Source organism: Phyllobacterium sp. 1468 (genome assembly GCF_031455525.1).
Classification (GTDB): domain Bacteria; phylum Pseudomonadota; class Alphaproteobacteria; order Rhizobiales; family Rhizobiaceae; genus Phyllobacterium.
This window is the reverse complement of record NZ_JAVDSX010000012.1, coordinates 56,719-114,221: the sequence shown is the minus strand read 5'-3', so window position 1 is coordinate 114,221 and position 57,503 is coordinate 56,719. Positions and strand designations below refer to the sequence as shown.

The window sequence follows — 57,503 nt, the reverse complement described above, 5'->3', positions numbered from 1 at the left end:
CCTTCATGGCGACGATGGGCTTGCCAAGCTCGCGGGCACGCTGGGCGAGGCGTTCGAATTTTGGCGCCGACTGGAACGCCTCGATGTGGAGGCCAAGCGCTGTAACGCGTTCATCTTCGAGCAGTGCAATCGCCATGTCCGGCAGGCCAGTCTGTGCCTGGTTGCCCGCCGTCATGACGTGGGCGATGGGGAGACCGCGAGTCTGCATGGTCATGTTGATGGCAATGTTCGAAGATTGCGTGATGATGGCGACGCCGCGCTCATCCTGACCAAGCCGCCGCCCGCCATGCTGGTCGGGCCAGAGCAGGGCGCCATCGCAATAATTGATCAGCCCGTAACAGTTGGGTCCGATGATCGGCATATCGCCAGCCGCTTCTACGAGCTCCTCCTGCAATCTTGCGCCATCCGCATCGTCGGCGCCTGCTTCAAGAAAGCCCGAGGCATAGCAAACGGCAACGCCCGCGCCGGCTTCACGCAGGTCACGCACGATATCCAGTGTGAGAAAGCGATTGACGCCGACAAAGGCAGCATCGGGGCTGCCCGGCAGATCCGCAACGGAACGGTAGACCTTGAGGCCGCATATTTCGTCATGTTTGGGATGCACCGGCCAGATCTCGCCGGAGAAGCCCATTTTCTGGGATTGCCTGATGACTTCGGCGGCTTGCAGACCGCCGAAGACAGCAATGGTTTTCGGTCGTAACAGACGATCGAGCTTGTGCGATGCCATCAAATGCTCCGTCACGCGCCATGCGGGCGGAGCAGGGCACGCGAGATGATGTGCCGCTGGATTTCAGATGTGCCTTCCCAGATGCGCTCGACACGTGCGTCGCGCCAGATGCGCTCGAGCGGCAGGTCGTCCATCAGGCCCATGCCGCCGTGAATCTGGATCGCCTCGTCGGCGACGAAGGCCAGCATTTCGGTGGCCTTGAGCTTAGCCATCGCCATGTCCTGATCCGTGACGGTTCCCTGGTCGAATTTCCAGCCAGCCTCGAAGGTGAGGAGGTCCGCGGCTTTCAGCTCCGTCGCCATATCGGCGAGTTTGAACGAGACACCTTGGAACTTGCCGATCTGCTGGCCGAATTGCTGGCGTTGTGCCGCATACTCGATGGCGTGGCCAAGCGCCCGTTCGGCGCGGCCGAGACAGGTTGCCGCCACCTGAAGACGAGTAGCCCCGAGCCAGGTGTTGGCGACTTCGAAGCCCTTGTGAACTTCGCCGAGTATCTGTTCCTGCGGCAGGCGGCAGTCGTCGAATTCGATGATCGCGTTGGTATAGCCGCGATGCGAAACGTTGCGATAGCCCTCGCGGATGGTCATACCGGGATGACCCTTGTCGACGAAGAAGGCGGTGATCTTCTTTTTCTTGCCCCGCGGCGTATCTTCCTCGCCGGATGCAACGAAGAGAATGACAAAATCTGCTTCGACCGCGTGGCTGATGAAATGTTTGGTGCCGTTGACTACCCAATCGCTCCCTTTTTCAACGGCGGACGCCTTCATGCCGCGCAGGTCGGAACCGGCACCCGGCTCCGTCATCGCGAGGCAATCCGACTTTTCACCGCGGATGCAGGGGAACAGGTACTTTTCCTTCTGCGCGTCAGTACCGGCAAGCAGAATGTTGGAAGGGCGTCCGACGCAGGTCCAGTGCAATGCATAGTTGGCGCGGCCAAGCTCCTTTTCGTAGAGCAGCCATGTCACGGTATCGAGACCGGCGCCGCCGACCTCTTCGGGCATGTTTGCGGCGTAGAGCCCGGCTTCGATTGCCTTTTGCTTCAGCTCATCAGCCAGTTCCTTGCGAAGGACGCCGGTGCGCTCGACTTCCGCCTCGTGTGGATAAAGTTCGTTCTCGACAAAGGCGCGCGTCGTGTCGACGATCAGCCTTTGCTCCTCCGAAAGACCGAAATCCATAGCGTTACCCTTTCTTTTTCTTGGGCTTGCTGGCAACCGCCTTGGTGGCTGCCTTGGAAAGGGCAGGCTTCTGCGCCAGCTTCGACAGGCGCTTGGTGTAATCGTTGTGAAGTGCGCCTGCGCCCCAGCCCTTGCCCTTGTTCTGCTTGGAAAGCGCTTCCATGATCGCCACGAGATTGTCGTCGCGGATGCGCTCGAGCTCGCGGATCGACAGGCCATGCGCCTGTTCGTCGGACTGATTGGCGATCTTGTCGACCAGCTCCTCGTCAAGTTCGGGCACGTCCATCAATTTGGTCCACGGCCATGACAGGCAGGGACCGAACTGCGCGATGAAGTGGCGCATGCCGGCTTCACCACCAGCAACGCGGTAGACCTGGAACATGCCCATCTGCGCCCAGCGAATGCCGAACGAATAGCGAATGATGTCGTCGAGCTCTTCTACGGTGGTAATGTCGTCCTTGATCAGCCACAGGGATTCGCGCCAGACGGCTTCAAGCAGGCGGTCGCCGACGAAGGCTTCGATTTCCTTGCGAATGACCACCGGCTTCATGCCGATCGAGGTATAGAGTTCTCGTGCCTTTTCGACAGCTTCAGGCGAGGTCTGCTTCCCGCCGACGATTTCAACCAGCGGGAGCAGGTAGACGGGATTGTAGGGATGACCGACGACCAGCCGTTCCGGGTGCTTCATCGCCGTCTGCATTTCGGAGGGCAGAATGCCCGAAGTCGAAGAGCCGACGATGGCATCGACAGCCGCGTGTTTGTCAATTTCCGCCAACACCTTGTGCTTCAGGTCGATCCGCTCCGGCACGCTTTCCTGAATGAAGTCGGCGCCAGCGACGGCCTGTTCGATCGTCTTGGCAAATGTCAGCGTGCCTTCCTTCGGCAAGCCACCCGGCACCATTGTCTTATAGGCGCGGCGTGAATTCTTCATCACCTCGCTGACCTTGCGTTCCGCTTCCGGATCCGGATCGAAGATCGACACGTCAATACCATTGAGAAGGAGACGGGCTACCCAGCCCGCACCGATAACACCGCCGCCGATTGCCGCCGCCTTGCGAATATCTGCCATGATCCTCTTACCAGCCCTTCGTCAATTTCATGCGATCGCGGACTTCGTTCGGTCCGAGGATACGAGCGCCCATGCCTTCAGCAACTTTTACCGCGCGTTCGACCAACGGGCCATTGGTGGCAAGAACGCCCTTGTCGAGCCAGATATTGTCTTCAAGTCCGACGCGGATATTGCCGCCAGCGAGCATAGCCATTGCCGCATAGGGCATCTGGTTGCGGCCGATGGAGAAGGCCGAGAAGGTCCAGTTCGACGGGAGGTTGTTCGTCAGCGCGAGCAGCGTGTTGATGTCATCCGGGGCACCCCATGGAATGCCCATGCAAAGCTGCACCATGACCGGATCTTCAAGCAATTTCTGATCGTAAAGCCACTTGGCAAGAAGCAGGTGACCAGTATCGAAGATTTCAACTTCCGGTCGCACGCCAAGCGCCTTGATCTGGGCGGCCATGGCCTTCAGCATGGCTGGCGTGTTGGTCATGACATAGTCGCCTTCGCCGAAATTCATCGTGCCGCAATCGAGCGTGCAGATTTCCGGGCGCAGCTTTGCCACGTGCTCGAGGCGTTCCGTAGCGCCGGCCATATCGGTGCCGTTGGCCGAAGGCGGCATTGGCTGCTCGACGCTGCCGAGCGTAAGATCACCGCCCATGCCTGCGGTCAGGTTCAGGACCATATCGACGCCTGACGCCTTGATGTGCTCGACGACTTCGGCATAGAGCGCGACTTCGCGCGAACCCTTGCCGGTTTTGGGGTCGCGCACGTGAATATGTGCGATGGCCGCGCCAGCATTGGCCGCTGCGATACACTCATCGGCGATCTGGCGCGGCGTGACCGGAACCTTGTCGGAACGGCCTGTGGTATCGCCCGCTCCGGTCACGGCGCAGGTGATGAATACTTCGCGATTGGGGGTAAGTCCCATAGCTGTGCTCCCATATTTTTGTTGCGGTGATCATGCCCCGATTGCCAAGCGATGCTTTGCAATATACGAATAGGAATTGATGAATAGCGAAGCATCGCCACTCTTTTTGCCAAGTTCCAAACCGCTGCAAGTGACCGTTGTGGTTTTTAGCGGCGCCTCACTCATGTGCGTGGCGTCAACCATCGATCCGATGCGTGCTGCGAATCGGGTGTCAGGTGTAAACCTGTTCAACTGGCGAATTGTATCACTGGACGGCGCACCGACAATGACTACATGTGGTCTGCCGATTGCCGTGTCTGGCTCATTCGATGCGTCAGAAAAAGGCGATATCCTATTGGTTGTTGGTGGTTTTGGCACATCTGACATTGCGCGCACGACTTTCACGGCCCATTTGCGCCGTGCCGTGCACAATTATCAGATGATCGGCGGCATCGAGGCCGGTTCCTGGCTGCTCGGACGGGCGGGCCTGCTTTCAGGTCGCAAGGCGACTACGCATTGGGAGGACATGGAGGAGTTTACGACAGAGTTTCCCGATGCGGATATCCGACCAGACCGCTACGTCATCGATGGACCGGTTTTCACCAGCGGCGGCGCGTCACCAACCTTCGATCTCATGCTGCATCTGATCCGGTCGCGCTACGGCATGTCTGTCGCGCTCGATGTGGCGAGTGTGTTCATCTATGACGGGGCGCATGCCTCGAACGATGCGCAGCCGCTCGTTTCGCTGGGACGGCTAGACGATGTGCATCCGAAGCTTGCGGACGCCATTCGCCTGATGGAGCGCCATATCGAACAGCCGTTGACCATTGGGGCCATTGCCAAACGCACTGGCCTAAGCGCCCGAAGTCTTGAGAAGATTTTTGCCAGGGCTGTGGGCGAGGGGCCAGGACGATACTATCTTCGTCTGAGGTTGAAAGTCGCGCGGCGCTTGATTACCGATACGAAATCGCCGCTGGCGGATATCGCCGCGCGCACGGGTTTTTCATCGGCGTCAGCATTCACCAGAACCTTTCGTAATTTCGAAGGCAAGCCGCCAAGCGCTTTCCGGCCTGTTCACTGAGCGTCGCTTTTGACAAAGCAGCACCATGGACTTCATGTTTCAACCCGCGATCGAATAGTTGCGCCATCCAGTCAGGAGCCCAGAATGTCAGCCGAAAATTTGCAAGGTCAACTATACCGGTCCGCGCCCATTGCCATGGAAAAGGAGTGGATCGACTATAATGGTCATCTGAACATGGCGTACTACAACGTGGTTTTCGACCGGGGCGGCGATGAGTTTCTTGCCGAATTGGGTTTCGGCCCGAAATATGCCGCCGAACGCAAGCTGACGATCTACACGGCCGAAGTGCATATCTGCTACGTGCAGGAAATTCATCTCGATCACATCGTGACTGTCACCAGCCAGTTGATCGATTTCGATGCCAAGCGTCTGCACACGTATAATGAAATCGTGCACCAGGATGGCTGGGTGGCGGCGACCGCAGAGGTAATGTCGCTGCATGTGGATATGAACGGTCCAAAGGTCGTGCCGTTTCCCGATGACATTTTGCCGACGCTCGACTTCTACAAGCAAGCCCACTCCAAGCTGCCAATACCTGCGCGGGTAGGCCGCTCGATCGGAATCAAGCGGAGGTAGCCCCACCAAACTGCTCGACCAACCAGCGCTCGAATTGGCGGATGCGGGTTTCACCGACGCGCTCCTTGCGGCAGATCATGTACCAGGCTCCGGGCTGCGGAACTTTCAGCGGGAACGGGGCGACAAGCCGCCCTGCCTTGATGTCGTCGGCCACCAGAAAGTCCGGCGCTACGGCAAGGCCTTGACCATCCAGAGCTGACTGCAGGGCAGCGAGATAGGTGTCGAACTTCAATGTCACAGCCTGCGCGGTGTCGGCAATGCCCGCCGCCTCGAGCCAGGTGCCCCAATCCTCAGGGGAGGTATAAAGTGCAAGGCGCGGTACCCTGCTCAGAGCGTGGGCCCCCGCGTCGCCCTCGATCCGCGCAGCCACTTGCGGGCTGCACACGGGTCGCATTTCCGCCTTGACCAGCAGGCGATAGTGCAGGTTCATCCGCTCCGGCCGGGTGGTATGGATGATGCCGATATCCGAACTGTCGATATTCAGCTCCCAATCGAGCTGGCTGGTGCCGATGCGGATGGCAAGGTTGGGATTGACCTTGCGGAAGTCCGTCAGCCGCGGGATCAGCCAGCGGATGGCGAAGGTCGCATAAGTCTCCAACGCGAGATCGTCGGTCGTGCCGATCCGGTTAATCAGAGCTGTACCGCGCGCAATCCTTTCGAAGGCGTCGCGCATATAGGGATAATAGAGCGTGCCGGCGTCAGTCAGCGAGACGCCACGGGGCAGGCGTTCGAACAACTTGACGCCGAGTATGGTTTCAAGCTCGGCGATGCGGTGGCTGACGGCGGATTGCGTCACGCCAAGTTCCTCTCCAGCAAGCCGGAAACTCAATAATCGGGCGGATGCTTCGAACGCCCGAAGTGTGCCGAGGGGCGGAATGCGGGGCTTCGACATCATGGCCTGGAAACCCTGTCATTGGATGCTTGAGAATAATTCATGTCTTTATGAGTAACGATCGCTTGAATGCGGCGCAATGCGGAATCATTCTAATCTGCGACGCGGTCAAAATAACAGGGCGTCCGGGAACAATCCTTTCGGAGAATGAGATGGGTGCAGAACAAGCCTTGGCGGAACTTGCGCCGTCTCTGGACAAAATCGACGGCCTGATCGCCGGGCACAAAGCCAGTCACGGGCTTGTTCGTGCGTTCTATATGGATCCGGACGTTTATGCGCGGGACATGGAGCGGGTATTCCGGCGCCATTGGCACTGCATCGGCCACGCCAGCATCATCCCCAATGCCGGAGATTTCGAGCTTTTCAAGATCGACAGCGAGGCGGTGATTGTTTCGCGCACCGAAGACGGGTCGATCCATGCTTTTTTGAACGTTTGCCGCCATCGTGGTGCCGAGGTCTGTATCAAGCAGAAGGGCAATGCGCGCTTTTTCGTCTGTCCCTATCATGCCTGGACATACACCAATGATGGCAGTCTGCGAGCAGCGCGGCTGATGCCGAAGGACTTCGATCGCAGTGCCCATGGCTTGAAGAAGCTGCATGTGCGGGTGGCCGAGGGACTGATCTTCATCTGCTTTGCCGACGAACCATTGGATTTCTCCATTGTCGAACAGTCGCTACGGACGACTTGCGGCCAGTATGGCTGGGCGGATGCCAAGGTCGCGCACCGGGAAACATACCCGGTTGATGCCAACTGGAAGCTCGCCGTCGAAAATTACGTCGAATGCTATCACTGCGGCCCGGCTCACCCTGAATACTCGCAAACGCATGCACTGGAGCAGCCAGCCGAGAAGATCGTTGAGCTGAACGCGCGCATGGAACAGCGCACATGTGCGCTTGGCATCGATATTGCGACCGGCGATCATTGGCAGAGTTCGGCGCATGGCCAGGAAACAATTCATACTTTCCGCTACGCGCTCTACGACGGCGTTTCCAGCGGCAGCGAAGACGGTTCGCCCGTCGGGCCGCTGATGGGGCGCTTCTCGGAGTTCGATGGCGGCGTGACGTCGATCCATCTTGGCGGCACGAGCTTCCTCGTGTGCTATCCGGACCATGGCATGATCTACCGGTTCATTCCGAAGAGCGTCGACACATGTGAGATGGAACTGATCTGGCTGGTGCGCGGCGACGCCGAAGAGGGCAAGGACTACGACCTCGAAAAGCTGACCTGGCTGTGGAAGGTCACGACGGCCGAAGACAAGACGATCATCGAACACACTGCCCGGGGCGTTCGTTCGCACTACTTCGTGCCGGGACCGATTGCGCCGATGGAGTATAATGAATTGAGGTACATCCAGTGGTACCTCGATGAAATTGCACGGCCATAATCAAATAGCATTGAGACCACGAGGGACTGCATATGTCTGATTTTCCAACGTCGGCGCGCGTCGTCATCATCGGTGGCGGGGCGGTTGGCGTTTCGTCGCTTTATCACCTCGCCAAAGCGGGCTGGACCGATTGCGTGCTCCTTGAAAAGAACGAGCTGACATCGGGATCGACATGGCATGCAGCCGGAAATGTGCCGACGTTTTCCGCCTCTTGGTCAGTGATGAACATGCAGCGCTATTCGGCAGAGCTCTACCGCAGGCTGGCTGCCGAAGTCGATTATCCCATGAACTACCATGTCACCGGATCCCTGCGGCTGGCGCACACCAAGGAGCGAATGCGCGAATTCCAGCGCGTGAAAAGCATGGGTCGCTATCAGGGCATGGATATCGATGTCCTGGGGGTCGACGAGATCAACGGTCGCTATCCGTTTATTGCGACGCATGAGCTGGAAGGCGCGCTCTACGATCCCAATGATGGCGACATCGATCCGGCACAATTGACACAGGCTCTGGCCAAGGGTGCGCGTGATCTGGGCGCCAAGATCATCCGCTTTTGCCCTGTAACGGGTGCCAGACGCGACAATGACGAGTGGGTCATCTCGACGCCGCAGGGCGACATACGCTGCGAATACGTGGTCAATGCCGCAGGTTATCGCGCACAGGAAATCGGCAGGATGTTCGGCCGGGACGTACCGATGATGGTGATGAGCCATCAATATTTGCTGTTCGACGAAATCCCGGAGATCGCAGCCTGGTCGCGCGAACACGGCAAAAAGCTGCCCCTGCTGCGCGACGTGGACTCGTCCTATTATCTCCGGCAGGAGAAAAATGGCATGAATCTCGGCCCCTATGAGCGCAATTGCCGGGCGCATTGGGCAACGTCCGACGATCCGATGCCTGAGGATTTCTCGTTCCAGCTTTTCCCCGACGATCTGGAGCGGCTCGAATGGTATCTGAACGATGCCATCGCACGCGTTCCGATTCTTGGCACTGCCGGGTTGTCGAAGATCATCAACGGTCCGATCCCTTACGCGCCGGATGGCAATCCGCTGATCGGCCCGATGCCAGGCGTTCCTAACGCGTTCGAAGCCTGTGTCTTCACATTCGGGATCGCGCAGGCCGGCGGGGCGGGCAAGGTCCTCGCCGAATGGGTGACGGAGGGCGCAACGGAGTGGGATATGTGGTCGTGCGATCCGCGCCGGTTCACGGCCTTCACCGACCCTGACTATTGTGTCGCCAAGGGTGTTGAAGTCTACGGGCACGAATACGCCATTCATTTCCCGCGCCACACTTGGCCGGCAGGGCGCAACAAGAAGCTGTCGCCAATCCATGACCGCATCGCCAGGCTCGGTGCGCAGTTTGGTGCCTATAATGGTTGGGAGCGGGCCAACTGGTACGCGCAACCGGGCGACGACACGTCCGAAGAATCCACGCAGACATTCCTGCGCGACGGACCCTGGCAACAGCGTATTCGCGAAGAATGCCATGCGGTGCGCGATGCAGTCGGCATTCTGGACTTGCCGGGTTTCTCACGCTTCAAGGTGAGCGGTGAGGGCGCGCGTGCATGGCTCTCGACGTTGATAACAGGCATCGTTCCCAAGCCCGGACGTATCGGACTTGGCTATTTCTCGGATGACAAGGGCCGCGTCGTCACTGAAATGTCGATCATGGCAATCGACGAGGACGTGTTCTTTCTGATCACTGCCGGTGTTGCCGAATGGCATGATCGTGACTGGCTGCTCAACCATTTGCCGAAAGGCAGTGCAATCAGCATCGGCAATGTCACCGAAGACTTCTCCTGCCAGATCGTGACCGGGCCGAAGGCGCGCGATCTTTTCCGCGATATCTGTGATGCCGATCTCGAAAAACCCTGGCTGTCGCATCAGACGGCACAGATTGCAGGCCGCTATTGCCAACTGGTGCGGGTATCGTTTGCCGGTGAGCTTGGCTGGGAAGTGCATACCAAGGTGGCCGACACAGCCGCGATTTTCGACACGGTGTGGGAGGCGGGGCAGAAATACGGGATCAAACCGTTCGGCATGTTCGCCCTCGATTCGCTGCGTCTGGAAAAGGGTTACCGCGCTTGGAAGGGCGACCTGTCCACGGACTACACACCGCTGCAAAGCGGGCTCGAACGCTTCGTCAAATGGGAAAAGCCGGATTTCCTTGGCAAGGCAGCGCTCGAAAGCGAAAAGCAGCAGGGCGTGAAGAAGCGCTTCGTGACGCTGACTGTCGATGCAGGCGATTGCGACGCGCCTTACATGTCGACGCTTTGGTACGATGGCAATATCGTCGGCGAGACGACGTCGGGTGGTTGGGGCCACCGCATCGACAAGTCGATTGCGCTCGGCATGCTGAAGACGGAACTCACCGAACCCGGCACCGAAGTCGAGGTGGAAATCTTTGGCGAGCGCTTCAAGGCGACGGTCCATCCCGATCAACCGCTTTGGGATCCCAAGAACGAAAGAATTCGCGCATGAGCTCTCTACCGGCCAAGGCCCGGGCCGTCATCATTGGTGGCGGCATCTCCGGCTGTTCCGTCGCCTATCATCTGGCCAAGCTGGGCTGGACAGATATTGTCTTGCTAGAGCGCAAACAGCTGACATCTGGCACGACATGGCACGCGGCAGGATTGATCGGCCAGTTGCGCGCCTCGCAGAACATGACTCGGCTCGCCAAATATTCCGCCGACCTTTACGTCAAGCTCGAGGCGGAAACCGAGGTCGCCACAGGCATGCGTCAGGTGGGCTCGATCACCGTCGCCCTGACGGAAGAACGCAAGCACGAGATCTACCGTCAAGCATCGCTGGCAAGGGCGTTCGATGTCGATGTGCGCGAGATTTCTCCGCGCGAGGTCAAGGAGATGTACCCGCATCTTAATATCGAAGATGTGGTTGGTGCGGTGCATTTGCCCCTCGACGGGCAGTGCGACCCGGCCAATATCGCCATGGCGCTTGCCAAGGGTGCGCGGCAGCGCGGCGCTAAGATCGTCGAGAACGTCAAGGTGACCGAAGTTCTCAAGAAGAATGGCCGTGTGACTGGAGTCACCTGGGCGCAGGGCGACGAGAAAGGCACGATCGAGACCGATGTCGTGATAAACTGCGCCGGGATGTGGGCGCGCGATCTGGCGGGTACGTCGGGCGTAACCGTGCCGCTGCATGCTTGCGAGCACTTCTATCTCGTCACCGAAGCCATCGAGGGGCTCGGGCGTCTGCCGGTGCTGCGCGTTCCGGACGAATGCGCCTACTACAAGGAAGATGCCGGCAAGATGATGCTCGGCGCTTTCGAACCGGTGGCGAAGCCCTGGGGTATGAACGGTATTTCGGAGGATTTCTGTTTCGACCAGTTGCAGGAAGACTTCGAGCACTTCGAGCCCATCCTGGAAATGGGCGTCAATCGTATGCCGATGCTCGGGACTGCGGGGATTCACACGTTCTTCAACGGCCCTGAAAGTTTTACCCCAGACGACCGCTACTATCTCGGCGAAGCGCCGGAACTTGGCGGCTACTGGGTTGCCGCGGGCTATAACTCCATCGGTATCGTCTCTTCCGGCGGGGCCGGCATGGCGCTTGCGCAGTGGATCAACGACGGCGAAGCGCCCTTCGATCTCTGGGAGGTCGATATTCGCCGGGCGCAGCCGTTCCAGAAGAACCGGCGCTATCTGAAAGAACGGGTCTCGGAGACGCTTGGCCTGCTCTACGCCGATCATTTTCCCTACCGGCAGATGGCAACGTCGCGCAATGTCCGCCGCTCGCCAATCCACGAGCATCTCAAGGCGCGGGGCGCGGTGTTCGGCGAGGTAGCGGGATGGGAACGTGCCAATTGGTTCGCCAAAGATGGTCAGGAACGCGAATACCGCTATTCTTGGAAGCGGCAGAACTGGTTTGAAAACCAGCGCGACGAACACCTCGCGGTTCGCAACAATGTCGGTCTGTTCGACATGACCTCATTCGGGAAAATCCGCATCGAAGGCCGTGATGCACTGGCTTTCCTGCAGCGGCTTTGCGCCAATCAGCTCGATGTCGAGCCGGGCCGCATCGTCTATACGCAGATGCTCAACAATCGCGGCGGAATCGAGAGCGACCTGACTATCACTCGGCTGTCGGAGACCGCGTTTTTTGCCGTGGTGCCCGGGGCGACGCTGCAGCGCGATCTTGCCTGGATGCGCAAGCATCTCAAGGACGAGTTCGTGGTTATCACAGATGTGACTGCTGCGGAGTCGGTGCTTTGCCTGATGGGGCCGAAATCCCGCGACCTAATCCAGAAGATCAGCCCGAATGATTTTTCAAACGAGGCAAATCCGTTTGGCACGGCGCGGGAGATCGAAATCGGCATGGGAGTGGCACGGGCGCATCGGGTGACCTATGTCGGCGAACTCGGCTGGGAACTTTATGTCTCGACGGACCAGACAGCACATGTTTTCGAGACAATCGAAGAAGCCGGCAAGGACCTCGGCCTGCAACTCTGCGGCCTGCACACGCTGGACTCCTGCCGTATCGAAAAAGCCTTCCGGCATTTCGGCCATGACATCACCGACGAAGATCATGTGCTGGAGGCAGGGCTCGGCTTTGCGGTGAAGGCAGACAAGGGCGATTTCATCGGCCGCGACGCTGTATTGAGGAAGAAGGACGCCGGGCTCGATCGCCGTCTCGTGCAATTCCGCCTGAGCAATGCCGAACCGCTGCTGTTTCACAACGAGGCGATTGTCCGCGATGGCCAGATCGTCGGGACGATCACATCCGGCAATTACGGGCATCATCTCGGGGGGGCGATCGGACTGGGTTATGTGCCCAGCAAGGATGAGAGTGCCGAACAGGTGCTGGCTTCGGACTATGAGATCGAGATAGCCGGCGTGCGCGTGAAGGCCGAGGCCTCACTGCGGCCGATGTACGATCCAAAGGCCGAGCGGGTGAGGATGTAGGACTGGCCGTGTCATCGGCCAGTTCTCAAACCTAATTCATGCTCGTGAGCACCGCATTGAACTGCTCCAGCGCCCAATCGACCTGATCGCGCTTGATAACGAGTGGCGGAGCAATGCGGATCGTATCGCTATGAGTATCTTTGGCGAGAATGCCGCGCGCCTTCAGCTCGTAGCAGAAACGGTTGGCGCCGCCGGCTTCCGGATGGAGTTCGACCGCCAGCATCAGCCCGCGTCCGCGTACTTCGCGCACGATATTGCTGCGAATGCCTTTGAGCTCCTGCAGGAAATAGTCGCCTTCGATGCGTGAATTCTCGATCATGTCTTCTTCGGTGAGCACCCGCAGAGCAGCCCGGGCAATGGCGCAGGCAAGCGGGTTTCCGCCAAAGGTGCTGCCATGCTGTCCGGGCTTGAGCACACCGAGAACATCGCTGTTGGAAAGCACCGCCGAGACAGGGTAAAAACCGCCGGAAAGTGCCTTGCCGATCAGCGTTACGTCCGCTTCGATGCCCTCGTGCGCTTCGGCAAGCAAGGCGCCGGTGCGGCCAAGGCCAGTCTGGATTTCATCCAGGATCAACGTGACATTATTGTCGGTGCAGAGTTCGCGCACTTTGGTGAAATAGCCTTTCGGCGGAATGATCACTCCGGCTTCGCCCTGGATCGGCTCTACAAGAAAACCGACGGTGTTAGGGGTCAGTGCCGCCGCAAACGCGTCGATATCGCCGAAGGGCACGACCTTGAAGCCCGGCGCGAACGGGCCGAAATTATCGCGGGCCGACGGATCGGTGCTAAAGCCGACGATACCCATGGTGCGGCCGTGGAAATTATCCGAACAGACGATGATTTCTGCGGCGTTTTCCGCAACGCCCTTGACCTCGTAACCCCATTTTCGCACGGCCTTGATGGCGGTTTCGACAGCTTCTGCACCACTGTTCATTGGCAGGATCTTGTGCGAGCCGGTGAGGGCAGCGAGTTCCTCGTAGAACAGGGCCAGCTGGTCATTGCGGAAGGCGCGGGAGGTGAGCGTGAGCTTGCCTGCCTGTTCCGTCATGGCTTTCAGGATTTTGGGATGGCAATGGCCCTGGTTGACGGCCGAATAGGCCGAGAGGCAGTCAAGATAGCGATTGCCGTCGATATCCCATACATGCACGCCTTCGCCGCGCTCCAGCACCACATCGAGCGGCTTGTAGTTATGCGCCCCGAGGCGGGATTCCGTCGAAATCAGGTCAGCGGCAGTGTGCAGCAAGATATCCTCCTATTTATGTTATACGTTCAGAGCGGCAGCGCTCTGTTCAGATAATGTCGGTTTGTCGAAGATCTGCCGGCCGAACAGGCTCGCAACGAGATCAACGAGGAGCAGGGCACTCTTGCCGCGCTCATCCAGGAATGGGTTGAGCTCAACCACGTCGAGCGAACCGACGACGCCAGAATCGTGCAGCATCTCCATGACGAGATGCGCTTCGCGGTAGGTCGCGCCGCCGGGAACCGTGGTTCCGACGCCCGGTGCGAAAGAGGGATCGACGAAATCCACATCAAAACTGACATGCAGGATGCCGTTCGCCTTCTGGACGCGCTCGATGATGCGGCGCAGCAGTTTGACTACGCCGAATTCATCGATCTGTCGCATGTCGATGACATCGATGCCGCGTTCACGCAGAAGCACGCGTTCCGTCTTGTCGATGGAGCGAATGCCGAAGAGATGCAGGTTTTCCGGTTTGACGAAACCATGCGGTTCATCGCCGAAGACGCCTTCAAGGCCGGGTTCGCGGCACAGAAGCGCCGCCGACATGCCATGCATGTTGCCCGATGGCGAGGTGGCGGGCGTATTGAAATCGGAATGTGCGTCAAGCCAGAGCACGAACAATTCGCGGTTATGCTCTTCGCAATAGCGCGCTATGCCTCCAATCGATCCCATGGACAGGCTGTGATCGCCGCCAAGAATGACCGGGAACGTGCCGTTTGCCATCGCGTCATAGGTCTCGACGGCCAGCATGCGAGACCAGGCAGCGATTTTCTCGATATAATGCGCAAGACCCTGGACAGGCGGAACAACAGGCAATGTCTTCGGCAGGCGCAAATCACCGCGATCTTCCACCGGGTGGCCAAGATCTTCGAGCATGTGTATCAGACCGGCAGTGCGCAGTGCAGCAGGGCCCATCAATGCGCCAAGCCTGCCGGCGCCTTCTTCGATCGGCGCGCCGATTACGGTCAGCTTCTGCTTGTGCGTGTCCTCGAAATTGTTCTGCATATCCATGAGAAGCTGTCACTCTCGCGTTTGAAGGGGTCCCGGAATCCAACCAAGATTAGCACGTTTCGGCGGTGATATTGGCAGTTCGACGCGGTGACAAAAAGACAACATCCTGATAGAAATGCACATATTAATGCGCATTTTGCTCAAACAAGTTGATCAGATTGGACGACGATGGATGATGTAGATCGCAAATTGCTGTCTTTGCTGCGGGATGATTGCCGCATGCCGGTTTCTTCCATGGCAACCATTCTGGGTATTTCGCGCGCAACGGTGCGCACGCGCATCGACAAGCTGACCACAAACGGTACGATCCAGAGCTTCACCGTCAACTTGAAGGCGGGTGCGGGCATTTATGGCGTCCGGGCCGTTGCCATGATCGAGGTGGCGGGGCAGGCTGCGGAAAAGGTGGTGCGGCGATTGCAGGGCTTTCCGGAAATCCGTGCGCTGCATACCACGAACGGTCGCTGGGATATTGTTGCCGAAATCGAAGTCGAGACCCTCGAGGCTTTCGACCGGACGTTGCGCGACATTCGCCATATTGACGGAATCACCTCGACGGAGACAAGTATTCTTCTGTCCACCCGTAAGAGCTAGGATACCGTGGGCGGAGTGGTCGAGGAGAAGTGGTTTGCATATCCGTGAGATTCCATGGCTGGAACCTGTCGAAGCCGCCGAGCGATTGTTGCCGCTCGGGGGACTGAGCTTTCTGGACAGTGCCATGCGTCACGACACGCTTGGGCGCTACTCCTATGTGGCGGCTGATCCATTCGGCAAACTCGTCGTGGAAAAGGGCGTGGCGAGCTGGAACGGCGCAGCCCTTGACCGGCATCCACTCGAGGTGATTTCGCAGTATCTCGACCTCTACCGGCTCGATGATCAGCCCGGTCTTCCGCCATTTCAGGGCGGCGCAATCGGCTATTTTTCCTATGAATTCGGGCGATTGCTGGAGCGCTTGCCGCAGCCGGATGCGCCGGCGCAAGGACTGATGCCGGATGCCGCTTGGTATTTTTACGATGTGGTGCTGGCGTTCGATCATCAGGCCGGAAAAACCTGGCTTTTCTCATCGGGATTGCCCGAAGCGGAGGAGGGTGCCCGGCAAAGGAAAAGTGTCGAGCGTTCGGAATCGTTCCTGCGGCTTTTGCGAGAGGAGCCGAGAAAAACAGCTTCAAATGTCGGGCAGCAGCGGATTGCGCGGGCGTCCTGGCGCTCGAACTTCGAGCGTGACGCCTATATGCGGTCCGTTGCCAGGGTCGTGGAATATATTCTCGATGGCGACATCTTCCAGGCCAACATCGCGCAGCGCTTTATCGCCGATCTGCCGGAAGGTTTTGCACAGTGGCAGTTCTACAAGGCATTGCGCCGCCGTAATGCAGCGACGTTTGCTGCCTATCTGGATCACGGCGATATCGTGATTGCGTCGAGCTCACCGGAGCGGTTTGTAGCGGTGCAAGGCGATCAGGTCGAGACGCGTCCAATCAAAGGGACGATGCCGCGGTCGTCAGATCCCGACGAAGACAAGAATCTCGCCGACATACTTCTCAAATCGGAGAAGGATCGCGCGGAAAACCTGATGATCGTCGACTTGATGCGCAACGATCTTTCCCGCGTTTGCCGACCCCATTCCGTACTGACACCCGTCCTTTGCGCGCTTGAGACCTATGCGAGCGTACATCACCTGGTTTCCGCCGTCACAGGGCGGCTGGCGGAAGGCAAATCCTTGATGGACCTGATCAGGGCGGCCTTCCCGGGCGGGTCAATCACAGGCGCGCCAAAGCTGCGGGCGATGGAGATAATCACCGAGATCGAACGCGAGGCGCGGGGAGTCTATTGCGGCTCAATTGGCTTCATCGGCTTCAATGGCAATTTCGACGGCAATATCGGCATTCGTACGGTGCTGTTTCAGGGCGGACGGGCCGTGTTTCAGGCGGGCGGCGGCATTACGGCGCTATCCGATCCTGCTGCGGAATATCAGGAAACGCTGGACAAGGCGGCGCGCATCTTTGCCGTCTTCGATCAGGGTGATGCACCATGATCCTGATCATCGACAATTACGACTCCTTCGTCTTCACCGTGGCGCGCTACTTTGCTGAGCTTGGCGTTGAAACGCAGGTGGTGCGCAATGACGCAATTACGGCGGCGGAAGTCCAGCAGCTCGCACCCGAAGCCATCGTCGTTTCACCGGGACCATGCGGGCCGCGCGAAGCCGGGCAATCGATGGAGATTATCGAGACATTGAGCGGTCAGGTGCCAATTCTCGGCATCTGTCTCGGCCATCAATGCATCGGCGAAGTCTTTGGCGGCAAGGTCGTGCGGGCGCAGGAACCGATGCATGGGCGTGCCTCGGCGATCAATCATGGCGGGACGGACATCTTCAAGGGGCTGCCAAGCCCATTCCGCGCCGGCCGCTATCACTCGCTGATCGTAGAGTCCGTCAAGGATGGCAGCGACCTGTCGGTGACCGCGCAATCCGATGCCGGCGAGATCATGGGGCTCACCCACGTCAGCCACCCGACCTATGGCGTGCAGTTCCATCCTGAATCGGTATTGACGGAATATGGCCACGCCATGCTGGGTAATTTTCTGCGGCTTTCGCGTCAGTTCAAGAGATTTGCGCCATGACGGCCTGCAAATGGCGTTTTTCCGTGCTCCGGTACTCCCATCATTTTCGGCCCGTCCAATAAACTCCGCTTGCCGTATTTTTTGCCTCTTTGTTCGATATTCCTGTTGGTCGTAACGTCAATCATCCGCTACACACTCAACTGAACCACGCCGTCACTTAACCGGCGCAGTGTCAAAATAATCCATAGAGCCACAGGCAGGAGACAGACCATGCTTCGCAAGACCGATTTCTATATCGATGGAAAGTGGATAGCGCCGGTAGTGGCGAAAGAGCTTGAGGTTATCAATCCGGCCGACGAACAGGCATTTGCCGTGATTTCGCTGGGTTCTGCAGCCGATGTCGACAAGGCGGTGTCCGCAGCCCGCAAGGCTTTCACCACATGGAGCGTGACCAGCCGCGAAGAACGCCTGGCTTGGCTTGAGCGACTGCTCGCCGTCTACAAGTCCCGCATCGCCGACATGGCCAAGGCGATCTCGTCCGAAATGGGCGCGCCGATCACGATGGCGCTCGATGAGCAGGCAGCGTCGGGGACCGGCCATATCAAGGCATTCATCCGGTCGCTCAAGGAGTTCGAGTTCGAGCGGCCGCTGAACGGTCACGACACGGTCCGGCTTGCCTATGAGCCGATCGGGGTTTGCGGCCTGATCACGCCGTGGAACTGGCCGATGAACCAGGTGGTTCTGAAAGTCGTTCCAGCGATTGCCGCAGGTTGCACGGTCATTCTCAAACCCTCCGAGATTGCCCCGATCTCGTCGGTGATCTTCGCTGAAATGGTCGATGCATCGGGTCTGCCCGCCGGTGTATTCAACCTCGTCAACGGAGATGGGCCGACGGTTGGTGCAGCGATGTCAGCGCATCCCGGCATCGATATGATGTCGTTCACCGGATCAACCCGCGCCGGCGTTGCCGTGACCAAGGCTGCGGCCGATACGGTCAAGCGTGTATCGCTGGAGCTTGGCGGCAAGTCGCCGAACATCGTGTTTGCAGATTCGGATGTAGAAGCTGCAGTCAAGCGCGGCGTCGAGCACGTGTTCAACAATACCGGCCAGTCCTGCAATGCGCCGACGCGCATGCTGGTGGAGCGCTCTGTCTATGGCAAGGCGACCGAAATCGCTGCCGAAACCGCCAAGGCCACCAAGGTCGGCGATCCATCGCAGGACGGCGATCACATGGGTCCGCTTGTATCCGAGATGCAGTTCAACAAGGTACAGGGCTTGATCGAGCAGGGCATCAAGGAAGGCGCGCGGCTGATTGCCGGCGGTACCGGACGCCCCGAAGGCTTCAATCGCGGCTACTACGTACGTCCGACGGTTTTCGCCGACGTCAACAATGACATGGTGATCGCTCGCGAAGAGATCTTCGGACCGGTGTTGGCGATGATCCCCTTCGACACCGAGGAAGAAGCGGTAGAGATCGCCAATGACACGCCATACGGTCTTGCCGCCTACATCCAGTCGGGCGATCGTGAGCGTATCAAGCGTGTATCCAAGCAGTTGCGTGCTGGCATGGTGCGCATCAATGGTGCTGACCATGCGGCAGACGCTCCGTTTGGCGGTTACAAGCAGTCGGGTATCGGGCGTGAAGGCGGTCACTTCGGGATCGAGGACTTTCTTGAAGTGAAGGCGATCAGCGGCTGGGAAGACAACGCTGCCTGAATGCCGGTTTGAAATTTTACTGCGACGGGTCAACTGACACGATTTTCTGCGCTTCCGGTGCTCACGTACTTAATGTACGCTGCGCTCCGGTTCCCGAAAACCACGCCTTCTCACTCGCCGCAGCGACTTTCACGACGGACACTCAGTTTTAACTGACGAGACGCCATATTTGTCAGGAAGGCAGGTGCGGATAGATGGAAACAGAAACTCTCCCGGAATCCGCACCTGAAGACGACGATGTCAACATCTATGGTGAGGACGGTGCTGTCCGCACGTCCTATTTGGCGCGCGTCGGCGCCGCTATCGCGGACCGCGATGTTCTATTTCTAAGGTCGCACGTCGGTAAGCTGCACCAGTCCGAGCTTGGCCATGTTCTCGAGGCTCTGCAGCCGGATCAGCGCAGGGCCCTCGTCGAACTTCTGGGCGACGAATTCGATTTTGCCGCACTGACCGAAGTCGATGAGGCGGTTCGCCTTGAAATCGTCGATGCGATGCCGAACCGGCAGATCGCGGAAGGCGTTCAAGAACTCGATTCCGACGATGCGGTCTACATTCTCGAAGATCTCGAGCAGGAAGACCGCGATGAGATCCTGGCGCAGCTGCCTTTCACCGAACGGGTTCGATTGCGCCGCTCCCTCGGCTACCCGGAGGAAACCGCCGGACGCCGCATGCAGACCGAGTTTGTCGCGGTGCCGCCGTTCTGGACTGTCGGCCAGACCATCGATTACATGCGCGACAATGACGACTTGCCAGAGTCGTTCTCGCAGATATTCGTCATAGACCCGATGTTTCGGCTGTTGGGCGCTGTCGACCTTGATCGCATCCTGCGCACCCGGCGGGACGTAAAAATCGACGAGATCACACACGAGACGCGGCATGCCATCCCGGCGACCATGGACCAGGAAGAAGCCGCGCAAATCTTCGAGCAATACGATCTGTTGTCGGCGGCGGTGGTGGACGAAAACGACCGGCTTGTCGGTGTTTTGACCATCGAGAATATCGTGGACGTCATTCAGGAAGAGGCCGAGGAAGATATCTTGCGTCTCGGCGGCGTCGGCGACGAAGAACTGTCCGACTCGGTACTGTCCACGTCGCGTTCACGTACGCCATGGCTGGTGATCAACCTGTTCACTGCTTTTCTCTCGGCATCAGTCATCGGATTGTTCGATGCCACCATCCAGCAGATGGTGGCTCTGGCGGTGCTCATGCCCATCGTGGCATCCATGGGCGGCAATGCAGGCACGCAGACCATGACCGTGACTGTCCGGGCGCTCGCAACGCGGGACATGGATATTTACAATGCCGGCCGCATCATCCGCCGCGAGGCTTCGGTGGGTCTCATCAATGGTGTTCTTTTTGCGATCATGATCGGTGTTATCGCCGGCCTCTGGTTCGCGAATGTCAATATTGGCGGTATCATTGCTGCGGCGATGATCATCAACATGCTTGCAGCCGCACTTGGTGGTATTCTGATTCCGTTATTGCTGCATCGTTTCGGTGCCGACCCGGCAATAGCCTCGGCGGTGTTTGTTACCACGGTAACCGATGTCGTTGGTTTTTCGTCGTTTCTTGGCTTGGCCACCTGGTGGTTCGGCTTCAAATAACATCCGTTTGGTAAAAAATATGGACTAAAGTTTACAACCGAATACAATCGTGCAATTGACTTTTACGTAATTGCGTGAGCAAAAGATTCAATCGATACAATTGGGGCTGTTCTGCAATGCGCGAATATTACACCATTACCGAACTGACACGGGAGTTTGGGGTATCGACGCGCACATTGCGGTTCTACGAGGATGAGGATCTGATTCATCCGGTCAGACGCGGACGGACCAGGCTCTTCCGGCCGTCCGACCGGCATTTGCTCAAGCAGATTCTTCGTGGCAAACGGCTCGGGTTCTCGATCGCGGAGATCCAAGAGATAATCCAGATGTACAAAGAGCCGCCGGGAGAAATGGGCCAGCTGCATCTGATGATGAAGCGCGTTGAGGAAAAGCGCGCAGAGCTGCGCCAGAAGCGCCGCGACATCGAGGAAACACTCGCTGAGCTCGATCAAGTCGAGGAAGGTTGTATCGAGCGGCTGGCTGAACTCGGCGTCAATACATAGAGCAAGTTTTGCTCTGGCTTTTATTGCGGGATGTTCTGCTGCGTGCAGATGCCCGCGATCTGCTGCATCTGCGGATCGTTTTGATCGCGCTTTCCCGCAAACATCTCATCGAAGATGCCCTGCGCTTCGGTCTGCTCTATGACGCAATCACAGAACTTTTCGCAAAAAGCCTTGTCGTTGTCGTTCTGGCAACTCTGCACGCAGGCCTTGCCGAAGACCTCGCGTGGCGCTGGAACCGCCGGTGGGAACAGTTGTGAAACAAGAAAAACACACGCGATGATCACTGGCTGGTGGATCAGGTAGAAGGCGAGGCTGTGCCTGCCGATGAAACGCAGGCCGCGATCGAGCCAGGACGGAGCAATGTTTCCGGCAAGCAATTTGAGCGCATTGAAATGTTGCATCGTTTTGGCGAGCGCCATCCCTGCAAGAACAGCGCCGAACCACGGAAAGATCGGGACGTAATCATTTGATCTTATGATGATTTCCGACAGACCGAGCGGCCAGAATATCGGCGCATCGAATGCCGGCGAGACGAAATAATGGGGAAGGGCGATGACCGCTGCTGCGGCGGCGGCAATAACCAGCGCAGGCAAGCGCAAAAACAACAACCCCAGAACACTTGCTGCCGCTATTTCGTGCAGGATCCCGAAAAACACGAAGCTTTCCGGCGTGACGTACATCGTGACGAGCGTGATTGCCAGTGCGGCAACGACGATCTGGGCGAGGCGAATGCCAAACGAGCGCCAGCGAATGCCGCGCCCATGCGCCAGCACAAGACTGAAGCCGACAAGCGCGAGGAAAGTCGAGGCGATGACGCGGGCGTATAGTTTCCACGCGCCATGGCCGGTTGTCCCAGGTTCGAGATAGCCGAAAAACTCGAAATCCCAGCCGGTATGGTAGGTCGCCATGGCGATAAGGGCGATACCGCGCAACACGTCCAGCTTGCCGAGACGCGTCTTGGAGGGTGTATTCACAATCTCGGCTCTATTCATGTGCAGGACAACTCGATCATCGCAGCAATTGGCACAGGTTAGAGCCTTTCTAGGCGACATGGCTGGCAAAATCCATGGCCCTTGGCGAACAAGCAACGGAAGTTTTTTCGTACATATTCAAAGGTTTCTTGTGAAACGGACATATTATGTCGCTTGATTGACTGCTATCGCTGGTCCTCCGGTCGAAACTTCGGCCTCCGCTCGAATCAAATGCCTCCAAAGTCATCCCAGTGATCAATCAGGTTCGCCATCCTATCTGGATTACCACCGCCAAGCGCCCGACGGCGCGGGTCTTCGCGATCCTCTTCGGCATCGAATCGATGGCACGGGCGATAATCACCAGTGTCGTGCCGATCCAGACCTACGATCTCGTGCAGAGTGAGCGCGGCGTCAGTATTCTTTACACCTGCATGTCATTGCTGGGGCTGATCTCGACGCTGTCGATCCCGCTGCTCATCGTTCGTATTCCCAGGCGTTGGGTTTACACGGCGGGAACCGTATCCCTGATCCTCGGATGCCTTGCCTTTGCGCTTGATACGCTGCCGGGGCAGGCGGCCGGGCTATTCCTGCGAACTTTTGGTTCGGGAACGCTGTCGATCACGCTGAGCCTCTACATCATGGATCACATCAAGAAGGGTGAGCTGGTCCGCGCCGAGTCGGTGCGAATGGCAACGGCTACCTTTGCCTGGACCGCCGGACCGTTTCTCGGCGTGTTCCTCTATACACAAGTAGGGATGGTCGCGCCGTTCCTGTTGTCGATAGGTTTCTCGCTGCTCCTTTTGACGCTGTTCTGGTATTTCCGCCTCAGCGACAATCCGGCGCTGCAGAAGGGCCCGAGCCGTCCGGCCAATCCTATCGCGAATGTGCGCCGCTTCGTCGTGCAGCCGAGATTGCGCCTGGCCTGGCTGATCGCCTTTTCCCGCTCGTGCTACTGGAGCACGTTTTTCGTCTACGGACCGATCCTCATGGTGGCGACTGGTCAGGGTAATCTTGCCGGCGGCCTTCTGGTTTCGCTCGGCAATCTGTTTCTCCTCGGCTCCATCTTTTGGGGTAAGGTTGGCATGGCGAAGGGGCTGATGCGGACGATTTCCGGTGTGTTCGTATTGCTGGCCGTGGCGCTTATAGGAGCAGGTATTGCCGGCGAAAGATTTCCCATGGTCGCTGCGATCATGCTGCTTTTTGGTGCCTTTTTCTGCGTGGCCATCGACACGCTTGGCTCAACGACCTTCATTCGCGCAGTCCATCCGCATGAGCGGGCACAGATGACGGCGGTTTATCGGACTTATCTCGATTTTTCCGAGATACTGCCTGCGTTTTTCTACTCAATCATCCTGACATTTTTCCATCTCGGCTCGATCTTCATCGCGCTCGCGATGCTGATGATATTCACGGCGATCTTCGTCTGGCGTTATCTGCCGCGCGGTTTATGAGTCGGCGCTTGCGCTGTTCTGCATCAGCACATCCCGCGCCCTGGAAAAGAACTGGCGTCTGAGCAGCACTATCGCAACCAGCGTCGTCGTGATCATGAACAGCACGGGATGCAGAAACCATCCGAGATATCCGATGGAAAAGAAAATACCGCGCAAGCCGCTGTTAAAATGTTGGCCGGCCTGGATATTGATACCCGCCGCGCGATTAATTCCCGCAAGCACAACCGGATCGTCAGGGCCCCGATCGCGCGCCATTGGAACGCTGCCGATCAGGATCGAACAATAGTTGAAAAGACGATAAGACCAGGCAAATTTGAAGAACGCATAGGCGAAGAGAACAAGAAGCCCGAGGATTTTTGTCTCGAACAATTGCTGGGTGGTATCGCCCAGGAACGGCAGGTCGTGAAACAGCGTCAGAACGCGGCCGGACGAATTCAACAAGCCGAAACATCCGCCAATCGCCAGAATGGACGTTGACGCAAAAAAGCCGGTGCCCTGCTGCAGGCCGATCATGATGCTCGTGTCGATCATGCGCAATTCGCGTGTCGCCATGGTCGCCATCCATTGCCGCCGCGCCTGGTTCATCTCATAGGTCAGGGATTGTTTGCCTAAAAACCCATTCGCGGTGGTATGGGAATAGAGCGCCCAGACGATGAAGAAATAGACCAGGGCGGATATGTCGAGCCAATAGGATGTGTTCGGGGCAGCTTCCATTGGATCTCTCTTACGGCAACAACTGACGATTCGAATGTACGTGAATTTGACGGGTTCGCAAATCTCGCGAACAAAGGGACTACAGGCTTTTTCTTTGACTTTTGCGCCGGCCGACCTATGTCGTATAAACGCAAGGTGAAGTCGGTTGCGGGCTGCGGCAAATGTCGCCAGCAGGCCATTATGCGACGCAAGTGTTTTCACCAATCCAAAGGCGCTAAATGTTTCTGTCGGTTTTCGATCTGTATAAAATCGGCATCGGTCCGTCGAGTTCCCATACGATGGGCCCGATGACTGCTGGCAGCCTGTTTCTTGAGGAACTCAAGAGCGGGCAATGGCCACGGCCGACCGGCGTCAAGGTCGATCGTTTGCGCGTGCATCTGCACGGCTCCCTGGCTTTTACCGGCATCGGCCACGCGACCGATCGGGCTGTCATTCTCGGGTTGTGCGGCTTGCTGCCGGCCACCGTCGATCCGAACGAAATGGACGCACTGCTCGAGACCGTAAAGCAGACCAAACGCATTTCGCCCGAAGGCCATCCATCCTACCGATTCGATCCGGCGACCGATCTCATCATGGATCGGCGTACGCCGCTTCCAGGTCACGCCAACGGAATGGCATTTGAAGCCTATGACATCGATGACCGGCTGCTGTTACGCCGAATTTTCTATTCGGTCGGTGGCGGTTTCGTCGTGACCGAGGAAGAGCTGGAGGCTGCGAAAACCCGCACGGCGCCGAAGCCCGAACAACCGGTACCGTTCCCTTTCAAGAATGCCGCTCAGATGATGAGCATGGCGAAGGAAAGCGGTCTTTCCATTGCTGAAATGAAACGCAGCAATGAAGAAGTCTTCATGAGCCGCGATGAGCTGAACGCGGGTCTCGACCGGATCTGGGCGGCGATGCGCTCCTGTATCGATCGCGGCCTGGAGCAGGACGGCATCATGCCCGGCGGCCTCAAGGTGAAGCGGCGCGCACGCTACCTGCACGACCGCTTGCAGGAAGAGTGGCGGCAAAACCGCATCAATCCGCTGCTGGCCAATGACTGGCTCTCCGTCTATGCGATGGCGGTCAATGAGGAGAACGCAGCAGGCGGGCGCGTTGTGACGGCGCCAACCAATGGTGCCGCCGGCGTCGTTCCTGCGGTGCTGCGCTATTATCTGCATTTCCACGACGACGCCGACGAAAACGGCATCCGCGATTTCCTGCTGACCTCGGCGGCTATCGGCGGGGTGATCAAGACCAACGCGTCGATTTCCGGCGCGGAAGTCGGATGCCAGGGCGAAGTGGGTTCCGCATCCGCCATGGCTGCGGCCGGGCTTGCTGCGGTGCTTGGCGGTTCGCCCGAACAGATCGAAAATGCCGCTGAAATCGCACTGGAGCATCATCTCGGCATGACCTGCGATCCCGTTGCCGGTCTGGTGCAGGTGCCCTGCATCGAGCGCAATGCGCTTGGTGCGGTGAAGGCGGTTACGGCAGCTTCACTGGCGGTCAAGGGCGATGGCACGCATTTCGTGCCACTCGATGCCTGCATCGAAACGATGCGGCAGACCGGCGTCGACATGAACGAACGTTACAAGGAAACCAGTCTTGGCGGGTTGGCCGTTAACGTCGTCGAGTGCTAAAAACCTCTGCCAATCCAAGTGATGGTCAATCGGAACTATAAAAATTATAAATAGGTCTTGGCGGTGCTTGTGGAGAAGGCTTTGTGGATGACTGGTCAGTTTTGATTGACGCCACAACCTGAAAGCGTAGATGCTAGGGTATGGCCCTCAATCTCGTAAAACTTTGTGTCGGATGCAGCGCGATCGAAGAACTCGCGGCGTGGATCGATTTCAAGCTCGATGAACGCAGGCGGGCAGGGTTGCCGGCCGAACAATTTCACACAACCCGCATGGTGCCAAAACGCGTCGATGAACTGCTCGACGGCGGATCGCTCTATTGGGTGATCAAGGGCAATGTCCAATGCCGGCAGCGACTCACGGATATCAGGACCTTTACCGATGATGAAGGGATCTCACGTTGCCACCTCGTGCTCGACCCGCGCATCATTCCAACGGAATGGCAGCCGCGCCGGGCGTTTCAGGGCTGGCGCTATCTGACGAGGGAAGACGCGCCCTTCGATGAGGGGCACGGCAAGATCGGGCGGGCGAAACTACCGCCAGAATTGCGCAACGAGCTTGCAGCTCTAGGCTTGCTCTAGGAAACCCGAAGTCTTACCGCTGACACGCCGTTGCGGCTGTCAGAGTGCAAACGCAGCCGGACAGGCGGCATGGCGGCACGCCGGGTGCGCGCGGCCTGGCAAAGCAGCACATTCACCAGATCCATGGTCTTGAAGGCAGAATTGCCCCGGCGCAGGTCCGCAATCTTCATTGCAGCCTGTTGCAGGGCCTGCATGCCGCCGAAGAATGGCTTAGTTTCTCTGGCTGTCACATCAGCCGTGCTAGGTATTTCCTTGGTACTGGACATTCGCAAAACCCTTTACGCTATACAAATCGGGGTCTTTCGGATCGCGTGCCTTACGATTGCGGTGCAATGGCGAAGCAGTTGAATTTCTGGCGTTTCAATGCGGCACAAGCATTGTTGGCTTCCTTTGCAGAGGGGATGCCGGCAAAACGAGCGCGGTGATAGGTTGTCGAACCCTTCTGGAACTTTTCCGTATAGGGCGAGAGTGCTGCGATCGGACCGCCAACCTGCGCGGCGGCCTTGGATAGCATTGCCTTGGCTTCCTCAGAGCTGCCGACCGAAGCGATCTGGACCATCCAGCCGCCCGATGGAGCCGAGGCGGTCGTCACCGGATCGACCTCGTCGACATCGCCTTCACCGATTTCAACCTTCGGGGATGGAGCAGGGACATGCAAAATGCGTTCGGCTGGCGATGGGGTTGGTGCCGGTTCTGCATAGGCAGTCACGACCTCTGCGGGCTGTTCGGCAGTTGCCTGCTGCCGTTGAACGGGGATTGGTGCCTCGGCGCTCGCGGGGAGTTCGACAGCCGCAACCTCGACCTTGCTGTTCTTGCGCGAAGCAATCAGATTGCCACCGTCACGGCGCGATGCCGCCGGGAGATATTTGGCAATGAGACCCGCCATCTGGGCATCGCGTGCCGGCGTGCTGGAACCGCCCATGACGACCGCGACGAGCTTCTTTCCGTCAATGCTGACCGACGAAACCAGGTTGAAACCAGAAGCGCGGGTATAGCCGGTTTTTATACCATCCACACCCTGGATCTTGCCGAGAAGGCGGTTGTGCCCAACGATACGGCGACCACGATAGCTGAAGCTGCGGGTGGAGAAGTAGCTATAATATTGCGGGAAATGCTCACGAAGAGCGACGCCCAGCAATGCGAGGTCGCGCGCGGACGAATGCTGGTTGGGATCAGGCAGGCCGTTTGCATTGCGAAATTGCGTATTGCGCATGCCAAGCTGACGGGCCTTGTTGGTCATCATCACGGCAAAGCGCGGCTCCGATCCGCCGAGGAACTCTGCGATGGCTGTGGCCGAGTCATTTGCCGATTTAGTGATCAGGGATAGAATAGCAGCTTCCGCGCTGATCGTCTGTCCGGGCTGGAAGCCGACTTTCGTTGGCGGCTGCGCTGCGGCATAAGCGGAGACAGTAATTGGCGTCGATTTCGAAACCTTGCCGGATGCCATGGCGTCGAACAGCATGTAGATCGTCATCATTTTCGTTAGGGATGCGGGATAACGCTGTGCATCCGCATTGGATGAATACAGCGTCTTACCGGTATTGGCATCGACGACGATAGCCGCCTCTTTCGAAGCGGCGACTGCCGAAGGCGATTCAGCAATGTTTATCCCGGCGCCTAACAGCAGAGCCAGAAATGCAAAACCCAATTTTTGTACGTAGTTGGAACTTTGGTGGGCCTTATGATGCACAATCAACACCTGCTCGAATATGCGCCTAGAAACTTTCCTGATGACCCTGATTCATCAGAACGAATTTTTTGACTTTAGTCGCACCAGCGTTACCAAACTGTTTATGGTAACCGAGCCGTTCACCTTTTCCGCATTATTTGGGTTAAATTTTAGAGGAATATTGCAGTGCGATATAAATTTGACTTTTTGTGCACCGCACCCTACCTCTGAGCGGGTAGGAAATTTCAACTTTGAAAGGATCTACAAATGGCCACTCCGTTCGAAACTCTGAATGAATCGAGCAAGGAATTTGCCAATACCGCGATGAAGAGCGTTTCGGCTCTCGCCGATGGGTTACACACGATCGCCCACGAGGCGGCCGACTATTCCAAAAGATCATTCGAAGAGAGCAGCGCACTCATCGAAAAGCTGGCTACCACTAAGTCGCCCGAACAGATATTTGAAACCCACAGCGTCTTTTCAAAAAAGGCATATGAAGCCTTTGTTGCTCAGGCGACGAAATTCGGTGAGCTCTATGCCGATCTCGCCAAGGAAGCCTACAAGCCCTATGAGGCAGCCGTAGCGAAGGTGACGAAGTAATACCATCTGCTTCGCCCCCTACAAAAAGCCCGGCTGCCCCGCGCAATCGGGCTTTTTTTATTTCTGCGGGGCAATTCGGCCTTTGCAACCGCAACTTGATATTGCAAGCTTCAGGAGAGGGCTTAAAATCAAGCCGGAGCGACCTACATAGAATGCATAGAGCGACACACTATTAGAATGCGGGTATCGGAAAAGATGAAGCGGTTTTCACCCATGATGCAGGATGAGGACAAGGGAAGCGGCAACGGCCCCGGGCGGGGAACGGCTGTTATAACCCGGACCAAACCCAAACTGAAAAAGCCCAGTCTTTATCGCGTGTTGCTTCTGAATGACGATTACACGCCCATGGAGTTCGTCATTCACGTCCTGGAGCGGTTTTTCCAGAAGAACAGAGAAGATGCTACACGCATCATGCTCCATGTGCATAATCATGGGGTCGGAGAATGTGGTGTCTTTACCTATGAGGTCGCGGAGTCCAAGATGACCCAAGTCATGGACTATGCGCGGCAAAACCAACATCCGCTGCAATGCGTGATGGAGAAAAAGTGAGGTTTCATGCCATCTTTCTCACCTAGTCTGGAACGCGCCCTGCATCAGGCGCTGACAATTGCCAACGAGCATCATCACGAATATGCGACGCTGGAGCATCTGCTTCTCGCGCTGATCGATGATCAGGATGCAAGCAGTGTCATGCGTGCGTGCAATGTCGACTTGGCTCAACTGACGCGCACTGTGACCGACTACGTCGACAACGAACTGGATAACCTTGTCACCGGTTACGATGAGGATTCCAAGCCGACTGCGGCTTTCCAGCGCGTTATCCAGCGTGCGGTCATCCACGTCCAATCCTCCAACCGCGAAGAAGTGACCGGAGCCAACGTTCTTGTCGCTATTTTTGCCGAACGCGAAAGCCATGCTGCTTTCTTCCTGCAGGAACAGCAGATGACCCGCTACGATGCGGTCAACTACATTTCCCACGGAATCTCCAAGCGGCCCGGCGCCTCGGAGCCGCGCACCCCGCTTGGAGCCGAGAGCCCCAACGAAGACAGCCATGCCGCCGAGTCGGAAGAGGGCGCGACCAAGAAGAAGCAAGACGCCCTGTCCGCCTACTGCATCAACCTGAATGATCGCGCCAAGGCCGGCAAGATCGATCCGCTTATCGGCCGTGATCAGGAGATCAACCGGACGATCCAGATCCTTTGCCGCCGTTCGAAGAACAATCCGCTTTACGTCGGCGATCCCGGCGTTGGCAAGACCGCCATTGCGGAAGGTCTCGCCAAGCGCATCGTCGAAGGCAAGGTTCCAAGCGTCCTTAGCGATGCGACCGTATTCTCGCTGGATATGGGCACATTGCTTGCTGGAACGCGCTATCGCGGCGATTTCGAAGAACGTTTGAAGCAGGTCATCAAGGAGCTCGAAGAGTTTCCGGGTGCAATCCTGTTCATCGACGAAATCCACACGATTATCGGCGCCGGAGCGACGTCCGGTGGTGCGATGGATGCTTCCAATCTCTTGAAGCCAGCGCTTTCGACGGGTGCCATTCGTTGCATCGGTTCAACAACTTACAAGGAGTTTCGCCAGTTCTTTGAGAAGGACAGGGCTCTTGTACGGCGTTTCCAGAAGATCGATGTCAACGAACCCTCGATCCCCGATGCTATCGAGATCATGAAGGGTCTGCGGCCATATTTCGAAGACTTCCACAAGGTCAAGTACACTGTGGAAGCGATCAAGTCGGCTGTCGAACTTTCAGCGCGCTACATCAATGACCGTAAGTTGCCGGACAAGGCGATCGATGTCATCGACGAGACCGGTGCCAGCCAGATGCTGTTGCCGGAAGCGAAACGAAAGAAGTCGATCGGCGTCAAGGAAATCGAAGCTACCATCGCCACGATGGCCCGCATCCCGCCGAAGACCGTTTCGAAAGACGACGAAGCCGTGCTCTCCAATCTCGAGGCGGAACTGAAGCGCGTCGTCTACGGTCAGGATCTTGCCATCGAAGCATTGTCGTCCTCGATCAAGCTGGCGCGTGCCGGCCTGCGCGAGCCGGAAAAGCCGATAGGATCCTACCTGTTCTCCGGTCCCACCGGCGTCGGCAAGACCGAAGTCGCCAAGCAACTGGCAGCTTCGCTCGGGGTGGAACTCCTGCGTTTCGACATGTCGGAATATATGGAGCGCCACACGGTATCGCGCTTGCTCGGTGCACCTCCCGGTTATGTCGGCTTCGATCAGGGCGGCCTTCTGACCGACGGCGTCGATCAGCATCCGCATTGCGTGCTGCTGCTCGATGAAATCGAAAAGGCGCATCCGGACCTGTTTAATATCCTGTTGCAGGTCATGGATCACGGCAAGCTGACCGATCACAATGGCAAGCAGATCGATTTCCGTAATGTCATTCTGATCATGACGACCAATGCGGGCGCGTCCGATGCGGCGAGAGCGGCAATCGGCTTCGGTTCGTCGCGTCGTGAAGGCGATGACATGGAAGCGATCAACCGGCTGTTCACACCGGAGTTCCGCAACCGTCTCGATGCGATCATTCCGTTCGGTGCGTTGCCGGTTCCGGTTATCCATCAGGTGGTGCAGAAGTTCGTCATTCAGCTCGAGGCACAGCTTGCCGACCGCGGTGTGACATTCGATCTGCAGCCGGAGGCCATCGCATGGCTTGCCGAGAAGGGCTACGACGATCGCATGGGTGCGCGGCCACTTGGCCGGGTCATTCAGGAGCACATCAAGAAGCCGCTGGCGGATGAGGTGCTGTTTGGCAGGCTGAAGAAGGGCGGAACAGTCCGCGTTTCGGTTGCCGAGAAGCCTGATGGTTCGAAAGGTCTGGTTCTCGACTACATCGCAGACGAAGTCGTGGTGAAGCCGAAGAAGGAGATACCGGTCGAAAAGAAGCCATTGGCCAAGAAGAAGACGGCCCCGAAGAAGCCGCTTGAAAAAGCGGGGGCCGACGTGTCGGCCGCCAGGAACGTGGCTTCGTTACCGCCCAAGGCATCCGTGCCGAAAGTGCCACGGAAGAAATGATCAAAAAGGCCACCTTCGGGTGGCCTTTTTCTTGATGGCATCCGCTCTTCCGTTTATCGCTGAGGCATGGCTGATTCCGGATTGCCCTCCCACCATGCGGAAGAGAACCTGAGAACACGTTTATCGTGGTTTCTGTCAGGTGCATCCCTGATCACCAGCATCCCTGCGTTGATCCTGATGACAGCGCATGTGGGCTTTGCCGGGTTTGCCAGCGAAAATGGCGTGACCTTGTTACAGGCGACGTTCATGGTCGCTGTTATCTGGGCTCTTCCTGCCAATATCGTCCTGATCGGTGCAATTGCGGGCGGCTATTCGCTGTTCGGCGCGGCAATTGCGGTCGGCCTGTCGTCGATCCGCCTTATGCCAATGGTGGCGGCCTTCGTACCGGAAATGCGCGGGTCCAGGACGCGGAAGATTACCTTGCTTTTTCTTTCGCACTTCATTGCCGTCACCGCTTGGGTTGTGGGCATGGACCGGCTCAAGCACGTTCCACGCGATATGCGAACGAGCTATTTCGCGGGTCTGGGCATTACGTTGACATTGACCAATACACTCGTGGTGGCCGTGGTCTATGTTCTGTCGACGGACTTTCCGCCATTGGTTTTCGCTGCGCTGTTCTTTTTGACGCCAATGTATTTTTTGACCTCGCTTTGGGGTTCGGCGCGCGATCGATCGGTCCATGTCGCCATGGTTTCGGGCCTGTTGCTGTTCCCAATCATTCATTCCATTGCGCCTGCCTATGATCTGCTGTTGACCGGCGTTGCCGGAGGGATTGTGACCATGGCTTATGTGCATCTGGCCAAGAGGAGTGCCGCCCGATGACTTGGAACAGCCTCGCAGATTGGTGGTGGCCATATGTCTTCATCCTGCTTGGAGGGTGGTTGCCGACGGATGTCTGGCGGTTCATCGGCGTGTTCGTCGGTGGCCGGGTCCGGGAAGACTCCGAGGCGCTGATCGCAGTGCGGGCCGTCGCCACGTCGCTCGTCGCAGGGGTTATCGCGCAACTCATCCTCTACCCGAGCGGGGCGCTGGCGGAGACCTCGATAGTTCTCCGGATAGGTGCAGCCGCTGCGGGCTTCGTCGCATACCTCTCGCTCGGCAGACGTGTGATCATCAGCGTGATCGCCGGTGAAGCCGTCCTGCTCTGCGGGTTGCTACTGACCTAGAGCCTGCCTGATTTTCTCGGCGTTTTCCACCAGAACATTCTGATCCTCCATCTGCCCGGTATGCGGCCGCAGAGCAACGCCGTCAAAACGGGGAATGACATGGAAATGCAGATGGAAAACCGTCTGCCCCGCCGCCGGTTCGTTGAACTGGATGACCGTGACGCCATCGGCATCGAAGGCTGTTTTGGCAGCGCGGGCAAGCTTCTGTGTGGTCGTAATGACGGCCGACAGACTGGCCTGGTCGACATCCAGAATATTGCGGAACGGCGCCTTGGTTATCGCAAGGCAATGACCTTTGCCTTGCGGCATGACGTCCATGAAGGCATAGGTTTGCTCGTCTTCATAAAGCTTGTGCGAGGGGATTTCTCCGCGCAGGATCTTCGCGAATATATTGTTTGCGTCATAGGGTGCGGTCATGGCGTGCCTCATTTTTACTATTGGCCGGACTTCTTGAAGGGCGTGTGCTTGTTGAGAACATGGTTCATCAAGGCAACATCCTCGCGTTCACGCTGCAGAAAATCATCGATAGCGCGCCGCAATCCTGCGTGCGCAAGATAGTGCACCGAATGCGTTGTCACAGGCAGATATCCGCGTGCAAGCTTGTGCTCACCCTGGGCACCCGCCTCGACCACATGAAGTTTCCGTTCGATGGCGAAGTCGATCGCCTGATGATAACAAACCTCGAAATGCAGAAAACGGTGATCTTCGATACAGCCCCAATGCCTGCCAAAGAGCCGATCCGATCCGATGAAATTGATCGCGCCTGCAATGTAGCGCCCGTCACGCCGCGCCATGACCAGGACGATGTCGTCGGGCATGCGCTCGCCGATCAGCGTGTAAAACTTGCGATTGAGATAGGGGCGTCCCCATTTGCGGCTGCCCGTATCCATATAGAACGCAAAAAAAGTATCCCAGATTTCCTGGGTGAGTTGACCGCCGGTCAGCCGGTCGATGCTGATGTCGTCGGCGAGAGCCTCGCGTCGTTCCTTCTTCAGTGCCTTACGTTTACGCGAGGCGAGCGTTTCCAGGAAATCGTCATAGCTGGAATAGCCTTCGTTGAAGAAATGAAACTGCTGATCTATGCGGTGCAGGAAATCCGCACTGGTGAAGGCAGGCAGGTCCGTTTCGGTGACGAAGGTGGAGTGGGCTGACGAAACGCCGAGTTGAATGGTCAGCTGGCGCAGACCATTGGCGAGAGCAGCCCGAGCTGCGTTACCATCCTGATCGCGCCGAACCAGCAAGCGTGGACCTGTGGCTGGCGTAAAGGGAATGCTTGCCTGCAATTTCGGATAATAGCGCCCACCGGCTCGTTCGAACGCATCGGCCCAGCCGTGATCGAAAACATATTCGCCTTGGCTATGACTCTTCAAATAGCAGGGGACGGCACCGATCAGAGTGCCACCATCGTCTTCCAGACGTAGAAATTGCGGCAGCCAGCCTGCTTTGCGTGCGACGCAACCGGAATCCTCGAGCGCTGACAGGAAGGCGTGCGACAGGAAAGGATTGTAATCGGGCGCATCGCGCGAAGTCCCGGAAAGCTCGGACCACTCCGTTTGTGTGAACGCGCCAATGCCGTCGCAAACGCGCAAGGTGAAATCGCCTCGATCAAGATTTGGCATTTTTGAAATAAGCTTCCTCACTCCGGACAGCGTTTAGCGATAGACCTCGCGCCGGTGGCCGCTTTCCACAACCAACACTATCAGCCGATGATCCTGCAGATCACATAGGATGCGATAGTCGCCAATGCGATACCGCCAGTAATTTCCAAGCTCCGAACCTTGCAGGGCGCCGCCAACTTGCCGGGGATTAGGAAGTGAAAGAACGCGTTCATGCAAAAATTTATGAATACGCTTTCTGGTTTTGGGGTCGAGATTTTTATGGATTTCTGAACAGTGCTTTCATATTCAATCGTCCAGAAGGCCACGCCAGAACTCCTCTGAATTTATAACAGTCGATTCTCCACTTTGAATACGCCGGGTAGCCTCTTCGGCGAGGTGAAGATCTTCCAGATCGTCGATATATTCTTCGATTGCCTTGCGCATATAGCGGTACGCCCGGTTTTTGCAGCAAGAGCTTGCAAACGCTCATAGGTTTCGTCTGGAAGCCGGATCGCTGTCTGTTTGGTCCATCCCACACCTCTGGTTTACGTGTATACCATATAGAAACTCGCGCCTGCCTCAAGCAATACGCGGGTCAAATCCCTCAAAAGTGATTTGATCGACAAGAGCGTCGCTGATGGCTTTTTCGGCAGAGCTTCTCACGGTCCACGAGATGACGGGCATGTCCATCGTTCCCCGCACGAACTCGACAAAACGGTTTTCCAGATGGTGGACGTTATAGGAGACAAAGTCGATATCGTAGGCCAGCATCGAAAAATGTGCTTCTAGATCCTCATCGCGGATACCCTCAGCAGTCAGTCCCGCGGGAATGCCCGGCGCGTCCTTGCCGAAATGGCGGATCAGATGATGATCGAAAGACATGATCGCAGCCTGGCCATCATATTCTGCGAGATCGCCGGCAACGGCTCTTACCAAACCATCATCGCGTCCGGGAATTCCCTTGAGTTCGATGACAATGGGGACGCGACCGTCGATCAACCTCAAGGCCTGGGCCAGCGTCGGCACGTGATCCTGTGTGCCGCCGACACGAAGTTTGCCGGCCTGCTCGGCCGTCAGCTCGTCAATATTGCCCTTGCTCCCCGTCACCCGGTCGAGCGTGCCGTCGTGAAAGACAATGGCTTTACCGTCCGCGGAGAGATGGACATCGCATTCGATGGCAAAGCCGGCGCCCGCAGCGGCGTCAAACGCCGATAGAGTATTCTCCCAGCGCTTTTTGTTCAGATCGTGCAGACCGCGATGTGCGATGGGCACGTTTTTCAACCAGTCAATAGAGGGCATCCTCAACGAACCTCGATAATGGCTTCGATTTCGACAGGTGCGTTCAGGGGCAGGGCGGCCGTTCCTACAGCCGAGCGTGCGTGACGGCCTGCATCGCCCAAGACGGCAACAAGCAGATCCGAGGCGCCATTGGCGACGAGATGCTGTTCGATGAAACCCGGTGTCGATGCAACGAACACCGTGATCTTCACGATCCGCATGATCCGCTCGAGATCGCCCAGCGCTGCTTTCGCCTGCGCCAGAATATTGATCGCGCAGGCTTTGGCTGCTTCCTGGCCTTGTTCAACGTTGAGCTCGGCGCCCAAAAGTCCGGTGTGAATGAGCTTCCCGCCGGCCAGCGGCAATTGCCCTGACGTCAGAAGCAAGGAGCCAGTCTGGGCGAACGGAACGTAATTGGCTGCGGGTGCCGCTGCGACAGGCAGCGTGATGCCAAGCTCCTGCAGACGATTTTCGATGGTGCTGGTCATGGAATAATTTCCTTATGTTTTAGGAATCGCGAGGGTTTGTGCAAGAAGTTGCGATTTTTGCCTCGCTTCCGCCAAGAGTTATTTTAATATGCACGTTCAAATATTGGAGAATCTTGTCGATGCGCGTTCTACCTGTCCTTGTTTTCAGTCTCGGTGCCTTAGGCATGAGCGGCTCCTCCATGGCTTTTGCGGCTGGAACCGCGACCCTCGTTCCGCATCGCGCCATTTACGATCTCAAACTGGACAGTGCGCAGGACAGCAGCGGCATAACGGGTTTGACGGGCCGCATGGTTTATGAATTCAATGGCTCGGATTGTGAAGGCTACACGACGAACTTCCGCTTTGTCACTCGCGTCGACATGGAAGAACAGCCTCAACGGGTGACCGACCAACAGACAACGACCTTCGAGTCGGGCAATGGCGATAAATTCCGCTTCGTCAACAAGACATTCGTTGACCAGAGCCTGACCAAGGAAGTGCGCGGCGACGCTGCGCTTCTCAAGGACAAGACGGAAATTTCGCTGACAAAGCCCGAGGCAAGCAAAGAAGATCTCGAGCTGTCGCAATTTCCAACACGCCATATGCAGGATTTGATCTCCAAGGCGTTGGCCGGAGAAGTTTTTTATCAGACAAAGCTGTTTGACGGATCAGAAGATGCCGACAAGGTGATGGCGACGACGGTCGTTATCGGAAAGTCTGCGGTTTCCGACGACGACGAGACAAAGAATATGGGCCCACTGGCAAAAGAAACGACCTGGCCGGTTTCAATCGCTTATTTCGACGACAAAGAGAAGACGGAAGGTCTGCCGAGCTACCGCATCAACTTCAAGATGTATCGCAACGGCGTGACGCGTGATCTCAAGATGGATTATGGCGACTTCTCGATGACGGGGAAGCTGGTCAATCTGCAGCTGTTCGACACCCCCAAGTGCACGAAATAAGTGCTTACTTTTCTTGCCTCGGCCCCTTCTTTTGATGGTAGAAGGTTCCTAAATAGGTACCTAGGAACCTAATTATGGCGTTAAGCATCAAAGACCCCGTAACCGAGCAGCTCGCTCGCGATCTTGCTCAGAGAACAGGCGAAAACATTACCACCGCAACAAGGCGAGCTCTGGAGGAGCGTTTGCGCAGGGTACGCGCACGGCCGGATAAAGAGATTCTATTAGAAGAACTGAACGCTATCAGCCGACGCTGGCACGCGATGCCGGTTCTGGACGACAGGACCGCCGAAGAAATTCTGGGATATGATGATAACGGGCTGCCCAGTTAACGGTCATCGATTCATCGGCAATTGTAGCTATCGCCTTTAAGGAACCAGAGTTTGCATATTTCAATCAATGTGTTGCAAATGATGATGTCCGTTTAATTTCCGCGGCCTCTGTGCTTGAGGCATCCCTGGCAATAGAAACTCGGCTGGGCGAACAGGCTGGACGGGATCTGGATCTTTGGCTCTACAAGGCGGGCGTCGATATCGTGGCGGTGGATAGTGATCAGATAGAGATCGCGCGCCAGGCTTGGCGCCGCTTTGGTAAAGGCCGTCATCCAGCGGGACTGAACTACGGCGATTGCTTTTCCTATGCTCTTGCCACTTCCCGTCGTGAACCTTTGCTATTCAAGGGCGATGATTTCGGTAAAACGGATATCACGAGTGCGGCGGGGGAGACTCAAGGCTCTTAGCTCTGATCTCGAAATGAGTTTTATCGCTGCCGACACTTGCTTCTTGCGCGATTATCCATTAACAGCCGCTTCATTCCACACACGGGATTTGGGTTGATATCGGGAGAAATCCGATATGGCCTCCGGTGGCGGGTTTCCCGCCTCTTCCCGTGGAGGTTCAACCGGAAAAGGAAATACAAGAGATGGCATTGCCTGATTTCAGCATGCGTCAGCTCCTAGAAGCTGGCGTTCACTTCGGCCACCAGACACATCGCTGGAACCCGAAAATGGCACCATACATTTATGGTTCCCGTAACAACATTCACATTCTTGACCTGGCCCAGACCTATCCGCTGCTCAATACAGCGCTGAAGAAGGTTTCGGACACCGTAGCCCGTGGCGGTCGCGTTCTGTTCGTTGGTACCAAGCGTCAGGCGTCGGACATCATTGCCGATGCCGCAACCCGCTCGGCCCAGTATTACGTCAATGCCCGCTGGCTCGGCGGCATGATGACCAACTGGAAGACGATCTCGAATTCCATTCAGCGTCTGCGCAAGCTCGATGAACTTCTTTCCGGCGAAGCGCAGGGCTTCACCAAGAAGGAGCGACTGAACCTCGACCGTGAGCGCGAGAAGCTCAACCGCGCACTTGGCGGTATCAAGAACATGGGTTCCGTCCCGGATCTCATCTTCATTATCGACACCAACAAGGAAGCCATCGCCATCCAGGAAGCCAAGCGTCTAGGCATTCCCGTCGTTGCAGTGATCGACAGCAATTGCGATCCGGATCAGATCGATTTCCCGATCCCGGGTAATGATGATGCGTCGCGCGCGATTTCGCTTTATTGCGATCTGATTGCCAAGGCGGCGCTCGATGGCATTCTGCGCCAGCAGGGTTCGCTGGGCATGGACATCGGTGCACAGGAAGAAGCTCCTGTTGAGCCAGCGCTCGAAGCCCCGGCTGAGGCTTCAGCAGAAGCTCCTGCCCAGGAAGGTGAAGCCTCCGCTTGAGGCTTCATACACCCGTCGTATCGGGTGATTAACAATGATTCGATTGGCGCATGACGCGCCGCAAAGTTGGCATGCTGGTTTCTCCAGTATGCCTTCGCTTTGAGAAGAGGCGACTAGAATGAGCATTACTGCTGCACAGGTAAAAGAACTTCGCGAGATCAGCGGCGCCGGCATGATGGACTGCAAGACGGCCCTGACTGAAACCAATGGCGACATGGAGGCCGCTGTCGATTGGCTGCGTGCCAAGGGTATTTCGAAGGCGGACAAGAAGGCTGGACGCACGGCGGCCGAAGGTCTCGTTGGCGTCGCATCGAGCGGCAAGAAGGCTGTCGTTGTCGAGGTGAACTCCGAGACCGATTTCGTAGCCCGCAACGATGCGTTTCAGGACATTGTCCGCAATGTCGCCAATGTGGCATTGACGACGGACGGTACGACCGCTGCCGTTGCCGCTGCGACCTACCCCTCGTCGGGCAAGTCGGTTGTCGATACGATCAAGGACGCCGTTGGCACAATCGGTGAGAACCTTTCATTCCGCCGCTCGGCAGCGCTGACAGTCAATGAAGGCGTTGTCGCAACGTATATTCACAATGCCGTTTCCGACGGTCTCGGCAAGCTCGGCGTTCTGGTAGCGATCGAAACGGCCGGCAATGCAGACGTCGCACAGGCTTTCGGCCGCCAGGTCGCGATGCATGTGGCCGCGACCAACCCGCTTGCCCTGACTGCCGCCGAGGTCGATCCGGCTGCTGTCGAGCGTGAAAAGGCAGTCTTTACCGAGTCGGCCCGTCAATCCGGCAAGCCTGAAAACATCATCGAGAAGATGGTCGAAGGCCGCTTGCGCAAATTCTATGAGGAGGTTGTGCTACTCTCGCAGGCTTTCGTCATCAATCCCGATCTGACCGTCGAGGCTGCTCTCAAAGAAGCGGAAAAGACGATCGGTGCACCGGCAAAAATCACGGCATTCGTCCGTTTCGCCCTTGGCGAAGGCATCGAGAAGGAAGAGACCGACTTTGCGGCGGAAGTTGCCGCAGCTGTGAAGAAGTAATCTTAGCAAACTGAAATCAAAGGGCATCGCGTGACAACGCGATGCCCTTCGTGTATCCGGAATTCGAAACGACATTGAGGAAGGTCCATGGCTGGTACGGCAGTTTACAAACGCGTTGTGCTCAAGGCCTCAGGGGAAGCTCTCATGGGCGATCAGGGCTTCGGTATTGATGTTGCTGTCGCCGATCGAATTGCCAGCGATATTGCCGAAGCTCGTGCACTGGGCGTCCAGGTTGGCGTGGTCATCGGCGGCGGCAATATCTTTCGCGGCGTAGCAGTTGCCTCCAAAGGCGGAGACCGTGTGACCGGCGACCACATGGGCATGCTCGCAACGGTGATCAACTCCCTGGCGCTACGGACTTCACTTGTGAAGATCGGCATCGACACGGTTGTCCTTTCGGCGGTCACCATGCCCGAATTCTGCGAGACATTTTCGCAACGGCTGGCGACCGAGTATATGGACGTGGGCAAGGTTGTGATCTTTGCTGGCGGCACCGGCAATCCGTTCTTTACGACGGACTCCGCCGCCGCCCTGCGTGCAGCGGAGATTGGGGCCGATGCCTTGTTCAAGGGCACCCAAGTCGACGGAATTTATTCGGCCGATCCTAAAAAAGACCCAAATGCTGTGCGGTTTGACCATCTGACCCACAAGGACGTGCTGGATCGCGGGCTCGCAGTGATGGATACTACGGCTGTTGCTCTTGCACGTGAAAATAATATCCCAATAATCGTCTATTCGATCCACGAAAAGGGTGGTTTTGCAGAAGTGCTACAGGGTAGAGGACGCGCAACGGTCGTATCGGACCATTGATTGTTCTGCCCCGGCAGTTCTGCCAAGAATAAGGAGCATTGAGCATGAGTGATGCACTCGATCTTAACGACCTGAAGCGCCGCATGGACGGTGCCATACAGGCGCTGAAACACGATCTTAACGGGCTGCGCACCGGTCGCGCTTCGGCAAGCCTGCTGGAGCCCATCACAGTCGACGCCTATGGTTCGCAGATGCCTCTCAATCAAGTTGCCAATATCACCGTGCCAGAGTCGCGAATGCTTGCAGTATCCGTCTGGGACAAATCGATGGTGGGCAAGGTCGAGCGCGCGATCCGGGAGTCAGGTCTTGGCCTCAACCCGATTACCGACGGCAACAATTTGCGTATTCCGTTGCCAGAACTCAACGAGCAGCGCCGTAAGGAACTGGTCAAGATCGCCCATCAATATGTCGAGCATGCCAAGGTCGCAGCGCGTCACGTTCGCCGCGACGGCATGGACGAATTGAAGAGGTTGGAAAAGGACGGCGATATCAGCCAGGACGACAATCGTGTCCTGTCCGAAAAAGTCCAGAAACTGACAGATGACACCATCACAGAAATGGATAAAGTCGTTGCTGTCAAAGAAGCGGAAATCATGCAGGTTTGAGAAACTTTTGATCACCACTTGATGGATGTGTGTTGCGTTTCCAGTGCTCCGGTTCTCGAATACCAACCCACAGGCCTCATTGGGGGTAAATTCTCAAAAGTGTCCGAACCGACAATAGCGTAATCAGTCCACTGGAGGTCAAAGCCAATGTCCAATCCGCGCCACATTGCCATCATCATGGATGGAAATGGCCGTTGGGCAAAGGCGAGGGGATTGCCGCGAACGGCTGGCCACAAGGCTGGCGTCGATTCGCTGCGTGAGGTGATCCGCGCCGCGGGCAAGATGGATATACCTTACCTGACGCTGTTTGCGTTTTCGTCCGAAAACTGGTCGCGGCCTCGCTCGGAAGTTACCGATCTTATGGGACTTCTGAAACTCTTCATCAGGCGCGATCTCGCTGATCTGCACCGAGAGAATGTGCGGGTGCGGATCATTGGAGAACGGCAGGATCTGGCCAAGGATATTCGCCGCCTTCTCGACGAAGCGGAAACGCTGACGATCAGGAACACAGGGCTTACGCTGGTCATTGCCTTCAACTATGGTTCACGCAATGAAATAACCCGTGCCGTGCAGCGCCTGGTTGCGGACGTTGCGGCAGGTGTTGTGACCCACGGAGACATTACGCCCGAAGCCATATCGGCGCGCCTGGATACGGCCGATATCCCCGATCCCGATCTGATTATCCGGACCAGTGGCGAAATGCGCCTGTCGAATTTCCTTCTGTGGCAGGCAGCCTATTCCGAATTCATGTTCTTGCCCTGCTATTGGCCCGACTTCCGACCTTCCCATTTGGCCGAGGCCATAGAAACTTTCCAGATGCGCGAAAGGCGCTTCGGCGGTGTGACGGCGCAGGAAATCGCCCTGTGACCTTTAAGGCCAATCCGCTGCGGCACACCGGTGCGATATGATCGGAATCGGCGTTAATGGGTTTTCCAATCTCCAAAAACGCATTCTGAGCGCGATTGTCCTTATCGTCATCGCGGTCGTTCTTACCTCGCTAGGCGGATTTGCCTTCGGCATTCTGGCCTGCGCGATAGGCTTGAGCGTCTTTTACGAATGGCAGCTCATCACATTCCAGAGGTCGACATCCGTCACTCGCGGTCTGGCCTGGATTTGCCTTGTCTGTGTGATGGTGGTCCTTCTCTTCACCCAGGATGTCTTGACGATGTTCAGCGTGCTGTTCGCAGGCGCAGCGCTTGTTGCGGCAATCGGCGGGCGTGCAAATGGCTATTGGCCGGCATTCGGCCTCATCTACGCCGGCGTTCCAGCCATCGCGCTGACATTGTTGCGCGGTGACACAGGCGATGGGTTTGCGGCAATCCTGTTCCTGTTTGCCGTCGTCTGGGCGACCGATATCTTTGCGTTTTTCAACGGGCGGGCGCTTGGCGGGCCAAAACTAGCGCCTCGCTTCTCGCCCAACAAGACCTGGTCCGGTGCAATTGGCGGCGCAGCGGCAGGGGTTGCTGCTGGCGTCGGTTTTGCCGCCTTTATCGCGCCGGCGGGCAGCATTTCCGTTCCGCTGATCGCGCTTTTATTGTCGATCGTTGCCCAGATTGGCGATCTTGGCGAATCATGGGTGAAACGTCGATTTGGCATTAAGGACTCCGGCCAGCTCATCCCCGGTCACGGTGGTGTGATGGACCGGGTCGACGGACTTGTAGCTGCTGCAGCATTGCTATACGTCATCGGGGCAATTCTGGTGACACCGGAAACGCCGTACGACATTCTTTTCTAGACGAGCGAACCCACAGGGTCATCTGATTGGCCCGGAGGATATATTGACAGAAACACTGCATACTCTCTTCGGTGCCCAGAGCGTTTTGATCGGAACGATTCTGCCATTCCTGATTGTTCTGACCGTCGTGGTCTTCGTCCACGAAATGGGTCACTACCTTGTGGGACGGTGGTGCGGAATTGGTGTCCAGGCATTCTCCGTGGGCTTCGGGCCAGAGTTGATCGGGTTCACCGATCGCACGGGGACGCGCTGGAAGCTTTCGGCAATTCCGCTCGGCGGGTACGTCAAATTTGCCGGCGACGAGAGCGTATCCAGCTCCGTAGGAACCCCTGCTGCTGCGATGACCCCGGAAGAGCGGGCTGTCGCCTTTCATACCCAACCGGTCTGGAAGCGTGCCGCCACCGTCTTTGCCGGTCCCGCGTTCAACATATTGCTGACGGTTGTAATTTTTTCGGTGTTCTTTTCTCTTTATGGCAAGATGGTCGCAGACCCTATGGTCGCGGAAGTTCGTCCTGGTGGTCCTGCAGCAATTGCCGGATTCCAGCCGGGTGACCGCTTCATCAGCGTAGACGGCGACAAAGTCGAGACCTTTTCGGACGTTCAGCGTCATGTGTCTTCGCGAGCGGGCGACGCCCTGAATTTTGTGGTGGAGCGCAAGGGCCAGGAAATTAAGCTGACCGCGACACCCGAGCTGCTGGAGCAAAAGGATCCGCTCGGAAACACCGTCAAGATCGCAGTGATCGGCGTTGTCAACAATCAGGAGCTGGGGAACTTCCGGCGGATCGAATACGGCCCCGTCGAATCAGTTGTTCAAGCCGTACGTGAGAGCGGGTTTATCATCGCCCGCACCGGTCAGTTTTTCAGCAGATTTTTCGCAGGTCGTGAAGACAAGTGCCAGTTGGGAGGGCCTGTCAAGATCGCCACAATGGCAGGGCAGGCGGCGAGCCAGGGCATTGATTGGCTGATCCAGCTGACGGCCATGCTGTCCATCGGTATCGGCCTTCTCAATTTGTTCCCCTTGCCGCCTCTTGATGGCGGGCATCTGGTCTTCTATGCGGCTGAGGCCGTCATTGGTAGGCCGGTCAGGCCGGTCGTCCAAGAGATTTTCTTTCGCGCCGGTTTCTTTTTAGTCTTAGGATTCATGGGGTTTGTTGTGTTTAACGATCTTTTTGCTTGCCGGTAGCAAACGTTAAACATTGATGAAAATTTGAGGCGCTGGCTGGTCAAGCGATATGATCTGTTTACTATAAGCTTCGATTGGCGTGGCATGGATGCCACGCTTTCTTGTGAAGTAAACAGATTTTAACCGTAAGCCTTGCGTGTATGTAAAAACCGGCTATGACGGTGTGCGAGTAAGTGCTTATTCCGGGGTCTCGCCCGGGGACAACGAGAAACGAAGGTTCATAAGGCCTATGGCGGCAAGTTCAAAATTTGTTGGTGCAGCGTCAGCGCTCGCCATATCAGCGGCTCTTGTGAGTTCGGGTGCAATCGTAACCACGGTAGCAGGCGTAACAGTAGCACAGGCAGCAACAGTAAGCCGTATTGAAGTGCGCGGTAACACACGTGTGGATGCCCAGACGGTTCGCGACAATCTGGGGATCACGCCCGGCAAGCCTTTTTCCAATGCAGACATCGATGCGGCAACCAAGCGCCTGTTCGGCACCGGCCTGTTCAGCGATGTGCGTATCAGCCAGTCAGGTGGTACATTGATCGTTCAGGTCAATGAGCATCAGGTCGTCAACCAGGTCATTTTCCAGGGCAACAAGAAGATCAAGGATCCTGCGCTGCAAAACGCCGTGCAGTTGAAGCCGCGCGCCGCTTTCGACCAGGCGACGCTTGATGCCGATGTCGAGGCTGTACGTGCCGCCTACCGCAATGTCGGCCGCAGCGATGCCACGGTCACCGGCCGGACGATGGATCTGGGCGAAGGTCGCGTCAATGTCGTGTTCGAGATTAATGAAGGCGATCGCACCAAGATTGCCAAGATCAATTTCGTCGGCAATCAGGCTTTTGGTAATCGCCGCCTGAGCGACGTCATCTCGACTAAAAAATCCACTCCGCTTTCCTGGCTGACGCGGAACGACGTTTACAGCGAAGATCGCCTTCGCGCAGACGAGGAAGCGCTTCGCCGGTTCTATTACAACCGCGGTTACGCGGATTTCCGTGTGGTCTCCTCCACGGCTGACCTCGATCCAGCCACCAACGATTACACGATCACCATCACAGTTGAAGAAGGTGAGAAGTACAAGTTCGGCGGCGTTCAGATCGAAAGCTCGGTCGAGGGTGTCGATACCTCGCAGTTGAACGGTCTCGTCAAGACGCGGGAAGGCGATACCTACAACGCCAAGGAAGTCGAAGACTCGATCATCAAGGTTTCCGAGAAGGTTGCGGGCCAGGGCTACGCCTTCGCCAAGGTTGAGCCACGCGGTGATCGCAACTTCGAGAATCATACGATCTCCGTGACTTATGCCATCGATCAAGGCCCGCGCGCCTATGTCGAGCGCATTGAAATCCGCGGCAATGAAAAGACCCGCGACTTCGTCATCCGCCGTGAATTCGATGTCAGTGAAGGCGATGCCTTCAACCAGGTTCTGATCCAGCGCGCCAAGCGCCGACTGGAGGCCTTGCAGTTCTTCCAGACGGTCAACATCTCGACGGCGCCCGGTTCGCAGCCCGATCAGGTTGTGCTTGTCGTTGACGTCATCGAGAAATCGACCGGTGAATTCTCTATCGGTGGTGGTTACACGACAGGTGGTGAAAACCCTGGGCCGACGGTTGAAGCGTCGATCACAGAGCGCAACTTCCTCGGTCGTGGCCAGTACATCCGTATTGCCGCCGGCGGCGGTCTTGACAACAACCGCTCCTATTCACTGTCGTTTACCGAGCCATACTTCCTCGGTCAGCGCATTGCGGCCGGCTTCGATATTTTCAAACGCCAGTCGGGCGTGAACAACAAGTACGAGACGGATTTGACGGGCGGTACCATTCGGTTCGGTCTGCCGATCACCGATGATTTGACTGCCGGCGTTGCCTACAATCTCACCCAAGAAAAGTATGAGATTGACAACGATGCCATGATACCGGGCACGGATATTCCGGATCCAACCGAAATTTCCCAGGCTTTCATCGATGCGGCCGAGGAAAGCCCATGGATCAAGTCTTCGGTCAGCTGGTCGCTTACGTATAATACGATCGACGATACGAAGAACCCGCATGACGGTATCTACGCGAGGTTCAATCAGGAATACGCAGGTATCGGCGGTGACGCCAACTTCCTGAAGACGACGTTCAAGGGTCAGTACTACAAGACGCTGTCCGACGAGATGGATATTGTCGGCTTGGTCGGTGTTGGTGCGGGTTATATCGCTGGCTTCGGCGACGAAGACCTGCGGGTGTTCGATCTGTTCAAGAACAACAGCGAGATGATCCGCGGCTTCAAGTATGCCGGTATCGGTCCACGAGATTTGACGGTGGACGATGACGACGGCAGCTTCCTCGGCGGTACAACCTACTTCAGTGGATCGGTGGAAACGCAATTCCCGATGCCTGTTATTCCGGAAAGCATAGGCATCCGCGGTGCTTTGTTCGCCGATGCGGCCACCCTGTATGGAAACGACCTTTCAGAAGCTGCAGGCACAACCGAAATGGAATGGCGTGCATCGGTCGGTGCCAGTATCATGTGGGCGTCTCCATTCGGTCCGCTACGCTTCGATTATGCTGTGCCGGTCAAAAAGGTTGAAGGCGATCAGGTTCAGAATTTCAACTTCGGCATGTCGAGCAAGTTCTGATAGATTGCTGACCTCCCGGGGGGAGCAAGTTTCCCCGGGGGAGAAAGTAGCCGATGGCCGATCCTATCTTTTATGAGCCACTGTTGGACGTGACAATTGGTCAGATCGCAGGTCTGACCAATGGCGTTCTCGTGGACGGTTCATTGGCAAATCGGCCGGTCAAGCGGTTGGCTTCGCTCTCGGATTCCGGCCCCGATGCGTTGGTATTTGTCGAAAGCAAGAAGCACGCTCTGGATCTCGGTAACCTCAAGGCTGCCGGGGTACTGTGTACCGAGGAACTGAAGGCAAGCGTTCCCAAGAATGTCGCCATTATCGTAACCCGTCATCCGCAGCAGGATTTTGCGGCCATTGGCCGCGCGCTTTACCCCAATGCCGTCAATGCGCATTTGTGGAGTGGACAGACCGGTATATCACCCCATGCGATCGTCCACCCGAGCGCGGAGATTGAAACTGACGTTACGATTGAGCCGGGCGCTATTATCGGCAGCAACGTTTCTGTCGGTTCCGGCACCGTGATCGCCGCCAACGTGGTCGTTGGTAACGGCTGCAAGATTGGTCGGGATTGCTATATCGCTCCGAGTTGCTCGGTTCAGTACGCATTTTTGGGTAATCGCGTCTTACTGCATCCGGGTGTAAGAATTGGCCAGGATGGTTTTGGCTATGTGTCTGGCAGGGCCGGGCTCGACAAGATGCCGCAACTCGGGCGCGTCATTATTCAGGACAACGTCGAAATCGGTGCCAACACAACGGTCGATCGCGGTGCGCTGGCCGACACGACTATCGGTGAAGGCACGAAAATCGATAATCTCGTGCAAATCGCCCACAATGTGCGTATAGGGCGGCATTGCGTTATTGCCGCGCAATGTGGCATTTCGGGCAGTGTGGTCCTTGGTGACATGACGATGCTTGGTGGAAGCGTCGGGATCAAGGATCATGTCAACATCGGTTCACGCGTCGAGATCGCCGCGGCGAGCGGCGTGATGAACGATATACCGGACGGTGAGAGGTGGGCTGGCGCGCCTGCTCAGCCGTTCAAGCAGTGGTTCCGCGAAATCGCGAGCGTGCGTGCGATGACGCGAACCAAGAAGGAGAGCGGTTCAGATGAGTGATAGTGTGAAAGTGGAGAGCCTCGGCGTTGCGGACATCCAGAAACTTCTGGCGAATCTGCCACATCGTTATCCATTTCTGCTGATCGATCGCATCGTCGATATCGACCGCGACGTATCGGCTACCGGCATCAAGAATGTCACCATCAACGAACCGCATTTTGCCGGTCATTTTCCCGAGCTGCCGATCATGCCGGGTGTTTTGATCATTGAGGCCATGGCTCAAACTGCCGGCGCGATCGTTCTGTTTCACAATGGCAGCGGCAAGCCGGGCAAGGTCTTCTTCATGACCATTGATAATGCCAAATTCCGCAAGCCGGTTGTTCCCGGTGACCAACTGAAGCTGCGGGTGACGAAGCTGAAGCAGCGCGGCAGCATCCACAAATATGCTTGTATCGCCGAAGTCGACGGTGTGAAGGTTGCCGAAGCGGAAGTTGCCGCCATGGTCGGCTTTCCCGATGAAGACGAGTCTGGAGTCTGAACCTTTTTATGTCTCGCATTCATCCGACGTCTATTATCGAACAGGGCGCAACAATCGGAGACAGGGTATCTGTCGGACCTTTTTGCCACATTGGATCTGAAGCCGTCATTGGCGATGATGTCGAACTTATCAGCCACGTCGTCATCATGGGGCCGACGACGCTTGGAAGCGGTTCAAAGGTCTATCCCAATGCCGTGCTCGGCGGCGACCCGCAAAATACCAAACACAAAGGCGGCTATACGACACTCGTCATCGGCAAGAACTGTGTGATCCGCGAAGGCGTGACCATGCATCGCGGTACGGATGGCAGCCGTGGCATTACGACGATCGGCGACAATTGCATGTTCCTGGCTTATGCGCATGTCGCGCATGACTGCGTGATTGGCGACAATGTCACCTTCTCCAACAATGTAATGATCGGCGGGCACGTCACGATCGGCAATAATGTCATTATCGGCGGAGGCGCGGGCATTCACCAGTTCGTACGCGTCGGGCATCATGCCTTCATTGGCGGTCTTGCTGCCTTGGCAAAAGATCTCGTTCCGTATGGCATGGCTATCGGCAACCACGCCTATCTCGGTGGGTTGAATATCATCGGGATGAAACGATCGGGGATGGCGCGTCCGGAAATCCACAATCTGCGTCATGCCGTCCGCATGCTGTTCGACCGTACGAAATCGATCAAAAGCCGTGCAGATGATGTGCGCGTGGCATTCCCGGGTTCGCCCGCCGTAGCCGATCTGGTCGATTTCATCACCACTGATACCAAGCGCGCCTATTGTACGCCGCCACTCGATTCCGCAATCGAGATCAGTGACAGTGACGACAACAGCTAAAACATCGCCATCGACCGCTTTGCACCCGCCCATTGCGGGACGGACCGCCATTGTCGCCGGCAATGGCCAGCTTCCTGTCGCGGTGGCCGAAAGTTTGCGGAAGCTTGGCGGCAATCCCTTGATTGTTGCAATCAAAGGCGAGGCAGAACCTGAGCTCTACGCCAGTGAGCACGCGGAAATTTCGATTGTCGAACTCGGCGGCCTCGTGAAGATCCTAAGAGCCGAGGGCATTGCCAATGTTGTCCTCGCGGGCGGCATTCGTCACAGGCCGGAGTTCCGCGCTGCGCTTCGACCGGGAAACGGTAATCTCGTTGCGCTCTATCGTTTCCTGCGGGCATTTCGGCTGGGCGATGACGGCCTGTTGCGCGCCGTCATTGCGACAATAGAATCCTATGGTTTTCGCGTTCTCGGCGCTCATGAAATCGTTCCAGACATCCTTGCGCCGGCTCCAGGCACACTGACGCGCAAGCGTGCTGACCAAGAAAGCGTCGCTAATATGCGTGCCGCCCAGCAGGCTGCAATCACGATCGGCTCGCTTGATATCGGCCAAGCGGCCGTTGCCATCGGCCGGCGCGTCGTGGCGCTGGAGGGCATTGAAGGTACCGATGCCATGCTGCAACGCGTGGCGGAGCTGCGGCATGCCAAGCGTATCAACCGCAAGGGTGGCGTTCTGGTCAAATGCGCCAAGCCGCAACAGGAGGTGCGCGCTGACCTACCGGCCATCGGTGTCAGTACCGTGGAGAACGCAGTTAAGGCAGGGCTCAAGGGCATTGCCATCGAGGCGCGTCGGACCCTGATTCTCGGCTACGGCGAAACCATCGCCGCTGCCAACGAAGCCGGACTATTCATAGAGACCTTTGAGCAGGAACCGTCCTGATGACCGCCGCGACAAAACCGCTGTGCCTTGCTATCGTTACAGGGGAAGAGTCCGGGGATTTGCTGGGTGCCGATCTGGTCCAAGCGCTGCGCCGGCGATATGCAGGGGAGGTGACGCTTACCGGTGTCGGCGGCGAGCACCTTGCCGCACTCGGGCTCGACAGCTTGTTCGATCAGCATGAAATCGCCCTCGTCGGCCTAAGTGCCATTGTAAAAAAGCTGCCGCAACTCATACGCCGGATCTCACAGCTCTCGACGGCAATCGTCGCAGCGAAGCCAGATTGTCTGGTGATAATCGACAGCCCTGATTTTACTCATCGCGTCGCGAGGAAGGTGAGGGCGGCCGATCCGTCAATCCCGATCATCAATTACATCAGTCCGTCGGTATGGGCCTGGAGGCCGGAACGCGCCAAGGCAATGCGCGCTTATATCGATCATGTGCTGGCGATCCTGCCATTCGAAGTGCAGGCCCTGAAGGATCTGAACGGCCCGCCAGCGACCTATGTCGGGCACAGGCTGGTATCGCATGCGCCGTTGCTGGAAGCCGCACGACAAAATCGCGCGCGCGACGCTAGTCTAGGGGACCGCGCCGAGAAGAACCTTGTTGTGTTGCCGGGTTCTCGCCGCTCCGAAATCATCAGTCTTGCGGAACCATTCGGCGAGGCCATCGATCTTTTGGTAAACCGCGGCAATCGCATCAACGTCGTTCTCCCAACCCTGCCGAAGGTCGAGTCGCTTGTCAGGCAATTGACTGCAAGCTGGACAGTGGAGCCTCGTATCGTTGTGGGTGAGACGGAGAGATTGAAAGCATTTGCTGAGGCCGACGCAGCGATTGCAGCATCCGGCACCGTATCGCTGGAACTGGCGCTAGCGCGTATTCCCACGGTCCTTTCCTACAAGCCAGACTGGCTGGCGCGGACATTTATTGCGCCACGGATCAAGGTGTGGAGCGCGGCGCTTCCCAACATCATCGCGGATGAGCCAGTTGTTCCTGAATATTTCAACATTTTTGTCCGGCCCGGCCCCATTGCCCGTCAAATCGAGCAATTGCTGGTTCCGGGTCACCGGCGCGCCGCACAGCTTGAAAGTTTCGACAAGGTTGCGAAGCTGATGCAGACAGACCGGCCCGCCGGGGAGATAGCTGCAGAAAAAGTGCTGGAATTTGCCATCCGCACATGATCCATAAAAAAGGCGCCGGTTCGGCGCCTTTTTTACATATGGTGGTGACTATTTGCGATCTTCGACACTCACATAGTCACGCGGCGTCGCACCGGTATAGAGCTGGCGCGGCCGGCCAATCTTCTGATGCGGGTCTTCGATCATCTCTTTCCACTGGGCAATCCAGCCCACAGTGCGCGCAACAGCGAACAGCACAGTAAACATGGTGGTGGGGAAGCCAAGCGCCTTCAATGTGATACCAGAATAAAAATCGACGTTTGGATAAAGCTTCTTTTCGATGAAATATTCATCTGTTAGCGCAATGCGCTCAAGCTCCATGGCAACGTCAAGCAGCGGATCGTCCTTGATGCCAAGTTCGGCGAGCACTTCGCGCGTCGTCTGCTGCATGATCTTCGCGCGCGGATCGTAATTCTTGTAGACGCGATGACCAAAGCCCATCAGGCGGAATGGATCGTTCTTGTCCTTGGCCCGATTGATGAACTCGGGAATGCGATCCATGGTGCCGATTTCACCGAGCATCTGCAGCGCTGCTTCATTGGCACCGCCATGGGCAGGACCCCAGAGGCAGGCAATGCCAGCAGCGATGCAAGCAAACGGATTGGCGCCCGACGAACCGGCCAGGCGAACTGTGGACGTCGATGCATTCTGCTCGTGATCGGCATGCAGGATGAAAATGCGATCCATTGCACGCGCAAGAACCGGATTTGGCACGTAGTCCTCACAGGGCACAGCGAAGCACATGTGAAGGAAGTTCGTCGCGAAATCGAGATTGTTCTTCGGGTAAACGAAAGGCTGACCGATATGATATTTGTAGGCCATCGCGGCGAGGGTCGGGATCTTCGCAATCATGCGGATCGAAGCGACCATGCGCTGATGCGGATCGGAAATATCGGTCGAGTCGTGATAAAACGCGGACAGGGCGCCGACGCAGCCGACCATGACGGCCATTGGATGCGCATCGCGGCGGAAACCGCTGAAAAAGCGCGACATCTGCTCGTGCACCATCGTGTGCCGGGTTACGCGGAAGTCAAAGTCCGCCTTCTGGCTTTTTGTCGGCAATTCGCCGTAGAGCAACAGATAGCAGGCCTCAAGAAAATCGCCGTGTTCGGCCAGCTGTTCGATCGGGTAACCCCGATGCAGCAAGATGCCTTCGTCGCCATCGATATACGTGATCTGCGACTCGCAAGCAGCAGTGGATGTGAACCCCGGATCATACGTGAAAGCGCCAGTGTTCTTGTATAATGTCCCAATGTCCACGACATCCGGTCCAATGGTCCCCTTTTTGATGGGTAAGGAGAATTCGTGACCATTCAGGTCGATGTTGACGCTGTTTTCAGACATTGCCGTTCCTTTCTTGCTTCGACTTGCGCTGATCGAGCGCAAAAGCATCTACCTCGAATGAGGCCATAATCTTATCTTGTCAGGCACGACACCGTACTCGAAAGGTACGATGTTGCAATGCAAAAATGCGCTCAAATTAGCCGTGCTATTGCCCTTTTGCCTGATCCTCTATGCGGCCAAGGGATTCCTCTCTTCCCAAGACTGCCAATACATCGAAAACACCCGGAGACGTTGCTCTTCCAGTCAAAGCTGCGCGCAAGGGTTGCGCGATTTTACCGAGTTTCAGCCCCGTTTTTTCGGCGTAAGCCCGCACTGCAGCATCGAGCGGCTCAGCGCTCCATTCATCAACCGCGGCAAGGTTCGGAAGTACGCCGGAAAGAATGCTCCGGCCTTCCTCGTTAAGCAAGCCGTAGGCTTTTTCATCAAGTGCAAGCGGCCGCTTTGCGAAAAGATACTTTGCGCTGTCCGCAAGCTCGACCAAGGTCTTCGCGCGCTCCTTCAGGCCCGGCATCGCGGCGAGCAGTTGTTTTTTCTTGTTGTCGTCCAATCGCGACAGCATCTCCGCGCCACCCTCGATTTCCGGCAGTATATCGATCATGGCCTTGACCAGGTCCGCATCGTCCGAGATGCGCATGTAATGGCCGTTGATCGCCTCAAGCTTCTGGAAGTCGAAGCGCGATGCGCCCCGGTTGATGTCCGAGATTTCAAACCACTGGATCATCTGTTCGTCGGACATAATCTCGTCGTCGCCATGGCTCCAGCCGAGACGCACGAGATAATTGCGCAGCGCTGCCGGCAGATAGCCCATGGCGCGATAAGCCTCCACCCCAAGCGCACCATGCCGCTTCGACAGTTTTGCGCCATCCGCGCCGTGAATGAGCGGTATGTGGCCCATTACCGGCACGTCCCAACCCATAGCGTCGTAGATAACCGTCTGTCGTGCCGCATTGGTCAAATGATCGTCGCCACGAATAATATGGGTAACTCCCATGTCATGATCATCTACGACGACAGCGTGCATATAGGTCGGATTGCCATCGGAGCGCAGGATGATGAAATCGTCGAGATCCTTGTTGGGGAACCGGACATCGCCCTGAACCTGGTCGCGAACGAGTGTTTCGCCCGTCTGAGGCGCCTTGATGCGGATGACCGGCTTGATACCTTCGGGTGCTTCCTTAGGATCGCGATCCCGCCAGCGTCCGTCATAACGCGGTGGGCGGCCTTCAGAGCGGGCTTTCTCGCGCATTTCCTCAAGCTCGGCCTGTGAAGCATAACAATAATAGGCCTTACCGCGGGTAACGAGCTCCTCCGCAATTTCCCGGTGGCGCGGCGCGCGCTCATATTGCGACACGGCATCACCGTCCCAATCAAGACCCAGCCATTTCAAACCGTCGAGAATGGCGGTTACGGCAGCTTCCGAAGAGCGTTCTCGATCCGTGTCCTCGATACGCAGCAACATCTTGCCGCCCGTATGCTTGGCATAAAGCCAGTTGAACAGGGCGGTGCGGGCGCCGCCGATATGCAAATAACCGGTTGGGGAGGGTGCGAAACGGGTGACAACGGACGATGACATAAGGTCTCCAGCAGGTGCCCGGCGTATTAGCCGAACGTCCAATCGAATTGATCTGGCGTTCATGTAGCATAGCACCGCTGCTGTGCAAGGGCACTGGCAGAACCGGAAAGCAAATGGAAGGTCCCGCTACCAGAACAAAGACCAGAGAACAGCAGTTTTTTCTCCGTCCCGACAGCGGCGGTTATGAAATCGCGACTCAAACAACGACCATTGAATTAGTCGTTGAAAAGGAAAACTGGCCTGCGAGGCTGCGTGGACTTGGCAATTCTGCACGAACGCAGCTTCAGTCTGTGCATCTTGCGATTCCCAAGGCGTTCAACTGCGAGGTCGATCGCGGTACGCTGTTTCTGTTCTTACCTGTCTTTGCGGGTACTGGCGCACTTTTCTATTTTAATGCGGCTGCCGAACCGAGGCTAAGTGCCATCCTTTCAGGGATGACTTTTCTCACCGGTTGCCATGCCTTGGCGCAGGCACGGCCCATGTTGCGGCTTGTTCTACTATTCGCGATCGCCCTGGTGTCCGGCATGCTTTTCGGCAAAGTTGAAACGATCCGAACCGGAACCCGAATGCTTGGCTCGGAAGTCACGACGCGGATGACGGGCCGCGTCAATGCCATGTCGCGAGACGCAAAGGGTGGATGGCGTCTGACCATGGATGTGATTTCGACAGCACGGCCGGCACTTAAATATGGTCCGGACCGCGTTACTGTCTCGGCAAGATCGGTGCCCCGTGACCTGAAGGTCGGCGATGGTATCAAAGGACTCGTTCACCTGCGGCCGCAGTCAGGTCCGATGCGGCCGGGCAATTATGATTTCGCCTTCAATAGTTACTACAGGGGGGTCGGTGCCAGCGGATTTGTGCTGGGGAAGCTTGAAATAGCGCCTGTGGCTTTAGACACAGGGCCTGTTGCTACAATATTGATGGCGATTGCCAACGTCAGGCAGCAACTCACCCAGCGCATCTTGCATACCATCAGGGGCGAACCCGGTGACATCGCTGCGTCGCTGATCACCGGCCAGCGCGATGGTATCAGCGACGAAACCAACAACGCTTTTCGCTTGAGCGGACTTTCGCATATTCTGTCGATCTCCGGCTTTCACATGGCGCTGGTGGCGGCAACGATCATCGGCTCGCTACGCGCGATCATGGCGTTTTTCCCGGGATTTTCGGCGCGGTTTCCCGTGAAGAAATTCTCGGCGGCGATCGCCTTGGCGGGTTCCGCATTCTATTTGCTGCTGTCGGGCTCCGACGTTGCGGCCCAGCGCAGTTTCGTCATGCTCGCTGTGATGCTCCTGGCGGTGACCGTTGACCGGGCGGCGATATCGATGCGCAATCTCGCCATTGCGGCGTTGGTCACCACGGTGATCTCACCGCACGAAATCCTGGGGCCAAGCTTTCAGATGTCGTATTCGGCGACTGCCGCCTTGATTGCATTTTATAGCTGGTGGTCCCGGCGGCAGGGAAGGCCGGCCTTCCGCAAAGGTGCGTCCGGCCATTTGCTTTTCGCGCTGCCAATAAAGGCCGTGAACCATATCGGCGCGATTGCCATGACATCCCTGGTAGCCGGGACCGCGAACTCAATCTTTGCGGCTTATCATTTCAACAATACGGCACCATTCGGCCTTATCGGCAACGCTCTCGCGCTTCCGGTCGTTTCAGTTTTTGTCATGCCATTTGCCGTGCTCGGCTTGCTAGCCATGCCATTCGATCTTGATTGGCTACCGTTTACGGTCATGGGACGGGGCATCGAGGTCGTCATCGCTCTTGCAAAAATGGTCGCTTCGCGCTCTCCCAGCGGCAATCTCGGCCTTATGCCGCAAAGTACCTTGCTTCTCATGAGCATTGGTCTTGTGATGTTGTTGTTTCTGTCGACGCGTCTTCGACTGTGCGGCATACCGTTGTTGTTGGGCGCAGCCTTGCTGATGGTGCGCGCGCAAGAGCCGCAGATCATTGTTTCAGAGGACGGAAAACTGGTCGCATTGCGCACCGATGACGGCAATCTGTCGGTCAATCGAACATCCGGCAGTGCATTCACTCTAACCAATTGGCAGCAGGGCTATGGAATAAACGAGGTGGTGAAGCCGTTGAAGGCTGGTGCACTTTCCAAAGAAATGCAGTTTGAGTGTTCTGAAAAAGTTTGTACCGCACGCGAGCCCGGTGGATTGATAATTGCCTATACGGACGAAGCTGCGCAGAGGTCATCTGCCTGCCAGGAGGGAGATATAGTTGTTCTGGCTTACGCCGGCGGTACGACGGCATGCGAAGACAAGAACATATTGGTACTTACCAAGCTTGATCTTGCACTGCACGGTGCCGCAGAGATTAATTTAGAATCGCGCGAGCTCATTAGACCACCCAGCGAAAATGACTCACCGGAGGTCAATCTTGCCGAGGCTAACGCTTCTCGCGCCCGGCGCCTTAAGACCGCCACCATCAATTACGCTGTAGGAGCACCGGTCCGGCCGTGGAACGCCTATCGAACCTATTCGCGTGCCGCACGCAACATCGAGGACGACACATCCCGCAAACACGTGAATGCTGATCAGACATTGGGCTGCGAAAAGCCGGGCGATTGTTAGGTCTTGAACTCATAAATCGGGGGAAAGACCCCATCGCGCCTCTCCTCGCATGCTCTCGCCGTTTCGAGCGCCATTTCGATAAGATCTATGAGTTTACGACCTAGTATCGCCGAATAAGACCTACCAGCTTTCCTTGAACCTGAACGCGATCCGGTCCGAAAATCCGGGTCTCATAAGCCGGATTCGCCGCCTCGAGGGCGATCGACGCTCCTTTACGGCGGAAGCGCTTCAGGGTTGCCTCTTCGTCGTCGACCAGTGCGACAACGATCTCGCCCGGATTGGCAGTATCGCCACGCTTGATCACGACCGTATCGCCATCGAAAATCCCAGCCTCGATCATCGAATCGCCTTTGACTTCAAGTGCGTAGTGTTCGCCGCTTCC

Annotated in this window: 55 protein-coding genes and 1 pseudogene (2 of these 56 only partly in view); 36 read left to right on the top strand and 20 right to left on the bottom strand. The window is 57.0% G+C overall.

Annotated elements, in window-relative coordinates:
• The 4 genes in view from J2X72_RS23490 to J2X72_RS23475 are tightly spaced (at most 11 nt apart) and all read right to left on the bottom strand, a layout consistent with a single transcriptional unit that may run on beyond the window.
• A protein-coding gene (locus tag J2X72_RS23490) for an acetate--CoA ligase family protein (RefSeq protein ID WP_310075916.1) crosses the window boundary here: on the bottom strand, positions 1-727 show its start. Its footprint begins 1,352 nt before the window's first position; only the first 727 of its 2,079 coding nucleotides appear in the window; it begins with the start codon at positions 725-727; the stop codon falls past the left edge of the window.
• An 11-nt stretch (positions 728-738) separates the two neighbouring features.
• Positions 739-1,902, bottom strand: a complete 1,164-nt coding sequence (locus J2X72_RS23485; protein ID WP_210003626.1) for an acyl-CoA dehydrogenase family protein — start codon at positions 1,900-1,902, stop codon at positions 739-741.
• A gap of 4 nt (positions 1,903-1,906) precedes the next feature.
• On the bottom strand, positions 1,907-2,971 hold the full coding sequence (locus tag J2X72_RS23480; RefSeq protein WP_310075911.1) for a carnitine 3-dehydrogenase: 1,065 nt from the start codon (positions 2,969-2,971) through the stop codon (positions 1,907-1,909).
• A 7-nt stretch (positions 2,972-2,978) separates the two neighbouring features.
• On the bottom strand, positions 2,979-3,884 hold the full coding sequence (locus J2X72_RS23475) for a 3-keto-5-aminohexanoate cleavage protein (RefSeq protein WP_210003628.1): 906 nt from the start codon (positions 3,882-3,884) through the stop codon (positions 2,979-2,981).
• Between the two features lie 76 nt (positions 3,885-3,960).
• Here J2X72_RS23475 and J2X72_RS23470 point away from each other — a divergent pair, with 76 nt between their 5' ends.
• Together J2X72_RS23470 and J2X72_RS23465 are read left to right on the top strand one after the other, a co-directional pair.
• Complete coding sequence (locus tag J2X72_RS23470; RefSeq protein ID WP_405044771.1) at positions 3,961-4,944, top strand: GlxA family transcriptional regulator; 984 nt, start codon at positions 3,961-3,963, stop codon at positions 4,942-4,944.
• An 84-nt stretch (positions 4,945-5,028) separates the two neighbouring features.
• Positions 5,029-5,520, top strand: coding sequence for a thioesterase family protein (locus J2X72_RS23465; protein WP_210003630.1), 492 nt, complete (start codon positions 5,029-5,031; stop codon positions 5,518-5,520).
• Here the strand turns inward: J2X72_RS23465 and J2X72_RS23460 are convergent.
• Positions 5,507-6,415: a LysR substrate-binding domain-containing protein gene (locus tag J2X72_RS23460; RefSeq protein WP_310075901.1), complete on the bottom strand. Its 909-nt coding sequence runs from the start codon at positions 6,413-6,415 to the stop codon at positions 5,507-5,509. The genes J2X72_RS23465 and J2X72_RS23460 overlap by 14 nt on opposite strands.
• Before the next feature lie 149 nt (positions 6,416-6,564).
• Here J2X72_RS23460 and J2X72_RS23455 point away from each other — a divergent pair, with 149 nt between their 5' ends.
• Genes J2X72_RS23455 through J2X72_RS23445 form a run of 3 tightly spaced genes read left to right on the top strand, consistent with a single transcriptional unit; the run spans position 6,565 to position 12,718 of the window.
• Positions 6,565-7,797, top strand: a complete 1,233-nt coding sequence (locus tag J2X72_RS23455; protein WP_310075898.1) for an aromatic ring-hydroxylating dioxygenase subunit alpha — start codon at positions 6,565-6,567, stop codon at positions 7,795-7,797.
• Between the two features lie 32 nt (positions 7,798-7,829).
• Entirely contained in the window at positions 7,830-10,277 is a 2,448-nt protein-coding gene (locus tag J2X72_RS23450) for an FAD-dependent oxidoreductase (RefSeq protein ID WP_310075895.1), read from the top strand.
• On the top strand, positions 10,274-12,718 hold the full coding sequence (locus J2X72_RS23445; protein WP_310075892.1) for an FAD-dependent oxidoreductase: 2,445 nt from the start codon (positions 10,274-10,276) through the stop codon (positions 12,716-12,718). Before J2X72_RS23450 ends, J2X72_RS23445 begins: the two co-directional genes overlap by 4 nt.
• A 31-nt stretch (positions 12,719-12,749) precedes the next feature.
• Here J2X72_RS23445 and rocD read toward each other — a convergent pair whose 3' ends face one another.
• A complete protein-coding gene (gene rocD, locus J2X72_RS23440; RefSeq protein ID WP_310075989.1) occupies positions 12,750-13,958 on the bottom strand; it encodes an ornithine--oxo-acid transaminase in 1,209 nt (402 codons plus the stop codon).
• A 21-nt stretch (positions 13,959-13,979) separates the two neighbouring features.
• Positions 13,980-14,969: an arginase gene (gene rocF / locus J2X72_RS23435; protein WP_210003635.1), complete on the bottom strand. Its 990-nt coding sequence runs from the start codon at positions 14,967-14,969 to the stop codon at positions 13,980-13,982.
• Positions 14,970-15,137: 168 nt separating this feature from the next.
• Between rocF and J2X72_RS23430 the strand changes: the two genes are divergently transcribed.
• The 6 genes from J2X72_RS23430 (at position 15,138) to J2X72_RS23405 (ending at position 21,348) form a co-directional block, all read left to right on the top strand.
• A complete protein-coding gene (locus tag J2X72_RS23430) occupies positions 15,138-15,560 on the top strand; it encodes an Lrp/AsnC family transcriptional regulator (protein WP_210003636.1) in 423 nt (140 codons plus the stop codon).
• A gap of 34 nt (positions 15,561-15,594) precedes the next feature.
• Complete coding sequence (gene pabB, locus J2X72_RS23425) at positions 15,595-16,998, top strand: aminodeoxychorismate synthase component I (RefSeq protein WP_310075888.1); 1,404 nt, start codon at positions 15,595-15,597, stop codon at positions 16,996-16,998.
• Positions 16,995-17,585, top strand: a complete 591-nt coding sequence (locus J2X72_RS23420) for an aminodeoxychorismate/anthranilate synthase component II (RefSeq protein ID WP_310075885.1) — start codon at positions 16,995-16,997, stop codon at positions 17,583-17,585. Before pabB ends, J2X72_RS23420 begins: the two co-directional genes overlap by 4 nt.
• 210 nt (positions 17,586-17,795) lie before the next feature.
• A complete protein-coding gene (locus J2X72_RS23415; protein WP_210003639.1) occupies positions 17,796-19,241 on the top strand; it encodes an aldehyde dehydrogenase family protein in 1,446 nt (481 codons plus the stop codon).
• 194 nt (positions 19,242-19,435) lie between these two features.
• Complete coding sequence (gene mgtE, locus J2X72_RS23410) at positions 19,436-20,845, top strand: magnesium transporter (protein ID WP_210003640.1); 1,410 nt, start codon at positions 19,436-19,438, stop codon at positions 20,843-20,845.
• A gap of 116 nt (positions 20,846-20,961) precedes the next feature.
• Complete coding sequence (locus tag J2X72_RS23405; RefSeq protein WP_112529338.1) at positions 20,962-21,348, top strand: MerR family DNA-binding transcriptional regulator; 387 nt, start codon at positions 20,962-20,964, stop codon at positions 21,346-21,348.
• Positions 21,349-21,368: 20 nt separating this feature from the next.
• Here J2X72_RS23405 and J2X72_RS23400 read toward each other — a convergent pair whose 3' ends face one another.
• Positions 21,369-22,340 (bottom strand): DUF1624 domain-containing protein, encoded by a 972-nt coding sequence (locus J2X72_RS23400; protein ID WP_310075877.1) that lies wholly within the window; start codon positions 22,338-22,340, stop codon positions 21,369-21,371.
• 230 nt (positions 22,341-22,570) lie between these two features.
• Here J2X72_RS23400 and J2X72_RS23395 point away from each other — a divergent pair, with 230 nt between their 5' ends.
• Positions 22,571-23,770 (top strand): MFS transporter, encoded by a 1,200-nt coding sequence (locus J2X72_RS23395; RefSeq protein WP_310075874.1) that lies wholly within the window; start codon positions 22,571-22,573, stop codon positions 23,768-23,770.
• Here the strand turns inward: J2X72_RS23395 and J2X72_RS23390 are convergent.
• Positions 23,765-24,484: a DUF599 family protein gene (locus J2X72_RS23390; protein WP_210003643.1), complete on the bottom strand. Its 720-nt coding sequence runs from the start codon at positions 24,482-24,484 to the stop codon at positions 23,765-23,767. The genes J2X72_RS23395 and J2X72_RS23390 overlap by 6 nt on opposite strands.
• Before the next feature lie 218 nt (positions 24,485-24,702).
• Here J2X72_RS23390 and J2X72_RS23385 point away from each other — a divergent pair, with 218 nt between their 5' ends.
• Together J2X72_RS23385 and J2X72_RS23380 are read left to right on the top strand one after the other, a co-directional pair.
• Positions 24,703-26,103 carry an L-serine ammonia-lyase gene (locus tag J2X72_RS23385; RefSeq protein ID WP_310075871.1) on the top strand — a complete coding sequence of 467 codons (1,401 nt, stop codon included), beginning with the start codon at positions 24,703-24,705 and terminating at the stop codon, positions 26,101-26,103.
• 140 nt (positions 26,104-26,243) lie between these two features.
• Positions 26,244-26,681 carry a DUF1489 family protein gene (locus tag J2X72_RS23380; protein ID WP_210003645.1) on the top strand — a complete coding sequence of 146 codons (438 nt, stop codon included), beginning with the start codon at positions 26,244-26,246 and terminating at the stop codon, positions 26,679-26,681.
• On the opposite strand, the gene J2X72_RS23375 is transcribed toward J2X72_RS23380, so the two are convergent.
• Positions 26,678-26,947, bottom strand: a complete 270-nt coding sequence (locus J2X72_RS23375; RefSeq protein WP_210003646.1) for a hypothetical protein — start codon at positions 26,945-26,947, stop codon at positions 26,678-26,680. The two genes, J2X72_RS23380 and J2X72_RS23375, sit on opposite strands and share 4 nt — an antisense overlap.
• Positions 26,948-26,997: 50 nt before the next feature.
• Positions 26,998-28,371 (bottom strand): D-alanyl-D-alanine carboxypeptidase, encoded by a 1,374-nt coding sequence (locus tag J2X72_RS23370; RefSeq protein WP_310075867.1) that lies wholly within the window; start codon positions 28,369-28,371, stop codon positions 26,998-27,000.
• A 246-nt stretch (positions 28,372-28,617) separates the two neighbouring features.
• Here J2X72_RS23370 and J2X72_RS23365 point away from each other — a divergent pair, with 246 nt between their 5' ends.
• The 5 genes from J2X72_RS23365 (at position 28,618) to J2X72_RS23345 (ending at position 33,140) form a co-directional block, all read left to right on the top strand.
• Entirely contained in the window at positions 28,618-28,950 is a 333-nt protein-coding gene (locus J2X72_RS23365; RefSeq protein ID WP_310075862.1) for a phasin family protein, read from the top strand.
• Between the two features lie 195 nt (positions 28,951-29,145).
• Entirely contained in the window at positions 29,146-29,499 is a 354-nt protein-coding gene (gene clpS, locus J2X72_RS23360; RefSeq protein WP_112529322.1) for an ATP-dependent Clp protease adapter ClpS, read from the top strand.
• A gap of 6 nt (positions 29,500-29,505) precedes the next feature.
• The gene (gene clpA / locus J2X72_RS23355) at positions 29,506-31,974 is read left to right on the top strand and encodes an ATP-dependent Clp protease ATP-binding subunit ClpA (protein WP_210003649.1); all 2,469 of its coding nucleotides are present in this window, start codon (positions 29,506-29,508) and stop codon (positions 31,972-31,974) included.
• A gap of 66 nt (positions 31,975-32,040) precedes the next feature.
• Complete coding sequence (locus J2X72_RS23350) at positions 32,041-32,796, top strand: AzlC family ABC transporter permease (RefSeq protein WP_310075858.1); 756 nt, start codon at positions 32,041-32,043, stop codon at positions 32,794-32,796.
• Positions 32,793-33,140 carry an AzlD domain-containing protein gene (locus tag J2X72_RS23345; protein WP_310075854.1) on the top strand — a complete coding sequence of 116 codons (348 nt, stop codon included), beginning with the start codon at positions 32,793-32,795 and terminating at the stop codon, positions 33,138-33,140. The genes J2X72_RS23350 and J2X72_RS23345 overlap by 4 nt, the downstream gene beginning before the upstream one ends.
• On the opposite strand, the gene J2X72_RS23340 is transcribed toward J2X72_RS23345, so the two are convergent.
• The 6 genes and pseudogenes from J2X72_RS23340 to J2X72_RS23315 all read right to left on the bottom strand — a co-directional run bounded on the left by J2X72_RS23340 (position 33,129) and on the right by J2X72_RS23315 (position 36,504).
• Entirely contained in the window at positions 33,129-33,557 is a 429-nt protein-coding gene (locus J2X72_RS23340) for an HIT family protein (protein ID WP_310075852.1), read from the bottom strand. The two genes, J2X72_RS23345 and J2X72_RS23340, sit on opposite strands and share 12 nt — an antisense overlap.
• Positions 33,558-33,574: 17 nt before the next feature.
• Positions 33,575-34,759: a GNAT family N-acetyltransferase gene (locus tag J2X72_RS23335; RefSeq protein WP_310075849.1), complete on the bottom strand. Its 1,185-nt coding sequence runs from the start codon at positions 34,757-34,759 to the stop codon at positions 33,575-33,577.
• 33 nt (positions 34,760-34,792) lie between these two features.
• Positions 34,793-35,049, bottom strand: a pseudogene (locus J2X72_RS23330) (type II toxin-antitoxin system RelE/ParE family toxin).
• Positions 35,045-35,182 carry a hypothetical protein gene (locus tag J2X72_RS23325; protein WP_310075993.1) on the bottom strand — a complete coding sequence of 46 codons (138 nt, stop codon included), beginning with the start codon at positions 35,180-35,182 and terminating at the stop codon, positions 35,045-35,047. The pseudogene J2X72_RS23330 and the gene J2X72_RS23325 overlap by 5 nt, the downstream one beginning before the upstream one ends.
• Positions 35,183-35,317: 135 nt before the next feature.
• Positions 35,318-36,037: a glycerophosphodiester phosphodiesterase gene (locus tag J2X72_RS23320; RefSeq protein WP_210003654.1), complete on the bottom strand. Its 720-nt coding sequence runs from the start codon at positions 36,035-36,037 to the stop codon at positions 35,318-35,320.
• 2 nt (positions 36,038-36,039) lie between these two features.
• Positions 36,040-36,504 (bottom strand): RidA family protein, encoded by a 465-nt coding sequence (locus J2X72_RS23315; protein WP_310075843.1) that lies wholly within the window; start codon positions 36,502-36,504, stop codon positions 36,040-36,042.
• A gap of 119 nt (positions 36,505-36,623) precedes the next feature.
• Between J2X72_RS23315 and J2X72_RS23310 the strand changes: the two genes are divergently transcribed.
• From J2X72_RS23310 to lpxB, 16 genes are all read left to right on the top strand, one after another.
• Positions 36,624-37,445, top strand: coding sequence for a cell envelope integrity EipB family protein (locus J2X72_RS23310; RefSeq protein ID WP_405044770.1), 822 nt, complete (start codon positions 36,624-36,626; stop codon positions 37,443-37,445).
• A 74-nt stretch (positions 37,446-37,519) separates the two neighbouring features.
• Positions 37,520-37,774, top strand: coding sequence for a type II toxin-antitoxin system VapB family antitoxin (locus tag J2X72_RS23305; RefSeq protein WP_210003657.1), 255 nt, complete (start codon positions 37,520-37,522; stop codon positions 37,772-37,774).
• Positions 37,775-37,779: 5 nt separating this feature from the next.
• On the top strand, positions 37,780-38,181 hold the full coding sequence (locus tag J2X72_RS23300) for a type II toxin-antitoxin system VapC family toxin (protein ID WP_310075986.1): 402 nt from the start codon (positions 37,780-37,782) through the stop codon (positions 38,179-38,181).
• Positions 38,182-38,363: 182 nt separating this feature from the next.
• On the top strand, positions 38,364-39,170 hold the full coding sequence (gene rpsB, locus J2X72_RS23295) for a 30S ribosomal protein S2 (RefSeq protein ID WP_310075840.1): 807 nt from the start codon (positions 38,364-38,366) through the stop codon (positions 39,168-39,170).
• Between the two features lie 118 nt (positions 39,171-39,288).
• Positions 39,289-40,212: a translation elongation factor Ts gene (tsf, locus tag J2X72_RS23290; RefSeq protein WP_210003660.1), complete on the top strand. Its 924-nt coding sequence runs from the start codon at positions 39,289-39,291 to the stop codon at positions 40,210-40,212.
• A gap of 87 nt (positions 40,213-40,299) precedes the next feature.
• Positions 40,300-41,022, top strand: a complete 723-nt coding sequence (gene pyrH, locus J2X72_RS23285; RefSeq protein WP_310075837.1) for a UMP kinase — start codon at positions 40,300-40,302, stop codon at positions 41,020-41,022.
• Between the two features lie 44 nt (positions 41,023-41,066).
• A complete protein-coding gene (frr, locus tag J2X72_RS23280) occupies positions 41,067-41,627 on the top strand; it encodes a ribosome recycling factor (protein ID WP_210003661.1) in 561 nt (186 codons plus the stop codon).
• A 147-nt stretch (positions 41,628-41,774) separates the two neighbouring features.
• Positions 41,775-42,494: an isoprenyl transferase gene (locus J2X72_RS23275; protein WP_210003662.1), complete on the top strand. Its 720-nt coding sequence runs from the start codon at positions 41,775-41,777 to the stop codon at positions 42,492-42,494.
• A 37-nt stretch (positions 42,495-42,531) separates the two neighbouring features.
• Entirely contained in the window at positions 42,532-43,362 is an 831-nt protein-coding gene (locus tag J2X72_RS23270) for a phosphatidate cytidylyltransferase (protein ID WP_310075835.1), read from the top strand.
• Positions 43,363-43,405: 43 nt separating this feature from the next.
• On the top strand, positions 43,406-44,545 hold the full coding sequence (gene rseP, locus J2X72_RS23265) for an RIP metalloprotease RseP (protein WP_310075833.1): 1,140 nt from the start codon (positions 43,406-43,408) through the stop codon (positions 44,543-44,545).
• A gap of 229 nt (positions 44,546-44,774) precedes the next feature.
• A complete protein-coding gene (gene bamA, locus J2X72_RS23260) occupies positions 44,775-47,150 on the top strand; it encodes an outer membrane protein assembly factor BamA (RefSeq protein WP_210003665.1) in 2,376 nt (791 codons plus the stop codon).
• Between the two features lie 53 nt (positions 47,151-47,203).
• Complete coding sequence (gene lpxD / locus J2X72_RS23255; protein WP_310075830.1) at positions 47,204-48,259, top strand: UDP-3-O-(3-hydroxymyristoyl)glucosamine N-acyltransferase; 1,056 nt, start codon at positions 47,204-47,206, stop codon at positions 48,257-48,259.
• A complete protein-coding gene (gene fabZ / locus J2X72_RS23250) occupies positions 48,252-48,737 on the top strand; it encodes a 3-hydroxyacyl-ACP dehydratase FabZ (RefSeq protein WP_210003667.1) in 486 nt (161 codons plus the stop codon). The genes lpxD and fabZ overlap by 8 nt, the downstream gene beginning before the upstream one ends.
• An 8-nt stretch (positions 48,738-48,745) precedes the next feature.
• A complete protein-coding gene (lpxA, locus tag J2X72_RS23245) occupies positions 48,746-49,573 on the top strand; it encodes an acyl-ACP--UDP-N-acetylglucosamine O-acyltransferase (RefSeq protein WP_310075828.1) in 828 nt (275 codons plus the stop codon).
• The gene (locus J2X72_RS23240; protein ID WP_310075827.1) at positions 49,557-50,450 is read left to right on the top strand and encodes a UDP-2,3-diacylglucosamine diphosphatase LpxI domain-containing protein; all 894 of its coding nucleotides are present in this window, start codon (positions 49,557-49,559) and stop codon (positions 50,448-50,450) included. Before lpxA ends, J2X72_RS23240 begins: the two co-directional genes overlap by 17 nt.
• Positions 50,450-51,628 carry a lipid-A-disaccharide synthase gene (gene lpxB, locus J2X72_RS23235; protein WP_310075825.1) on the top strand — a complete coding sequence of 393 codons (1,179 nt, stop codon included), beginning with the start codon at positions 50,450-50,452 and terminating at the stop codon, positions 51,626-51,628. Before J2X72_RS23240 ends, lpxB begins: the two co-directional genes overlap by 1 nt.
• 48 nt (positions 51,629-51,676) lie before the next feature.
• On the opposite strand, the gene gltA is transcribed toward lpxB, so the two are convergent.
• Together gltA and gltX are read right to left on the bottom strand one after the other, a co-directional pair.
• Positions 51,677-52,969, bottom strand: a complete 1,293-nt coding sequence (gene gltA, locus J2X72_RS23230) for a citrate synthase (protein WP_112529278.1) — start codon at positions 52,967-52,969, stop codon at positions 51,677-51,679.
• 145 nt (positions 52,970-53,114) lie between these two features.
• On the bottom strand, positions 53,115-54,542 hold the full coding sequence (gene gltX / locus J2X72_RS23225; protein ID WP_310075822.1) for a glutamate--tRNA ligase: 1,428 nt from the start codon (positions 54,540-54,542) through the stop codon (positions 53,115-53,117).
• 113 nt (positions 54,543-54,655) lie between these two features.
• Here gltX and J2X72_RS23220 point away from each other — a divergent pair, with 113 nt between their 5' ends.
• The gene (locus J2X72_RS23220; protein ID WP_310075820.1) at positions 54,656-57,121 is read left to right on the top strand and encodes a ComEC/Rec2 family competence protein; all 2,466 of its coding nucleotides are present in this window, start codon (positions 54,656-54,658) and stop codon (positions 57,119-57,121) included.
• A gap of 100 nt (positions 57,122-57,221) precedes the next feature.
• Here the strand turns inward: J2X72_RS23220 and lexA are convergent, their stop codons facing one another.
• Positions 57,222-57,503, bottom strand: partial view of a transcriptional repressor LexA gene (gene lexA / locus J2X72_RS23215; RefSeq protein WP_310075818.1) — the end only. The gene runs 438 nt beyond the window's last position; the window shows 282 of its 720 coding nt (coding positions 439-720); the start codon falls outside the window, past its right edge; it ends in the stop codon at positions 57,222-57,224.

Bases quoted from the DNA above. Each gene is read 5' to 3' on its own strand.
- J2X72_RS23480 (WP_310075911.1), bottom strand. From the start codon at position 2,971: ATGGCAGATATTCGCAAGGCGGCGGCAATCGGCGGCGGTGTTATCGGT.
- lpxD (WP_310075830.1), top strand. From the start codon at position 47,204: ATGGCCGATCCTATCTTTTATGAGCCACTGTTGGACGTGACAATTGGT.
- gltX (WP_310075822.1), bottom strand. From the start codon at position 54,542: ATGTCATCGTCCGTTGTCACCCGTTTCGCACCCTCCCCAACCGGTTAT.
- clpS (WP_112529322.1), top strand. From the start codon at position 29,146: ATGAAGCGGTTTTCACCCATGATGCAGGATGAGGACAAGGGAAGCGGC.
- J2X72_RS23315 (WP_310075843.1), bottom strand. From the start codon at position 36,504: ATGACCAGCACCATCGAAAATCGTCTGCAGGAGCTTGGCATCACGCTG.
- J2X72_RS23455 (WP_310075898.1), top strand. From the start codon at position 6,565: ATGGGTGCAGAACAAGCCTTGGCGGAACTTGCGCCGTCTCTGGACAAA.
- J2X72_RS23415 (WP_210003639.1), top strand. From the start codon at position 17,796: ATGCTTCGCAAGACCGATTTCTATATCGATGGAAAGTGGATAGCGCCG.
- bamA (WP_210003665.1), top strand. From the start codon at position 44,775: ATGGCGGCAAGTTCAAAATTTGTTGGTGCAGCGTCAGCGCTCGCCATA.
- J2X72_RS23390 (WP_210003643.1), bottom strand. From the start codon at position 24,484: ATGGAAGCTGCCCCGAACACATCCTATTGGCTCGACATATCCGCCCTG.
- fabZ (WP_210003667.1), top strand. From the start codon at position 48,252: ATGAGTGATAGTGTGAAAGTGGAGAGCCTCGGCGTTGCGGACATCCAG.
- J2X72_RS23275 (WP_210003662.1), top strand. From the start codon at position 41,775: ATGTCCAATCCGCGCCACATTGCCATCATCATGGATGGAAATGGCCGT.
- J2X72_RS23450 (WP_310075895.1), top strand. From the start codon at position 7,830: ATGTCTGATTTTCCAACGTCGGCGCGCGTCGTCATCATCGGTGGCGGG.
- J2X72_RS23325 (WP_310075993.1), bottom strand. From the start codon at position 35,182: ATGCGCAAGGCAATCGAAGAATATATCGACGATCTGGAAGATCTTCAC.
- pyrH (WP_310075837.1), top strand. From the start codon at position 40,300: ATGGCTGGTACGGCAGTTTACAAACGCGTTGTGCTCAAGGCCTCAGGG.
- J2X72_RS23375 (WP_210003646.1), bottom strand. From the start codon at position 26,947: ATGTCCAGTACCAAGGAAATACCTAGCACGGCTGATGTGACAGCCAGA.
- J2X72_RS23340 (WP_310075852.1), bottom strand. From the start codon at position 33,557: ATGACCGCACCCTATGACGCAAACAATATATTCGCGAAGATCCTGCGC.
- J2X72_RS23320 (WP_210003654.1), bottom strand. From the start codon at position 36,037: ATGCCCTCTATTGACTGGTTGAAAAACGTGCCCATCGCACATCGCGGT.
- J2X72_RS23305 (WP_210003657.1), top strand. From the start codon at position 37,520: ATGGCGTTAAGCATCAAAGACCCCGTAACCGAGCAGCTCGCTCGCGAT.
- J2X72_RS23465 (WP_210003630.1), top strand. From the start codon at position 5,029: ATGTCAGCCGAAAATTTGCAAGGTCAACTATACCGGTCCGCGCCCATT.
- J2X72_RS23430 (WP_210003636.1), top strand. From the start codon at position 15,138: ATGGATGATGTAGATCGCAAATTGCTGTCTTTGCTGCGGGATGATTGC.
- tsf (WP_210003660.1), top strand. From the start codon at position 39,289: ATGAGCATTACTGCTGCACAGGTAAAAGAACTTCGCGAGATCAGCGGC.
- J2X72_RS23345 (WP_310075854.1), top strand. From the start codon at position 32,793: ATGACTTGGAACAGCCTCGCAGATTGGTGGTGGCCATATGTCTTCATC.
- mgtE (WP_210003640.1), top strand. From the start codon at position 19,436: ATGGAAACAGAAACTCTCCCGGAATCCGCACCTGAAGACGACGATGTC.
- clpA (WP_210003649.1), top strand. From the start codon at position 29,506: ATGCCATCTTTCTCACCTAGTCTGGAACGCGCCCTGCATCAGGCGCTG.
- J2X72_RS23420 (WP_310075885.1), top strand. From the start codon at position 16,995: ATGATCCTGATCATCGACAATTACGACTCCTTCGTCTTCACCGTGGCG.
- J2X72_RS23385 (WP_310075871.1), top strand. From the start codon at position 24,703: ATGTTTCTGTCGGTTTTCGATCTGTATAAAATCGGCATCGGTCCGTCG.
- J2X72_RS23405 (WP_112529338.1), top strand. From the start codon at position 20,962: ATGCGCGAATATTACACCATTACCGAACTGACACGGGAGTTTGGGGTA.
- gltA (WP_112529278.1), bottom strand. From the start codon at position 52,969: ATGTCTGAAAACAGCGTCAACATCGACCTGAATGGTCACGAATTCTCC.
- J2X72_RS23380 (WP_210003645.1), top strand. From the start codon at position 26,244: ATGGCCCTCAATCTCGTAAAACTTTGTGTCGGATGCAGCGCGATCGAA.
- lpxB (WP_310075825.1), top strand. From the start codon at position 50,450: ATGACCGCCGCGACAAAACCGCTGTGCCTTGCTATCGTTACAGGGGAA.
- J2X72_RS23445 (WP_310075892.1), top strand. From the start codon at position 10,274: ATGAGCTCTCTACCGGCCAAGGCCCGGGCCGTCATCATTGGTGGCGGC.
- J2X72_RS23310 (WP_405044770.1), top strand. From the start codon at position 36,624: ATGCGCGTTCTACCTGTCCTTGTTTTCAGTCTCGGTGCCTTAGGCATG.
- J2X72_RS23335 (WP_310075849.1), bottom strand. From the start codon at position 34,759: ATGCCAAATCTTGATCGAGGCGATTTCACCTTGCGCGTTTGCGACGGC.
- rpsB (WP_310075840.1), top strand. From the start codon at position 38,364: ATGGCATTGCCTGATTTCAGCATGCGTCAGCTCCTAGAAGCTGGCGTT.
- J2X72_RS23350 (WP_310075858.1), top strand. From the start codon at position 32,041: ATGGCTGATTCCGGATTGCCCTCCCACCATGCGGAAGAGAACCTGAGA.
- J2X72_RS23475 (WP_210003628.1), bottom strand. From the start codon at position 3,884: ATGGGACTTACCCCCAATCGCGAAGTATTCATCACCTGCGCCGTGACC.
- J2X72_RS23270 (WP_310075835.1), top strand. From the start codon at position 42,532: ATGATCGGAATCGGCGTTAATGGGTTTTCCAATCTCCAAAAACGCATT.
- J2X72_RS23365 (WP_310075862.1), top strand. From the start codon at position 28,618: ATGGCCACTCCGTTCGAAACTCTGAATGAATCGAGCAAGGAATTTGCC.
- rocF (WP_210003635.1), bottom strand. From the start codon at position 14,969: ATGGATATGCAGAACAATTTCGAGGACACGCACAAGCAGAAGCTGACC.
- J2X72_RS23485 (WP_210003626.1), bottom strand. From the start codon at position 1,902: ATGGATTTCGGTCTTTCGGAGGAGCAAAGGCTGATCGTCGACACGACG.
- J2X72_RS23220 (WP_310075820.1), top strand. From the start codon at position 54,656: ATGGAAGGTCCCGCTACCAGAACAAAGACCAGAGAACAGCAGTTTTTT.
- J2X72_RS23460 (WP_310075901.1), bottom strand. From the start codon at position 6,415: ATGATGTCGAAGCCCCGCATTCCGCCCCTCGGCACACTTCGGGCGTTC.
- J2X72_RS23400 (WP_310075877.1), bottom strand. From the start codon at position 22,340: ATGAATAGAGCCGAGATTGTGAATACACCCTCCAAGACGCGTCTCGGC.
- frr (WP_210003661.1), top strand. From the start codon at position 41,067: ATGAGTGATGCACTCGATCTTAACGACCTGAAGCGCCGCATGGACGGT.
- lpxA (WP_310075828.1), top strand. From the start codon at position 48,746: ATGTCTCGCATTCATCCGACGTCTATTATCGAACAGGGCGCAACAATC.